This is a genomic window from Exiguobacterium sp. s64, assembly GCF_018618035.1.
Classification (GTDB): domain Bacteria; phylum Bacillota; class Bacilli; order Exiguobacteriales; family Exiguobacteriaceae; genus Exiguobacterium; species Exiguobacterium mexicanum_A.
This window is the reverse complement of the sequence record NZ_JACSLH010000015.1, coordinates 1-43,719: the sequence shown is the minus strand read 5'-3', so window position 1 is coordinate 43,719 and position 43,719 is coordinate 1. Positions and strand designations below refer to the sequence as shown.

Sequence of the window (43,719 nt, the reverse complement as noted above, 5' to 3'; positions counted from 1 at the left end):
ATGCCGAACACGGAAGTTAAGCGCTTCAGCGCCGAAAGTAGTTGGGGGTCTCCCCCTGTGAGGATAGGACGTTGCCAGGCCAACGCGAAAGACGATCAAGCATCCGCTTGGTCGTCTCTTTTTGTATATATATGTCGTATTTAATTCGGATGGGAAGGTGTCTAAATGACTCGAAAACCTAAACATAATCCTTTTACATTTATGGAGACGCTTGAGCAACATGTGCGAGAAGGACGGGTTTCTTTTCATGTACCTGGCCATCACAATGGAACGGTGAGAGATGAAAAGCTTCCAACGGCCTTCCAAAAAATTATGCCATATGACTTAACAGAGCTTGGTCACTTGGATGATTTACACCATGCGGAAGGTATTATTTTAGAAGGTGAAAAGGCATTAGGATCCCTTTACCAGAGTAAAAGCAAATGGTTGGTAAACGGCTCTACTGCAGGGAATTGGAGTCTATTAGCAGCAACCGTAAAACGGGGAGAACGAGTGTATGTACAACGTAATTCCCACAAATCGGTTTGGAACGCCATTGAGTGGCTTGGTCTAGAACCGATTTTACTCACACCGGAATTAGACAGAGGAAGTAGTTTGCCTACTGTCATTTCACTAGAAACAATTCAGGATGCTGTCTTGCAGTATCCAGGAGGAAAAGCGCTTCTCCTAACATCTCCCACTTATTACGGAGACATGGCAAACATTCAGCAAATCAGTGCTTACTTGCGTCCGTTAAATATTCCCCTATTAGTAGATGAAGCACACGGCGCTCATTTGATTCATCCTACATTTCCAAAGCGATCAGCTATCTTCGAGGGGGCTAGCGCAGTCGTACAATCAGCCCACAAAACATTGCCCGCTCTCACGATGGGGGCATGGATTCACTATAAAGAAGAAATCGATGAAAAGCGTCTCTTTCATGCGCTTTCATCTTTCCAAACATCTAGCCCATCTTACTTGATTATGGCCTCGCTTGATTACGCCCGAGAGTACCTCGAAAACTTGAGTGACCGAGATTGGACTCATATTCAAACAAGTCATTTTTCATTCATCATGGAAATGAGACGTGCTGGGTTTTCAATCAAAGTGGGCGATGACTTCACCAAGATGACTGTGTTAACATACCCTAAAAATGGTCTGATCTTTAGCCAGCATTTAGCGTCAATCGGTATTGACGTGGAACTGGCTGCAGAAGATCACGTGTTATTCTGCTTGCCGTTAAGGGAATTAAAAAGCCAAGAGATTCAACATTGGGTCAAACTGATTAAAAATGCATCGCAGCACGTCCCGCTCATTGTTGAAGATGAGACAATCTATCCTTACCCGATGAGTGAACGCGTTTCGTTGTTGCGTTCTGTATCGGACGACGCTGATATTGAACGCCTACCGTTTGAGCAAGCGATTGGTTCTGTTGCGGCAGAGACCGTTATTCCGTATCCGCCGGGAATTCCCTGGATTCTAAGAGGAGAAGTCATCACAGACGAGAAAATCCGAGTTTTGAATGAATGGATTTCATTAGGACGGAACCTGCAGGCAAGTAGACATGTTATGATGAAACAAATTGATGTTATCGTAGAGGAGTTTTAAGCGTGAAAGGTATGTTTATTACTGTGGAAGGACCAGATGGTTCTGGGAAAACAACACAGCTACAATTGTTAGTTCAGTCATTGACTGAACAAGGGTATGAAGTGGTCGTCACCCGAGAGCCAGGGGGAACGAAGGTCGGAAACAGTATTCGAGAAGTCTTGCTCTCGCCAGAACATGATGAGATGACGCCTCGAGTCGAAATGATGCTCTATGCCGCATCCCGAGCTCAAAACATTGACCAAGTGATTCGACCGGCTCTCCACCGTGGAGCAGTTGTCGTATGCGATCGGTTTGTGGATGCCTCGATTGCGTATCAAGGCTACGGGCTCCAATATGATTTGTCACAAATTTTGTCGTTAAACGACTGGGCGACTGCTGGGATCAAACCAGATTTGACGTTTCTCTTTGACTTGACCCCGGATCAAGCGAGCCATCGTGTGAAAGATAGAGGCCAATTAGATCGAATCGAGAGCCGTGATGAGTCTTTCCATCAACGCGTATACGAAGGATTTCAAATATTATTAGAGCAACATCCAGAACGAATGGTACGTATTGATGCGAACGCCTCGATTGAAACCATTCAGGATGAAGTGTTAGATATTACGTTAGAACGATTAAAAGAAAGAGGAGTGATGCAATGATGAAGATGGTAATCGCGATTGTACATGATAAGGACAGTGCCCGCTTATCAGATGCTTTGATTGAAGAGGACTTCCGTGCAACGAAATTAGCCACAACGGGAGGTTTTTTGAAAGAAGGAAACACCACGTTTATGATTGGTGTACCGAAAGAGCGGTTAGATGACCTACTTGCGTTAATCAAATCAAATTGCTCGAGCAGGGATCAAATGATCACGCCGATTTCACCGATGGGTGGACACGCTGATTCATACATTCCTTATCCTGTAGAAGTCCAAGTTGGCGGAGCCACTGTGTTTGTCTTGCCGATTGAAGGATTTCATCAGTTTTAATGGGGACGGTTACGAACATGAGTTTTCAGGAGTTATCAAAATCTCAAACGGTTATTGCGAAAGTGATTGAAAACTCGATCGTTGCTCAAAAGGTCGGTCATGCATATATCTTTTCAGGTGACTATGAACCGTACTTGATTGAAACGGCACAGCTGTTTGCGAAATCCCTTTTTTGCGAGTCGCCTGACGGGGTAGAACCCTGCGGTAACTGTCGAAACTGTAGACGAATGGATTCGGGAAACCTTGTCGACTACATGGAAGTCGAACCGGATGGAGCCAGCATTAAGAAAGAACAGGTGCAACAGTTATTGAGTGACTTGTCTTTACGTGGTGCAGAAGGTGACCGTCAAGTGTATGTGATTCACCAAGCCCATAAGATGACGCCACAAGCCGCCAACAGCCTATTGAAGTTCTTTGAAGAGCCAGGTGTAGGGAAACTAGCCATCTTGGTAACAACTCAGCCACAACTTCTCTTACCGACGATTCGTTCGCGAGCTCAGCATTTAGTATTCCGACCGATTGATCGAGAACGGCTTGTGGAAACGTTGGTCGCAGACGTGCAATGTACGAGCGATTTAGCGCGTCTTGCTTTAGAGACATATCCGAAATTCGAAGACGCGCGTGAGGCGCTTCACAACGACTGGTTTGTACAGGCGTATGGGCTAGTGGTACAATTAGTTGAAGTATTGACAAAACGCCCGCAAGAATTGCTTTTATTCGCCCAAGAAAAATGGCTCGGTCATTTTAAAGGGCGGAATGAATTGCGAGTCGGTCTCGAGCTGTTCGGAAATTGGTTGGAGCAAGCGCTCCACTTCAAAGTGCGAACAGACTATGTCCCGGAGTTGTTTACGAGAGAACAAGCGCTATATACCGCGTTTGTAAAAGATCGTCCGGTTCATAAAATCGTCCATGCTATTGAATCTGTCCATGAGGCGATTCGACGACTAGAGGCAAACGTCAATCCTCAATTAACGTTCGAACGGTTAACGTTCGATTTGCAGAAAGGATAGGAGAGCGTGCTTGAAGTAGTCGGAGTCCGTTTTAAAGAAGCGGGAAAAATCTATTACTTTTCACCAGGCGAAGCAACGCTTGAACGTGGGGACCATGTCATCGTAGAGACGGTACGAGGCATCGAGTACGGTGAAATCGTCCAAGTTGGTAAACAACTAGGTGAAGACGAAGTGGTTTTACCGCTAAAGACAATCCTTCGTGTCGCTGATTCAAAAGATGCCGAAATCGTACAAGATAATCGATTGGCCGCTTTTGACGCTCACGCCGTCTGTGAAGAAAAAATTCGTGAACATCGACTTGAGATGAAGTTAGTAGATGTTGAGTATACATTCGATCGTAATAAAGTCATCTTTTATTTCACGGCAGAAGGCCGTGTTGATTTCCGTGAGCTCGTTAAAGATTTAGCGAGTGTGTTTCGGACTCGAATCGAGCTTCGCCAAATCGGGGTTCGAGATGAAGCGAAACTGCTGAGCGGAATCGGACCTTGTGGCCGTGTGTTGTGTTGCTCCTCGTTCTTAGGGGAATTTGAACCGGTATCCATTAAGATGGCCAAGGATCAGAACCTATCCTTGAACCCGAACAAAATCTCCGGTGTATGCGGTCGTCTCATGTGCTGTCTAAAATACGAGAACGATACGTATGAAGAATTAAAGCGGGATTTGCCAGACGTCGGAAAACGAATCAAAATTCCAGAAGGTGACGGACGTGTCATCGGTCTCAACATCTTGGATCAATTGATTCAAGTCGAGTTGAATGATCGGACCCGTGTTGTGACGTATACAATCGACGAACTCGTCGAAGTCGGTGCAGTCAAACGAAAACCGTCGAAACAGTGATGGGGTGCTGAGCAGTGGAAAGAATGGATAAAAAGGAAGTCATGATGCGGGTCGATGCGATCGAGCAACAGATGCAATTGTTGACGGAGCATTTAGGGGTGCTCAAAGAGCAACTCGCCTATTTGCTCGAAGAAAACCAACACATGTATCTCGAGAACCATCATCTGCGCGAAAAAGTAGAACAACTCGCAGAAGTCGAGACACCTAACGGAGATCCTCAAATTGCCTTGTCTGGAAAAGGACAAAATAACTTGGCGGCGTTATACCAAGAAGGGTTTCATATCTGCAATTTGCACTATGGACAAGTCAGGAAAGACGGGGATTGTCTCTTCTGTATGTCAATGCTAAATAAACATTAATAAGGGGCGATAGACGGGTATATACTCGTCCGTCGCCTTTGTACGTTATGTAGGAGGGAAATGGCGTGACTGTAAAACAAGGTGAACGTCTTGATGATTTGTTAGGACGTCCCGGAAAAATCATTCAAAGTGATGATGTATTTTCGTTTTCATTGGATGCGGTGTTGCTGGCTGAATTTGTGTGGGTCCCGATTCAAAAAGGAAGACTCGTTGATTTATGCGCCGGTACGGGGGCTATTCCGCTCTTTTTATCGTATCGGACGAAAGGAACGGTGACAGGACTTGAAATCCAGCCCCGTCTCGTTGATATGGCGAATCGAAGCATTGCCGTTAACGATTTAAGTGACAGACTGCACATCCTTGAAGGCGATGTGAAACATGCGACCAGCGTACTAGGGCATGCTCGTTATGACGTTGTCACGTGCAACCCACCTTATTTTTTAGCAAACGAAACTTCGCTCCGTAATCAAAATGAACATCATACGATTGCACGTCATGAAGTGCTTTGCACGTTAGAAGACTGTATCCGCTCAGCCAGTCAACTCGTCAAACCGGGTGGGAAGGTAGCCTTCGTCCATCGACCGGAGCGATTACTCGATATTCTAACGCTCATGCGGGCGTATCGGATTGAACCGAAACGAATGCAACTCGTTTACCCGAAACAAGGCCGAGACGCAAATACACTTTTAATAGAGGGGTCGAAAGATGGAAAAGCAGGGCTCACAATCTTACCTCCGTTTGTCGTTTATGAGGAAGATGACACGTATACGAGCGACATGCGGGCCATCCTCGATGCGTAAGCACTTTGCCTATATTCTCGAGTGTAGCGATGGCACATACTATACCGGATATACGACGGATGTAGATAAGCGGATGGACGTGCACAACAGCGGTAAAGGTGCGAAATATACGCGAGCGCGTCTCCCGGTGACGTTACGATATGTCAGGTCGTTTGCGACCAAACGTGAAGCCATGCAGTACGAATGGTCCATCAAACAACTCACGCGGGCTCAAAAACAGCAATTGATGGAGGGAACGAGTAATGAACTCACAGAAAAGTTATCAAACTGATGGGCCCACGCTCTATGTTGTGCCGACGCCGATTGGAAATCTAGAAGACATGACGTATCGAGCGGTTCGAATTCTAGGAGAAGTTGATTTGATTGCGGCCGAAGACACACGCCAAACGATGAAGCTCTGTCGCCATTTCGGCATTGAGACGAAACTAGTCAGCTACCATGAGCACAATAAGCACGTGAGTGGCCCGCGCTTAATCGAAGACATCGAGGCCGGCAAATCAGTCGCCGTCGTCTCAGACGCGGGCATGCCGGGGATCTCGGACCCGGGGAGTGACCTCGTGCGATTGGCCATTGAAGCGAAGCTCCCTGTCGTCGTGCTTCCTGGAGCGAACGCGGCGTTGACGGCTCTTGTCGCCTCTGGTCTTGCGACCGAGCGGTTTTTGTATTACGGATTCTTGCCACGTAAAAAGAAAGAGCGGCTCGATGTGTTATCTTCTTTGCAATATGAACCGGGCACCATCATTTTTTATGAAGCGCCACATCGGTTAAAAGAGATGCTGACCGGGATTCAGGACGCGTTCGGCAATCGGCAACTCGTTCTCGGACGAGAGTTGACGAAAACGTTTGAAGAGTTTTTACGCGGGACGGTAGAAGAAGCGCTTGTTTGGTGTGAAGGTGAGGTACGTGGTGAGTTCGTCGTCATGGTGGCTGGTTCGACGGAAATAGCACCGACACACGATTGGTGGGAGGCGTTATCGCCGCTCGAACACGTCGATCGTTATATCGAAGACGGATTGAAGCCGAACGCCGCTATCAAACAAGTTGCTAAAGAGCGCGGTTTATCACGTGGCGAGGTGTACGACGCCTATCATCAAGTCGACAAAAAAGAGTAAGCAAGGAATTCCTTACTTACTCTTCGCTGTAGTAGTTTTCGAGCATGTTTTTCAACTCGACGAGAACGCGTTGTGCGCCTTCTGGTGAAAGGATCAATTTACCGTCAGCCAACTTGAAGTTGTCATCCGATACTTCGCCCGTCACTTGGCAAGTCATGTTCGGTTTGTATTTTTTCAACACGATTTGATCGTTGTCGACGTAGATTTCAAGAGCGTCTTTCTCAGCGATCCCGAGTGTGCGGCGCAATTCGATTGGAATGACGACACGACCGAGCTCATCAACTTTCCGTACAATACCTGTAGATTTCATTTTGTGTTTCCTCCTCCAATGGTGTCGAAATCTCTTGGTGACATGAGTCGTCAAAATTCGACAATGTTACTACAGCAAAAAGCATACTAAACTTTCCAATTGCAGTCAACTGCTTACTATTGGAAATCTAGATTTTCGAAAATTGGCGATATGAGAACGATATATACCTAAAATTCCCCGATAGTTAGGACATGAAACAAAGAAAGGGTTTTTTTGGAACATTTTTTATGAAGTAATAACAAAATAATTCCAAACAATTGGTTTGGAAATTCTTTTGTCGAACCGTGTATAATGGAAATTGCAAATGTCGAAAGGATGGAGAACATACAATGGCGAAGCCTACTTTTTATATTACGACTCCGATTTACTATCCGAGTGCCAAACTACACATCGGTCACGCCTATACGACGGTGGCTGGCGATGCAATCGCACGTTATAAGCGTCTGAAAGGATTTGACGTCCGTTATTTGACGGGAACAGACGAGCACGGTCAAAAAATTCAGGAAAAAGCGAAAGAAGCTGGCGTGACGCCGCAAGCGTTTGTCGACGAAGTCGTTAAAGACATCAAAGTGTTATGGGACCGTCTTGAAATCTCATACGATGATTATATTCGTACGACCGATGCCCGCCACAAGGCCGTCGTCGAGCACGTATTCGAGACGCTTCTGAAAAACGATGACATCTATCTCGGTGAATACGAAGGGTGGTATTCGATCCCTGATGAAACGTATTACACGGAGTCACAGCTCGTTGATGGGAAGAGCCCTGACAGCGGTCACCCGGTCGAGCTTGTACGCGAAGAGTGCTATTTCTTCCGTCTCAGCAAGTACGCCAATCGTTTAATCGAGTACTTCGAGTCGCACCCTGACTTCATCTTGCCAGAATCGCGCAAAACCGAGATGATCAACAACTTCTTGAAGCCGGGCCTCCAAGACTTGGCCGTCTCACGGACGACGTTTGACTGGGGTGTCCAAGTCCCATCGAACCCGAAACACGTCGTGTATGTATGGGTCGATGCTCTCACGAACTACATCTCTGCCCTCGGCTATGGGTCGGGCAACGACGAGTTGTTCAACCGCTATTGGCCAGCCGACGTGCACTTGGTCGGAAAAGAGATCGTCCGGTTCCATACGATCATTTGGCCGGCGTTGCTCATGGCGCTTGACCTCCCGTTACCGAAACAAGTTTTCGCCCATGGTTGGTTGCTCATGAAAGACGGCAAAATGTCGAAATCGAAAGGCAATGTCGTCGATCCGATTCCACTGATCGATCGCTACGGACTCGACTCGCTCCGCTACTATCTTCTTCGTGAAGTTCCATTCGGAGCGGACGGCACGTTCACACCGGAAGCGTTTGTGGATCGCTTGAATTTTGACCTTGCCAATGACCTCGGTAACTTACTCAACCGGACCGTGGCCATGATTAAGAAGTATTTTGATGGCGAAATTCCTGCTTATGCGGGCAACGTAACAGCGTTTGATGCCTCGCTTCTTCAAGTCGTCAATGAGACGACAGAGAAGACGGAAGCGGCCATGGAACACATGGAGTTTTCCGTCGCGCTCACAAGCATTTGGCAACTCGTGAGCCGTGCCAATAAATATATCGATGAGACGCAACCGTGGGTCCTTGCGAAGGACGAAGCGAAGCGTGGTGAACTCGCATCCGTGATGACGCATCTGGCCGGCGTACTTCGCCATGTGGCGGTCATGATTCAACCGTTCATGACACGGGCACCAAAAGAGATGTTCCGCCAGCTCGGTCTTGAAGGAAAAGACATGTCGTGGGAAGCGCTCGATACGTTTGCGGCCTTCGATGGAGCGGTCGTCACCGACGGGACACCGATTTTCCCACGTCGTGATGTAAAAGAAGAGATCGATGCAATTCAGGAAATGATGCGTCAAGCATCGAAAGCACGTGTCGAGGAAGCCGAAGTGGAGGCGAGCGATGCTGAGGATGAGGACGTCCGTCCAGAAATCACGATCGACGTCTTTGACCAAGTCGAGTTCCGTGTCGGTCAAATCGTCGAGGCCGATAAAATCAAGAAGGCGAAGAAGTTGTTGAAGCTTCAAGTCGACCTTGGTAGCGAGACACGTCAAATCGTCTCAGGCATTGCCGAATGGTATGCGCCAGAAGACTTGGTCGGGAAGAAAGTCATCGTCGTCGCCAATTTGAAGCCGGTCAAACTACGTGGCGAGTTGTCACAAGGGATGATTTTAGCGGCTGATAAAGACGGCAAGCTTGAGCTTGCGACCGTATCTGAGAATATGCCGAACGGGGCCGTCGTCAAATAATCGTTTGGGGGAGACTTCGGTCTCCCTCTTTGTCTATATAAGGAGGAAGCACCATGTTGATTGATACGCATACCCATATCAATGCCGAGCAGTTCAATGAGGATGTCGAGGCGACGATTGAGCGGGCTCGTGCCGCGGGCGTTTCCCCGATGCTCGTCGTCGGATTCGATAACCCGACAATCACGCGGGCAATCGAGCTCGCGGAAACGTATGAGGATATCTATGCCATCGTTGGGTGGCATCCGGTTGATGCCGTCGATTGTACGGATGCTGATTTGAAGAGAATCGAGACGCTAATGGCTCATCCGAAAGTGATGGCGCTCGGGGAAATCGGTCTCGATTACCATTGGGACAAGTCGGAGAAAGATGTCCAACAACGCGTGTTCCGGCAGCAGATCGCTATCGCGAAGCGGACGAACATGCCCATCGTGATTCATAATCGGGAAGCGACAGCCGACGTGCTCGATATTTTAGAGGAAGAACATGCCGAAGAGGTAGGCGGCGTGTTCCATAGTTACAGCATGTCCGTCGAATTGTTGGAACGCTGTCTGCGCTTGAACTTCTATATCTCTCTCGGAGGACCAGTGACGTTCAAAAACGCTAAAGTCCCGAAGGCGGTGGCGCAACAAGTCCCGCTCGATCGGCTCCTTGTCGAGACGGACTGCCCGTATTTAACGCCGACGCCGTTCCGTGGTAAACGGAACGAACCCGCTTACGTCACGTACGTCGCCGAAGAGATTGCATCGCTACGTGACATGTCCTACGACGCGCTCGCTGAAGCAACGACAGCCAATGCGAAGCGCCTATTCCGTCTCCCATGATGTTCAGGCGCATCATCTTGAGTATTGGTGTCGTAGCGACGGCAGTGTTCGCCTATATGGCGATGCAGCCTGAACCGATCACCATCGTCGACGACGGCGTGACAACCGTGCATGAAAGCCGCGGCGATTCGGTGCTAGAAGTGCTTGACGAGACCGGTATCGTGATCGACGAGGCGGATATGGTGACTCCCGCCTTAAGTGCCGACGTCCCGACGGATCGAGTGATTCATATCGAACGAGCTCGTACCGTGTCGCTTCAAATCGGTTATGGCCAGGTCGAGACGATCGAGACGCGTGAACGGACCGTCAAAGACGTGTTGCTTCGTTATGGAGTGAGTGTACGCGAAGGGGACGACGTGTACCCGGGCGTACGTGCACCGGTCACATCAGGGATGACGATTCGCTACCAGCCTGTCGTCGCCCTCGATGTCATCGTCGGGGACGAGGCGAAGACCTTGTATACGATGGCTCAAACTGTCGAACAGGCGTTACGGGAGGCGAATGTGACGGTTTCTGACCAAGATACGGTCGTCCCGGCTCTCACGACACCGGTACGGGATGGAATGACCATCAGCGTCAATGTGAGTCGAGACGTCGTACAATATGAGAGTCGTCTCATCCCGTTTGAAATCGTCATGGAAGAGGACGATACGCTCGAACTTGGAGAGACCGAAGTCGTGCAAGTCGGCATCCCGGGACTCGAACGGACGCGGTATGCACTGACAGTGGAAAATGGTACAATTACAAATCGGACCGAAACGAGCGTGGAAACGCTACAAAGCGTACGCCCTCAAATCATTAAACGTGGGACGAAAGTCGTGGCCGAACCGGAGATTGAACCGGCAACGAATCAAGAAACGACCGCCACGACCGAACCGTCGAGTCCGTTTCGAGACGAGGCGGAGATTAAGATTGAAGAGACACCTCGTGCCGAGGATGCGCTGGACTTCACTTCCGCGAAACAACTTCTCGTCGAAGCGACCGCGTATACGAACAATGCAGAAGACACGGTCACATTTGATGACAGGGTTCTGACCCGTAGTGGTTATGATGTGACGGATACGATTTTGTATGAAGGGATGCGAATCATTGCTGTCGACCCCGCTATTATTCCTCTTGGCACACGTGTGTACGTTGAAGGGTTTGGCATGGCGATTGCTTTAGATACAGGCAGTGCGATCAAAGGTCATAAAATTGACTTGATGATGGACACGAAAGAAGAAGCGGTAACGTTTGGGCGTCAGCCGCTCACGATTTGGGTTATCCCGAAGCAAGAAGAGAAAGAAGGAAACGATGATGCGTGAAAAAATACAAGAGGTGATTGTCGTCGAAGGTCGAGATGACACGACGCGGCTTCAAGAAGTATATGACGTCGATACGATTGAAACGAACGGATCTGCCGTCTCGAAACAGACGATCGAACGAATCAAACGCGCCCAAGAAACGCGCGGCGTTATCATTTTAACGGACCCAGACTACCCGGGTGACCGAATCCGGGCCATCGTCGAGGAGCAGGTTAAAGGATGTAAGCATGCCTATTTACCTCGGGCCGAAGCGAAAGATAAACGTGGCAAGATTGGGGTCGAACATGCTTCACCGGCAACGATTCGCCGTGTACTCGAAGCGGTGTATGAACAGCGAGTTGAGACTGACATGCCACTCGTCACCCGCCAGATGGTGCTCGAAGCCGATTTGATTGGCGGAGCGGACGCTGCGCGCCGTCGTAAACGGCTCGGCGTGTTACTCCGAATCGGTGAACCGAACGCCAAACAGTTTGTAAAGCGCGTGGAAGCGTTACGGGTCACGATTGAGGAATGGGAACGGGCACTGGCTCAGTTAGAGGAGGAAAATCATTGAAAGACATTGCAACAATCCAACGCACGAAATCAATTCTAGAACGTCACGGCTTCTCTTTCAAAAAGTCGCTTGGGCAGAACTTTTTAATCGATTTAAATATTTTGAATAAAATCGTGGATGCCGCGGAGCTGGGAGAGGCGAGCGGGGTTCTTGAAATCGGTCCCGGCATCGGGTCATTGACGGAACAGTCTGCCAAGCGGGCTAAAAAGGTCGTCGCCCTCGAAATCGACCAACGTCTGCTTCCGATTCTGGAAGATACGATGTCTCCTTATCCACATGTGCATGTCATCCACGGCGATGCCCTCGAGCTCGATATTCAAGACATCGTCGAGCGTGAGTTTTTCAGTCAAGGAATCGAAGACATCTCGGTTGTGGCGAACTTGCCGTATTATGTGACGACGCCGATTATCATGCGCTTACTGGAAAGCCAAATCAAGTTCCGTTCACTCGTCATGATGATTCAAAAAGAAGTTGCCGAGCGCATTGGAGCGAAGCCTGGGACGAAAGCATACGGCTCTCTCTCGATTGCGATCCAATATTACGCGGAGGCGAACGTGAGCTTTATTGTTCCAAAAAGCGTGTTCATGCCGGCCCCGAACGTCGATTCAGCGGTCATCACGTTGAAGATGCGTCCCAAACCGGCGGTCGACGTGAAAGATGAAGCCTTCTTCTTCGAGCTTGCCCGGGCCAGTTTCGCACAACGTCGAAAAACGATCTTAAATAACTTGACGAATCACCTCGGGAAAGACAAAAAAATGGAAATCGAACAGTTTTTAGGTGAAGCCGGAATCGACCCGAAACGGCGAGGCGAAACGCTTTCGCTTGAGGAGTTTGCACGGTTAGCTGACACAATTTTACCACTTAAAAACAGTTGACGACCGGATAACGAATCGATATAATATTAATCTTTATTTTCGTTTTTGAATGTGTTATACTTGTAACAGTGAGGTGAAGCGTATGCCAAAGACGTTGCAAGAAATCAGACAGAAACTCGAATCGCATGTTGGAGAACGATTGACGTTGAAAGCAAACGGCGGTCGTAAGAAAGTCGTTACTCGGTTTGGAACGCTCGTTGAGACGTATCCCGCGGTGTTCGTCGTCAAATTGGATGAAGACCATCATAACGTGGAACGTGTCTCATATAGCTACGCTGATGTCCTAACGGATACAGTTAAAATTGAATTCAGTAATTGAACGATAAATGAGGGGCGGATGCATTGGCAGCTGCTTCTTTTTTTGTGCGCTCGTTTACGGTACAATGGCGAACAGGAGATACATGGGAAGGGTGAACGATATGCGCACGATCAGTGTGAAAGCGCCGGCAAAAATCAACTTGACGCTCGATGTCCTTGGGAAGCGGACAGATGGCTATCATGAAGTGGAAATGGTAATGACGACAGTAGACTTATCGGACCGGTTAGAATTGACTGTGCTCGATACAGATGAGATTCGGATTCAGTCCGAGCATGCCTACGTGCCGAACGACCATCGAAATTTGGCTTATCGTGCGGCTGAGCTGTTACGGAAGCGATTCAATATCAAACAGGGTGTCGAAATTGTATTAGACAAGCAAATCCCAGTGGCGGCAGGGTTAGCTGGCGGCTCGAGCGATGCGGCGGCTACACTTCGGGGTATGAACGAATTGTTCGACCTTGGCCTGTCGTTAGAAGAGTTGGCCGAACTCGGAGCCGCCGTCGGATCGGACGTATCGTTTTGTGTCATGGGAGGAACTGCCATCGCGCGCGGACGCGGCGAACAGCTGGAGACGATTCCGTCACCGCCGCCGTGCTACGTCGTATTGGCGAAGCCGAAAATCGGAGTGTCGACGGCTGACGTCTATCGTGCCGTGCAGATGGAGAAGATTGTGCATCCGAACACCGAGGCGATGGTCACGGCGATTCGGGATCGAAATTTCGCTGGCATCTGCTCACATCTCGGAAACGCCCTCGAGGCGGTCACGCTCGAACTTCATCCGGAAGTTCGCCAAATCAAAGAGACGATGCTGCACTGCGGAGCGGATGGTGTCCTCATGAGCGGCAGCGGTCCAACGGTATTCGCATTGATTGAGCACGAGCAAAAAGCACATCGTGTCTATAATGGACTGAAGGGATTTTGTCCTGAAGTGTTCGTCGTTCGGATTCTCGGCAAAAAACATTGAACAAAGACGAATGAGAATGATATATTCTGTTTAGAACATTCGTCTATTATTGAAGAAGTGAAGGGGAATCCGTATGAAAATTCGTAGAAGTGGTCGTCTTGTCGATATGACCCGTTATTTGCTGGACCATCCACACCAGCTCGTCTCATTATCGATGTTTTCGAGTCGTTATAAAGCAGCCAAATCATCCATCAGTGAAGATTTGGTCATCGTCAGTGAAATGCTTTCGCATGATGGCACGGGAAAACTCGTCACAGTGCCAGGGGCAGCCGGCGGCGTCATGTTCATTCCAGGCTGGAGCAAGGAAAAGTCGCTCTCGATGATCGACGGCCTATGTGAGCAATTGTCGAAACCGGAACGGTTGCTTCCGGGAGGCTATCTCTATTTGACAGATGTCCTCGGGAACCCGCGTCAAGTGAAGCCGATGGGGCAAGTCTTCGCCTCTGTGTTCGCCGATCGTAAAGTTGACGTCGTCATGACAATCGCGACAAAAGGGATTCCGCTCGCGTACGCTGTCGCCGAGCAACTTGGTGTCCCGTTCGTCATCGTTCGTTCTGACAGTCGTGTCACCGAAGGTTCGACGGTCAGCATCAACTACGTATCAGGCTCGTCAAAGGCGATTCGCACGATGGCGCTCGCTCGTCGCAGCTTGCCGCGTGGCGCGAACGTCTTGTTGATTGACGATTTCATGAAAGCGGGCGGTACGATTCGCGGGATGATGAGTCTCTTGAATGAGTTCGAGGCGAACCTCGCGGGTGTCGGTGTCCTCATGGAAGCGGAAGGCGCCGAGAAGAAGATGGTAAGCGAATACGTCAGTTTGATGAAATTGACGAACGTCGATTCGGATGAAGGACTCGTCACCATTTCGCGAGGAAACGTCGAACAGTTCTTAAAGTGATTGGCAAAAATTTGATTTCGTTTTATGATGAAAGGGTATAAGATTCGTACGAAGTCAATCGGTTCGCTTGGAATCATCTCAACCTTTTAGAAGGTACACCACGGTCTAGACAACGATGAAAAGGGGATGCGAAACATGCAGATCACAGACGTAAAAATTCGCAAAGTCGCGACGGAAGGTAGAATGAAGGCACTGGCCTCCATTACACTCGACCATGAATTTGTGGTACACGATCTTCGAATCATTGAAGGGAGTACCGGTCTTTTCGTAGCGATGCCGAGCAAGCGGACGCCAGAAGGGATTTTCCGCGATATCGCTCACCCGATTAATGGAGATATGCGTCAAAAAGTCGAGGCGGCTGTTCTAGAGGCGTACGGCCAAGAGGACGTCGCTATTGCCGAGACGCAAGCACGATACAATGCCATGAATGAGTAATCTTTGACAGCGGATGGGGACCCTTCCGCTGCCTTTTTACGTTTCATTGGTTACGAATGGTTACAACGGTTGAAACCACGTCACGGTTTCGATATAGTAGATACGGTGTAAATAAGATTTGAATGTAGAAGAAAACCGAACAATTGAGTACATTACAGTCGATATGAGATAGGAGCGAATCAAGAATGGATCGTTTTGCAGTCATTTTGGCAGCAGGTAAAGGGACCCGCATGAAGTCGAAGCTATATAAAGTGCTTCATCCGGTCCTCGGAAAACCGATGGTCGAACACGTCGTCGATCAACTCGACAAAATCGGGGTCAGTCGTCAAATCGTCATCGTCGGCCATGGGGCTGAAGCGGTACAAGAGACGTTGGGCTCACGCGTGGAATATGCGGTCCAAGAAGAACAGCTCGGGACAGGTCATGCAGTGCAGATGGCAGAAAGCGAACTCGCAGGCAAACCGGGCGCAACGCTCGTCGTTTGCGGCGACACACCACTGTTGACAGCGGAAACGCTCGAGGCGCTGTTGGCTCATCATGAAGCCCAGCAAGCGAAAGTGACAGTACTGACAGCCATCGCTGACGATGCGACAGGATATGGTCGCGTCATCCGTGGGGAAGACGGAAACGTCACAAAAGTCGTCGAGCATAAAGATGCGTCTGACACTGAACTAGAAATTCGTGAAATCAACACAGGCACGTACGTGTTCGATAACGAGCTCTTGTTTGATGCATTGAAGCAAGTCGGGAACAACAACGCTCAAGGTGAGTACTACTTGCCGGACGTCATCTCGATTGCGAAAGAAGCAGGCGAAGTCGTGGCAGCACACACGGCGCCGACATTCGATGAAACAATCGGCGTCAACGACCGTGTCGCTCTTTCACAAGCTGAAGCGGTCATGCGCAAGCGGACGAACGAACGTCTCATGCGTGAAGGTGTCACATTCATGGATGCAGCTTCGACATACATCTCACCAGATGCCGTCATCGGTTCGGATACGATCATCTATCCAGGGACGGTCATTCTCGGGAAAACGATTATCGGTTCAGAGTGCGTGATTGGTCCAAATTCAGATATCCGCAATAGCGTCATCGAAGACGGTGCGACGGTTCGTCAATCGGTCGTGAGTGACAGCCGTGTCGGAACTGAAGCACAGGTCGGGCCGTTCGCCCACCTTCGTCAACAAGCAGTCCTCGGCGCGAATACGCGCGTCGGTAACTTCGTGGAAATCAAAAAATCAACGTTCGGAGACGGTGCGAAAGCATCACATCTCAGCTATGTCGGAGATGCTTCGATCGGGGAACGAGTCAACCTCGGCTGTGGCTCGATCACGGTCAACTATGACGGCAAGAACAAGTTCGAAACGGTCGTCGAAGCCGATGCATTCGTCGGCTGCAATGTGAACTTGATTGCTCCGGTGAAAGTCGGGAAAGGCTCAATTGTAGCAGCCGGTTCGACGATCACGGATGACGTTCCTGAAGAGGCGCTTGCGATTGCACGCGAACGCCAAACAAATAAAGAAGGTTACACGAAACGATAAGTTGCTGCCTATTATTATGGAAAACGATGGAGGAGAATCCTAAACATGTCTACTGTATATGAACGTGAAATTCGCCTATTTAGCTTAAACTCAAACCGCCCACTCGCCGAAGAGATTGCCAAGGAAATTGGCATCCCGCTCAGCGATTGCCAAGTGAAGCGGTTTAGCGACGGAGAACTTTACATCAACATCGAGGAGAGCGTGCGAGGCGATGATGTGTACATCATTCAATCGACGAGCTCACCGGTGAACGAAACGCTCATGGAGTTACTCGTCATGATCGATGCGTTGAAACGAGCATCGGTTCGGACGATTAACGTGGTCATGCCATACTACGGTTACGCTCGCCAAGACCGCAAGGCGCGCTCACGTGAGCCGATCACAGCGAAACTTGTCGCTGATTTATTGACGGTTGCAGGTGCCACGCGTTTAATCACGATGGACTTGCATGCTGCTCAAATCCAAGGTTTCTTCAATATCCCAGTAGACCAATTATTAGGTGTTCCACTCATCTCGACGTATTTTGAGACAGATGAATTTAAAGCGAAAGACATTGTCGTCGTTTCACCGGACCACGGTGGCGTCACGCGTGCCCGTAAGCTTGCCGAACGCTTGAAGGCTCCAATCGCCATCATCGACAAGCGTCGTCCTGAAGCGAACGTGGCTGAAGTCATGAACATCGTCGGCAGCGTTGAAGGCAAGACGGCCATCTTGATTGATGACATCATCGATACGGCTGGAACAATCACGCTTGCGGCCGATGCCATCGTCCAAGCTGGTGCAAAAGAAGTGTACGCCTCGTGTACACACCCAGTCTTATCTGGACCGGCGATGGAACGGATCGACAACTCGTCAATCAAAGAACTCGTCGTTTTGAACACGATCGATTTAGAAGGTCGCGAATGTTCGAGCAAAATCAAGCAGATGTCGGTTGCCCGTTTGCTTGGGGAAGCGATCATGCGTGTCCACGAGCACAAATCGGTGAGCACGCTGTTCGATTAAAAAACGAGGCCCGAAGGCGTTCGCCTTTGGGCTTTTTTGTTCAGGAGGAATAAGATGAAATGTATCGTCGGCCTCGGGAATCCAGGCAAAAAGTATGAGATGACCCGTCACAACGTCGGTTTTTTAGCGATTGATCGCTTAGCTGACAAACATGGGATTCAACTTGATGAAGCCAAGTTTAAAGCATTGATCGGAACGGGAAGAATCAATGGAGAACGTGTCGTCCTCGTCAAACCGCTCACCTACATGAATCTATCAGGGGAGTCGGTACGTCCGATTTTAGATTATTATAAGATTGAGATTGATGACTTGCTCGTCATTTATGACGACTTGGACATGGTGCCAGGGAAACTGCGATTCCGTCCGAAAGGCAGTGCCGGTGGACATAACGGCATCAAGTCGCTGATTCAACACCTGGGAACCCAAGATTTCAAACGTCTGAAACTCGGCATCGGTCGTCCGCCGCATCCGATTAAAGTCGTCGATTGGGTGCTCATGAACTACCGGAAAGAAGATATGCCAGAATTGAATGATACGCTCGATCAAGCGGTGTCCGCCGCGACTGATTTTGTGGACACGGAATGGATCGCGCTCATGAATCGATATAACTAAAGGGTCAACGTACCCTTTTTTGTCGTATGAGGTGGAGGAAATCAAAATGAATGCTTTAGAGAAATTCATGTTGGCATTGCCTGAGACGAATGTGATTCGGGAGCGGTTGCCAAAAGTTGATCGTCAACTCGTCACCGGATTGACGACGAGTGCCAAAGCGCTCGTGTTGGCAGGTTTGGCGAAAAATTCGCCCCGACGTCTCGTGGTCGTCACACATAACATGTACCAAGCCCAAAAAATGTACGATCAGCTCGAGTCGCTCGTCGGCCCGAGTCAAACATTGCTTTATCCGATCGATGAGACGCTCGCTGGAGAACTGTCACTCACATCGAGCCCAGAACTTCTTGCCGCACGGATTGAAGCTCGAACACGTCTCCTTGACGAAACGGGAGGCGTCCTTGTCGTGCCACTCGGTGGGTTACGTCGCTTTATGCCGAGCCCGACGGACTGGCGGACAAGCCATCGAGTCATCAAACCAGGTCAAGAGCTTGATTTGAAGCCGTTTGCCGAGACGCTGATCACGCTCGGATATGAACGAACGGCTACCGTCACCGCACCGGGTGAATTCTCCGTCCGCGGTAGCATTTTAGATGTCTATCCGCTCACGGAGGCGCGTCCGTATCGCATCGATTTGTTCGACACCGAGGTCGATTCGATTTTTACGTTTGATGCTGAGACACAACGCTCACTAGGGGTCGTCGCCGAAGCGGTCATTCCCCCGGCGACCGAGTTTATCGCTTCGACAGAACAATTGAAAAAAGCTGGACAGGCACTCGAACGTCAATATGATCGGACGCTCTCGTTGATTGAGACGGAGACGATTCGTCAAGCACTTGAGGACGGGATTGCCCGGGACATCGAACAGTTCGGTCGAGGTGAGGCGCCCGAAAAAGTTGGAAAGTACACGCCGCTGCTATATAGCTCGACACTCCTCGACTATGTCGGACCAGATGCTGTCTTGATTTTAGATGAAGTGGCCCGGATTGAAGACGCCGCCGATGTGCAAGATCGCGAGGAAGCCGAATGGTTCTCGTCGCTCATCGAACGCGGGGAATCCGTCAGCAACTATACGCTTGCCGTTCCGATGCATAAAGTGTTTCGTGATTTGAAGCAAGTGGCGTTCTCGCTCCTACCGTCGAGACGGTCGGGGATTCCAGAAACGAACACGGTCCACCTCAGTTGCCGTCCGCTCCCGGCGTTTCACGGGCAGATGCACTTGCTGAAGCAAGAAGTCGAACGTTGGCAACAAGGTGACCATCGTCTCGTCTTCTTAGCAGGGGATCAAACGCGGGCCGACAAGGTGGTAGCATTGCTTGAAGACTATGGCATCTCGTCAACGTTCACAAATGTGGACGGCGAGTTGTTGCCGCGTCATGTCCACGTCATGATCGGACAAATCGAGGGCGGATTCGAGCTCTCGACGAGTCGCCTCGTCGTCGTCTCCGAAGAAGAGCTGTTCAAACGTGTCACGAAGCGAAAACGTCAGACGAAGAATTTGACGAACGCCGAACGGATTAAAAGTTATCAAGAGTTGAAGCCGAACGACCACGTCGTCCACATCCATCACGGGATCGGGAAGTACCTAGGCATCAAAACGATTGAAGTCGGCGGCATTCATCAAGACTACTTACATCTCGTCTATGCCGGTGACGATGCGCTCTACGTTCCGGTCGACCAAATCGATCTCGTCCAAAAGTACGTCGGGGCGGAAGGCAAAGAGCCTAAGATATATAAACTCGGTGGGACCGAGTGGAAGAAGGTCAAATCGAAAGTCGCCAAATCGGTCGAAGATATCGCCGACGAGCTGATTAAGTTGTATGCGGCGCGGGAAGCGTCCGTCGGTTATGCGTTCCCGACCGATGACGAGGAGATGAGTCAGTTTGAAAGCTCGTTCCCGTACGCAGAGACAGAAGACCAGGTCCGTTCCATCGCCGAGATCAAAGCCGATATGGAACGATCACGGCCGATGGACCGTCTCCTTTGTGGCGATGTCGGTTACGGAAAGACGGAAGTGGCGATTCGAGCCGCGTTCAAAGCTGTGCTCGCTGGGAAGCAAGTCGCGTTCCTCGTGCCGACGACCGTACTCGCACAACAGCACTACGAGACGATGCTCGAACGGTTCAGTGAGTTTCCAATCAATGTCTCGGTCATGAGCCGTTTCCGCTCAAAAAGCGAGATGGCGGCAACAAAGAAAGGTCTAAAGGAAGGGACGATTGACGTCGTCGTCGGGACGCACCGCGTCTTGTCGAAAGATGTGACGTTCGCCGACCTCGGACTCGTCATCATCGATGAAGAGCAACGTTTCGGGGTTAAGCATAAAGAACGGCTCAAACAGTTGAAGACAAATATCGACGTCTTGACGCTGACGGCGACACCGATCCCGCGGACGCTCCACATGTCGATGATTGGGATTCGGGACTTGTCAGTGCTTGAGACACCGCCGGAGAACCGCTACCCGGTGCAGACGTACGTCATGGAATACGACGGTATCGTCTTGCGTGAGGCACTCGAGCGTGAACTCGCGCGAGGCGGGCAGGCGTTCTTCCTCTATAACCGGGTCGAAGGTATCGAGCGGAAGGCTGAAGAGATTCGCGCTTTGTTACCGGAAGCACGGATCGCGACGGCACACGGTCGGATGACCGAGACTGAACTCGAGAGCCAGCTTATCAGCTTCCTCGAAGGAGAAGCCGACGTGCTCGTCTCGACGACGATCATCGAGACCGGCATCGATATTCCGAACGTGAACACGCTCATCGTCCACGATGCGGACAAGATGGGACTGTCACAGTTGTACCAGTTGCGCGGTCGTGTCGGTCGTTCCAACCGAATCGCCTACGCCTACTTCACGTATCGGAAAGATAAACGCTTAACCGAGGTCGCGGAGAGCCGGCTACAGGCCATCAAGGAGTTCACGGAGCTCGGGAGCGGGTTCAAGATTGCGATGCGCGACTTATCGATTCGCGGTGCCGGCAATCTGCTCGGGGCCCAACAGTCCGGGTTCATCGATTCGGTCGGATTCGACTTATACTCGCAAATGTTGTCCGAAGCCATCGAAGAACGGAAAGACCGGATGCGCGGCCAGGCGAAACAAGTCGTCTTCAAACCGGAGATTGCGTTCCAAGCGGACGCGTATATCCCGGACGAGTATTTGTCAGACAGCGAATTGAAAATCGAGATGTACAAACGCTTCAAATATGTCGATACACCAGAGGCGCTGTTCGCCCTCCAAGACGAGTTGATCGAACGGTTCGGGGAATTCCCGGAGCCTGTCGCCCTCCTCATCCAACTGACGCGTCTGCGCATTTATGGGGAAATGGCGAAAGTGGCCCGCATCAAACAGACGCCGGGTCGCATTGAGATGGTATTGTCGCTCGAATCGACGACAGCGCTCGACGTGCCGTCGTTCATGGAGTGGACGATGCCGCTCGGTCGGAAACTTGGCGTCGGTCAAGACAACGGTGCTCTCAAGTTGTCGCTTAGCGGCAGGATGCCGGTCATCGAACTGTTGAACGATGCCGATACGGTACTCGAGGAGCTTGTGAAGAGGTTGGCCCATGCGGTCGCCAAGTAAATTTGCGACCGGGGTCATCTTATTTGCGCTTGCGGGCTATCTTTCAAAATTCATCAGCTTCGCTTATCGGGTCCCGTACCAAAACATCGCGGGAGACTTTGGCTTATACGCCTATCAGACGGTATACCCGTTTGCTGCGATCGTCGCCTCGCTCGGCATGTATGCGATGCCGGTCGTGATTGCGAAAATTGGTGTCGGGGCCCAAGGGCCAAGACGCAAGCTCGAGGTGTTGTGGGGGAGTTTTTATGTCTTACTCGGCCTCGGCTTCGCCCTTGTCGTCGCGATGTGGATGCTCGCACCGGCGATTGCCCGTCTTCTCGGTGACATGCAGCTCGCACCGACGTTACGCGTGATCAGCCTCAGCTATTTGCTTATGCCCGCGTTGGCGGTGCTCCGCGGTTCGTTCCAATCGGTCGATGACTTAAGGCCAAGCGCCATCTCGCAAGTGCTCGAGAACCTTGTCCGTGTCACAGTTCTGCTCGTCGCTCTGTTGATTGGTGTCCGCTTTGGACAAGACGCCTATACGCTGAGCCGGTACGCGTACGCGGCGACGCTCGTCGGAGGTGTGGTTGCGATTATCATCTTATCGTTATGGGCGAAGAAGCTGCGGGTCGTCCCGGTCCAACGTGCGACGTTGCGGTCTGTCCTTCGTATTTTACTGACGACCGGCTTTGCCGTTGGCTTCGCCTCGCTCGGGATTTTATGGATGCAGCTCGTCGACTCATTCACGATTGTCAATTTGATGGGTGGAGACTACGCCGCGAAAGTCGGGAAAGGGGTATTTGACCGAGGTTATCCGCTTGTTCAATTTGCGATTCTTTTCACGACGGCTCTCGGGATGGCGAACGTGCCAAATTTGGTGCGCCATTACCGGGCTGGTCGTGTCGAAGCGACGTCATCCGGACTCAGCTCGATGATCCGTGTGACGACGACAGTCGCCGCAGCGGCGACCATCGGCTTGATGGGTGTCATGCTTCCATTAAACATTGCCTTATTCGAAAATGCCGCTGGGACAATGGCACTCGTTCTGTTGGCGACAAGTACGTTTGCTGCTTCGCTTGCCGTGGCGAGTATGACGTGTCTACAGGCGATTGACCGGGAACGGACGGCCGCTGTCGGTATGATTCTCGCGATCGGTGTCAAACTCGTCAGCAATCTGTGGCTCGTCCCTCCCTATGGCATCGCCGGGGCTGCCCTCGGGACATCCCTTGCCTTTTTAACGATGGCCGCCTTCAATTTCAATCGGCTTGATCAAATCATCCCGCTCGGCATGCTCCGATTTCGACACTATGGGCGTCTCATCAAAACGGTGGCGCCAATGGGGGGTGTCTTGTTCGGTTTGAATGTCATCATAATGAACTGGCTGCCAAATCGTCTCGATGCCCTCATCTGGCTCGTCTTCATGCTCGTGCTCGGGGCCGGCATTTATGTCTGGCGGTTATGGAAAGAACAAATTTTGACGATAGAAGAATGGGAAATGATTCCGTTCGGAGGTCGTCTCATCAATCTGCTAGAAAAAAAGGAGAACTGATATGAGTTACGGAATTACGGTCGTCGGCCTCGGGTCTGGCGAACTTGATCAACTACCGCTCGGTGTCTATCGTCATTTGAAGCAGCAACCACTCGTTTGGTTGCGCACGAAAGAACATCCGGTTGTCCAAGAGCTGGAGACGGAAGGGGTCCACTTTGAATCGTTCGACTCGATTTACGAGTCGTGCGATACGTTTGAGGAAGTGTATGCCAAAATCGTTGAGACGTTGCTTGAAAAGAGCGAAGAGCTAGCCATCACCTATGCTGTACCAGGTCATCCGTTCGTAGCGGAGCGGACGGTCGAGCTGCTCGTCGAGCAAGGTGCGGACGTCACGTTTCTCGGCGGTCAGAGCTTTTTGGACGCCATGTTCCAAGCCCTGCGCATCGATCCGATTAACGGCTTCCAATTGCTTGATGCGACCGCGCTCGATGTCGAACGGATTCAAGTGACCCAACATGTGTTGATTGGCCAAGTGTATGACGGGTTCGTGGCCGGAGACGTGAAAGTCCAGTTGATGGAACGTTATCCAGATGAGCACATCGTTAAACTCGTGACGGCCGCCGGGACGAAACGCGAGCGGGTCAGTGAAATCCCGCTCTACGAGATGGACCGCGTGGCAGAAGTCGACAACTTGACGACGCTCTATGTGCCGCCGCTCATGGATGAGACGCATTTGGCGCGCGAGTTTTCGACGTTGAAGCATATCATTGCGACGCTCCGCGGACCGGACGGGTGCCCATGGGATCGGAAGCAGACGCACGAGTCGCTCCGCAAATATTTGCTTGAAGAAGCATATGAGTTGATTGAAGCGATTGACGCGGAAGACGATGATGCCATTGTCGAAGAGCTCGGTGACGTTTTGCTTCAAGTCATGCTCCACGCCCAAATCGGGGCGGACGAAGGCTATTTTGATATCCGGGACGTCATTGGCGCCGTCAGCGAGAAGATGGTCCGCCGTCACCCCCACGTGTTCGGTGACGTGATAGTAAACGATGCCGATGACGTCGTGACGAATTGGAATGCGATTAAACAAGTGGAAAAAGGGGAAAAAAGAAAATCGCAGCTAGATGGTGTCCTCATGACTCAACCCGGGTTGATGCGGGCCGAGCAGTTGCAGAAAAAAGCTGCACAAGTCGGTTTCGAATGGGACGATGTTCAAGGTGCGTTCGAGAAGTTGGAAGAAGAACTCCGCGAGTGGAGAAGTCAGCCGGAAGATGAACGAGAACTTGGCGATGTCCTGTTCTCAATCGTCAACGTGGCGCGCTATTTCAAGTTGAACGCTGAGCAGGCGCTCGAACGGACCAACCAAAAATTTAAGAGACGATTCGAATACATTGAAGCGAACGGCTCCCTCGACGAGATGACGCTCGACGAGATGGATCGGCTCTGGGATGAAGCGAAGGAGAAGGGATTATGAGATTAGACAAGTTTTTGAAAGTATCCCGTTTGATTAAACGGCGCACATTGGCGAAAGAAGTTGCCGACCAAGGCCGAATTCAGTTGAACGGACAAGTGGCGAAAGCGAGCACGGACGTCAAAGTCGGTGACGAGTTGCAAATTCGCTTCGGAAACAAGCTCGTCACGGTTGTCATCGACTCGATTGCCGAGCATGCTCGAAAAGAGGACGCGAAAGAAATGTACCGCTTGCTCAAAGAAGAAAAGGTGAACAGTGGTACGGAAGCGTAAAAAAAAGGTATACTGAACGTAACAGGACAGGAGGAAGGTGATTCGATGAATGGACGTAACCCGATGGAACGCAAACAGCGGATTCGGGCTCTTGATGAACGAAGAGAACAGCTGGAAAAAGAACAGAACCGGCAACGTATCCATCTTCGACGCCGCCTGGCTGCAGCCTCGCTTCTCTTTTTGTTGATGATTGTCTTCATCGGTCAGAGTTACTTCTCGAAAGTCGGATATGTGTCCGAGCAAGAACGGAAACAAAATGAAGCGCAAGTCGAACTTCGGGAAACGAAGGACGAACAGTCAGAACTAAAAGAGCAGGTCGAGCGTTTACAAGACGAAGAATACATCGCCAATCTAGCGCGCAACGAGTTGTTGTTCTCGAAAGATGGCGAGATTATTTTTTACTTCTCACCAGAGGAATAAGTGGGTTCGTTGACCGTTGACGAATCGACTCGTATAATTGTAGGGAATCAATCAAAAAAGGAGTACATTATTTTATGTCAATTGAAGTAGGAAGCAAGGTACAAGGTAAGGTTACAGGGATTACGCATTTCGGAGCGTTCGTAGAGCTTCCAAATGGCAAAACGGGTTTGGTGCACATCAGTGAAGTGGCAGATTCTTACGTCAAAGACATCAATGAGGTTCTAACGGTCGGTCAAGAAGTGACGGTCAAAATCTTGAACGTCGAAAACGATGGCAAAATCGGGTTGTCTATCAAAAAGGCCGTCGATCGTCCTGTCAGTGAACGCCCAGAGCGCCCAGCCGGCGAGCGTTTCTCTCGTGGCCCACGCCCAGGCGGCCCGGGTCAAGGCGGCCCACGCCCAGGTGGTCCAGGACAAGGTGGCCCACGCGGTGGCGGCGGTCCTCGCGGTGGCGGTCCACGTGGTGGCGGCGGACGTCGTGAAGTACGCCGTGAACCAGAAACGTTCGATACGTTGATGAGCAAGTTCTTGAAAGATAGCGACGAGCGCTTGACAACGTTAAAACGTCAAACCGACTCAAAACGCGGTGGACGTGGAGCCAAGCGCGGGTAACCCTTCGTAAACCATCAGCTTCTACTCGTAACGATAGACGGTCTTCCTCAAGAAGACGACGAACCACAGACTTTTATAGTCTGTGGTTTTTTTTGATTCTTTTTTTTTTTTTTGTTATGAAAAATAACTAAAAAGGGTTGCATTTTTTCGGAGAAGCGAGCACAATAGGGAACATGAAAAAATAGTTATGTTTTATAAGTGAAAGGTGAGAATGAAAATGAATGGATGGAAACTGTGGTTGGCGGAATGGAGAAGCATCGGGAAGAATCCTCGGGTCTGGGTCCCGATTCTCGCGGTCGCACTCGTCCCGCTCATGTATGCCGGGATGTTCTTATGGGCGTTTTGGGATCCGTATGGACAGATGAAAGACTTGCCGGTGGCGATCGTGAACGAAGACCAGGGAGCGACGTTCGACGGGGAGCAACTTGCCGTCGGGGACGAACTCGTTGAGAAGTTAAAGACGTCTGAGGCGTTCGAATTTATCGAGACGACGAAACAAGAAGCCGAGTCAGGGTTGAACGATCATGACTATTACATGGCGATTGAGATTCCGGCAAACTTCTCAGAAAAAGCGACGACGGCGCTCAGCGAACAACCTGAGAAGCTTGAACTCAAATATATCGCCAATGAATCGTATAACTTTTTAGCGGCTCAAATCGGCGGTTCCGCGATGGAGCAAGTGAAAGGTGAACTGTCGACCGAAGTCGCGAAACAGTACGTCAGTGCGATGCGTGACGGGATTCAAGATGCCGCTGCTGGACTCGATGAAGCGGCGGCTGGGGCGGGAAAACTAGCAGATGGATCGCAGACGGCCGAACAGGGGGCGACCCAATTGGCCGACGGGACCGCATTGCTCGCTTCAAAACAACAAGAATTGGCTGACGGGGCGAGTCGGCTGAATGAAGGTGTGGCCCAACTCGAGACAGGGACGACGGAGTTGGCGAAGGGAAGCCAGCAAGTTTATGCAGGTAGCGCCGCCTTATCAGACGGGGCACGTCAAGTGAATGACGGGGCGTCTGCCCTTCAAGACGGAACGAGCCAACTTGTCGAAGGGACAGACACGTTCGCCTCGAAGTTGGAGGAATTGCACAGCGGGACGGCTTCTCTCAATCAAGGCGTTCAACAACTCGCGGCCGGGATTCAGCGTTCGAAGGACGGCAGTGAGCAATTGAGTGCCGGTTCAAATGAATTGGCGGCCGCGATGACGGCGGCGAAAGAAGGGAATGCCGCCTTGATGGCAGGAGAGACGGAACTCGTGGCCGGAATCGGTCAGATGAAAACAGAAGTGTTGGCCAGTCAAGATCAGTTGATGACCCAGCTGTCAGCACTCGCCGAGGCAGGGCAACCTGCTTCACCAGAGATGCTACAGGCGATTGTGGCCCAATTGGCGGAAGGTCAAACAGCGACAGCCGCTGGATTCGATGCACTGTCCGCGGGAGCGACGCGTGTGAAAGAAGGACAGGCCGCGCTCGGTGACGGATTGACGCAAGCAGAGGCTGGTGCCAATGAACTCGCTTCGGGACTGTTGACGTTACGTGACGGACAAGCCGAACTCGCAAGCGGGGCACAGGCGTTGGCGGATGGGTCGAACCAAGTGGAACAAGGGGCGCAAACGGCAGCCGTGAGTTCGAAAGAGTTGGCTTCGGCAAGCAATCGCTTAAACGCCGGCGTCGGAGCGTTGAAAGACGGGACCGCCGAACTCGCGTCCGGCAGTACGCAGTTGACCGAGGCGACGGGCGCCTTGTCAGAGGGGAGTTCGAAACTCGCAGACGGGGCGAAGAGCGCCGGCGCGGGCACGAATACACTCGCGAACGGGGCTGTACGTTTGGCAGAGGGCGGTAAAGACCTCCAGTCAGGTAGCGACCAGCTCGCAGACGGAGTGTCCGAACTTGCGGCTGGTAACAGCAAGTTACGGGACGCGCTCGCCGATGGGGCCGAAGCGGCCGCGATCGACATCCGAGACGATAACGTCGACATGATGGCCGGACCGGTCACGGTCGTCAACGAATCGATTCACAAGGTCCCGAACTACGGAACGGGTTTTGCACCGTACTTCATGTCACTCGGGCTATTCGTCGGGGCGCTCTTGCTCTCGATCGTCTATCCGCTGTACGATCCGGCTGGAAAACCGAAACGCAGCCTGTCATGGCTCGTCTCGAAATCGGGTGTGTTGCTCGTTATCGGATTTATTCAAGCGCTCGTCTTGGATGTGGCGATGGTCATGTTGCTCGGACTTGAAGTCGAGGCGCCGCTCCAGTTCTTCGGATTCAGTTGGCTCGTCAGCATCACGTTCCTCTTGATCGTGCAGCTGCTCGTCACGACGCTCGGAAATCCGGGCCGGTTCGTCGCCATCGTCTTATTGATCCTTCAATTGACGACGTCGGCTGGAACGTTCCCGCTCGAACTGATTCCGAGCGCCCTCCAACCGTTTAACGCCTGGTTGCCGATGACATACACCGTATCGGGCTATAAAGAAATCTTGTCAGCGGACGGTTGGCAGTACTTGCAACAAGCAATCATCTATTTGGCGTTCGTCTCAACCGCTTGCTTCTTCCTGCTATGGGGATATTTCCGCATCGCTTGGAAGAAAAAATATCGGCTGACGACGTCAGAAGCGTGATGCACAACGAACTGAAAATCGTGTATAGTGGATAAGACGACACTATACACGATTTTTTTGTGAAAAAACCTTTAAAAAAGAATTGACACTGGCGTGGGTACTGGTTATTATAGAAAATGTGCTTAGGACACAACAATAACATGGCGGTGTAGCTCAGCTGGCTAGAGCGTACGGTTCATACCCGTGAGGTCGTGGGTTCGACTCCCTCCGCCGCTACCATTTTTATTTAGGCCCGTTGGTCAAGCGGTTAAGACACCGCCCTTTCACGGCGGTAACACGGGTTCGAATCCCGTACGGGTCACTTACCTAAGCGAAAAGAAGCCATCTCACTCGAGATGGCTTCTTTTGTTATATCAAGGAGGCGGACGGATGACGAGAGTATTGGTTGCCGTGTCCGGTGGAATCGATTCGGTCGTCTTGTTGGATCGGGTCATTCGGAACGGTATGGAAGTGGGCGTGGCCCATGTCCATCATGGACTGCGTCCCGAGTCGGATGAAGAGTATGAATTTGTGCGACGTTTGGCCGACAAGTACGACGTGCCATTTCATGGCAAACGGCTCGCTTTCCCGAACGGCGGTTCGCAGGCGAGTTACCGGACGGCACGATATGCGTTCTTTGAACAGGTTATGCAGAAGTTCGACTATACACAACTGATGACGGCCCATCACGCGGATGACCAACTCGAGACCGTCCTCATTCAACTGCAGCGTAACGTCGTCGAAGTGACGGGGATTCCTGAGCGTCGTCCGTTCGCAGGAGGAGAACTCGTTCGTCCGCTCTTATCGGAACCGAAGCGGGAACTGATTGCCTACGCCAATCGACATCGTCTCGAATGGCGAGAAGATGCGAGCAATGCCGAAGCGGATTACTTACGAAACAAGCTGCGGCATCAGCTCGTCCCGCAACTCCTCGCCGCTCGACCGGATCTCGTTTACGTCGTGAGCGAGACGGCAAGGCGCCAGCGCGAACTATGGGACGCTCGTTATCGACGGATGGAGATGTGGATGGATACCTCAGTTCATTTTGAGATGAAAGCGTTTCATGTGAAACTAGACGACGTGCTCGGTTTAGATCGGTTTGAGCGACACGTCGTGGGGCGATTGCTCTCTACTCGATATGGGGTAGAGGTAGGAGAAGCGATGGAACGTCTTCTTGAGAATCCACGAGGGTCAGGACACTTTGATTTAGAAGGTCCGTGGCAACTTTGGAAACAAGGTGGAAACTTGTCATTGCAGACAACCGATCGACCGCTGCCTCTCCCGACTGAACTAGTGGTGACGACGTTCCCGGCATGCGTAACGTTCGGTGAGAGTCGATTTTCACTTGAAATCGTCGAAGAGGCACATGGCATCCCGCTCGAGGCGATCGAGTTGCCGTTGATCATCCGTTCTGTCGAGGCTGGAGATGCAATGAAACTGTCCGTCGGGACGAAAAAAGTCGCCCGCATCTTCATTGACGCGAAGATTCCGCGAGAAAAACGGCCTTTTGTCCCATTGGTAGTTGACGCAACGGGACGGATTATCGCTATAGTAGGGGTAAGAGTTTCCGATTTTCCGGATAAGTCGGGTGCGGTGTGCCCACGATTAATGGTAAAATGATGATTGTGTCGGATAAGAAAGAGGAGGATTTTAAGATGTCATTAATGAACGATATGGAGAAAGTACTGATTTCAAGCGAAGAGATTCAAGGTAAAGTGAAAGAACTCGCTACAGCACTTAGCGAAGAATATAAAGAAGAGTTCCCACTCCTCGTCTGCGTGTTAAAAGGTGCGATGCCATTCATGTCAGACCTCGTCAAAGAAATGGACATCCATTTAGAAATGGATTTCATGGACGTGTCGACGTACCATGGCGGAACGTCATCGACGGGTGAAGTTAAAATTGAGAAAGATTTAAATACATCTGTAGAAGGACGCGACATCTTGATTGTAGAAGATATCATTGATAGTGGACTCACGCTCGGCTATCTCGTCGACCTGCTCAAGTACCGCAAAGCCAAATCGGTTAAAATCGTGACGCTTCTCGATAAACCGACGGGCCGCAAGAACGGATTGTCGGCAGATTATAGCGGTTTCGTGATTCCGCACGAGTTTGTTGTCGGCTATGGTCTCGATTACGAAGAGAAATATCGTAACCTTCCGTACGTCGGTGTGCTCAAGCCGAGCATTTACGGGGGCTAACGTTTTTCTTTTGAAAATGCGTCGTGTTAAGATAAAAGAAATACCCAAAGTATACACATATACTGAATGGGCGAGAACATCGTTTCTCGGAATAGGAGGCAGAGAATGAATCGTGCAGTGAAAAACACCTTAGTTTTCGGTGTGATTTTCCTAGCCTTGATCTTGTTCCTTCAATATTTACAAAACCCGAATAGCCAGAGCGAGACGCTTACGTATTCGAAGTTCTTGGAATATGTGGAAGAAGGTCGGATTGAAACGGCAACCGTACAAGAAATTCCGGGAGCTATCTCAATCACAGGAGATCTAACAGGAGACGAAGATCAGCGTTTTGAAACGAATATCCCGGCCAACGAGGCCGAATACGCCGAAGTGCTTTCGTCACTTCGCGCGGATACTGACATCCAAATCGAAGAGGCGGAGTCGAGTGGGAACTGGTTTAGCATCGTGTTTGCGATCTTACCGTTCATCATCATCTTCATCTTATTCTTCTTCTTGCTTAACCAAGCCCAAGGTGGCGGCGGTGGCGGTCGTGTGATGAACTTCGGGAAATCGAAGGCAAAACTATACGACCAAGAGAAGCGCCGTGTGACGTTCCAAGACGTCGCCGGAGCAGACGAAGAGAAACAAGAGCTCATCGAAGTCGTTGAATTCTTGAAAGACCCTCGCAAGTTCTCGAAACTTGGGGCGCGGATTCCGAAAGGGGTCTTGCTCGTCGGTCCTCCAGGAACAGGTAAGACACTCCTCGCCCGCGCTGTAGCAGGCGAAGCTGGTGTTCCATTCTTCTCGATTTCAGGTTCTGATTTCGTTGAGATGTTCGTCGGTGTCGGGGCATCACGTGTTCGTGACTTGTTCGAGAACGCGAAGAAGAATGCACCGTGTATCATCTTTATCGACGAAATCGATGCGGTCGGACGTCAACGTGGCGCTGGTCTCGGTGGCGGCCATGACGAACGTGAACAAACGCTTAACCAACTTCTCGTCGAGATGGATGGATTTAGCGATAATGAAGGCATCATCATGGTTGCCGCGACGAACCGTCCGGACATCCTTGACCCAGCCTTGCTTCGTCCGGGCCGTTTTGACCGTCAAATCACGGTTGATCGTCCAGACGTCAAAGGTCGGGAAGAAGTTCTTAAAGTTCATGCGCGCAACAAGCCACTTGATTCGACAGTCGACTTGAAGTCGATTGCTCAGCGGACGCCTGGATTCTCGGGTGCTGACCTTGAAAACTTATTGAACGAAGCGGCGCTCGTCGCAGCCCGGTCTGACCGTTCAGCGGTATCAGTCGTGGATGTCGAGGAAGCGATTGACCGCGTCATCGCTGGTCCTTCTAAGAAGAGCCGTGTCATCTCGGAGAAAGAACGCCAAATCGTCGCCTATCATGAAGCGGGTCATACGATTATCGGGATTGAACTTGAGAATGCAGATGAAGTGCATAAAGTGACGATCGTTCCTCGCGGTAACGCAGGCGGCTATGTCGTCATGCTTCCAAAAGAAGATCGCTACTTCATGACGAAACCTGAGCTTGAAGATAAAATCGTCGGTCTCCTCGGGGGCCGCGTGGCGGAAGACGTCATCTTCGGTGAAGTGTCAACAGGAGCAAGTAATGACTTCCAACGTGCGACTGGTATCGCCCGGAAGATGGTCATGGATTACGGGATGAGCGATAAGCTCGGGCCGCTCCAACTTGGGTCGAACCATGGTGGACAAGTCTTCCTCGGCCGTGACTTCCAAACGGAACAGAACTACTCGGATGCGATTGCACAAGACATCGACCTCGAGATTCGTGATATCATCAACCGTTGTTACGCCAAAGCGAAACAAATCTTGACGGATCGTAAAGACGATCTTGAGCTCGTCGCGAAGACGTTGCTCGAAGTCGAGACGCTCGATTCGAAACAGATTCGTCACTTGATTAAGACGCGCGAATACCTTCCGCACGAACCGGAAGAGCCGTCTGAACCATCGAAAGATGATGCAAGCGACGAAGCGAAGAAAGATGAGGCGGCCGTCAAGCGCGGACAAGTCATCGATCAGCCTGGAGTCGTTCAAGAAGCGAAGCCGGATGTTGTCCCTGAAGGCGATAAGCCGGAAGCGACACCGACGGAACGCCCGAACAACGAATCACGGTAAGTGTAAGAGACGAATGCCCTAAACAAGGCATTCGTCTTTTTTCGTGTTATAATTCGAGCGAACTGTAATTGACAACAAAGTGAGGAACGCTATCATGATTTTAGTGATTGATGTTGGGAATACAAATATTGTCCTTGGGATGTATGACGGCGAGACACTCGTCCATCATTGGCGCATCTCGACAGACCGCACGAAAACGACCGATGAATACGGCATGCTCGTGAAATCACTGTTCGATCATTCGAACGTCTCATTCGATCAGATTGATGGTGTGATTCTGTCTTCGGTCGTTCCGCCGGTCATCTTTCCGCTCGAGCAGATGTCGCAGCGCTACTTTAACGTCCGACCGATTGTCGTCGGTCCCGGCGTAAAAACCGGTCTCGACATTCATGTTGATAATCCGCGTGAAGTCGGAGCGGACCGCATCGTCAACGCGGTTGCTGGAATTGCCAAGTATGATGGACCGCTCATCATCGTCGATTTCGGAACGGCGACGACGTACTGCTATATTGATGAGAACCGCCGTTATCACGGAGGCATCATTTCACCGGGGATCATGATTTCGGTCGAGGCGCTCTATCAACGGGCGGCCAAGCTGCCGCGCATCGAGCTCGCGACACCGCCTACGGTCGTTGGGAAAAATACAATTCAAGCGATGCAGTCCGGGACGTATTACGGCTATGTCGCACAAGTCGATGGCATTGTCGGTCGTATGAAGCGTGAAGTCGGAGAAGCGACCGTGATTGCCACGGGCGGTCTCGCACGTTTGATTAGCGAGCATGCCGAGACGATTGATGTCGTCGATTCATTTTTGACGCTCGATGGGCTTCGTCTCATCTATGAGCGCAACCAGAAATAAACTTAAAGGAGTTACTCGATATGATTCAACCAGAACAACAAGCATTACTTGACCAAATGAAAGCCGATTACCTCGTCCGTGCCCTCGGGTTCAACGGGGAAGTCCGCGCGTTTGCCGTCCGGACGACGAAAACGATCTTTGAAACGCAACTCCGTCACCAGACGACACCGGTCGCTTCAGCAGCGCTCGGGCGCACGATGACGATCGGGACGATGATCGGTGCGATGCAAAAAGGCGCCGCTCGCGTGACGCTCAAAGTCGAAGGCGATGGACCGATTGGGAAAATCATCGTCGATGCCGATACGGCGGGAGACGTGCGCGGTTACGTGTCACATCCTCGTGTCGAAGGCGGCACGTTCGTGAATGATCACGGTTTGACGAAGTTGAAAGTCGGTGAAGCCGTCGGACGCGGGACGATTTCGGTCATTAAAGACCTCGGTTTGAAAGACTTTGTCGGCGGCTCGTCTGAGATTCAAACGGGTGAGATTAGCGAAGACTTCACGTACTACTTTGCGACGTCAGAACAAGTACCGTCAGTCGTCGGTGCGGGTGTGCTCGTCCTTCCAGAAGATGAATCGATTCTTGCGGCCGGTGGCATTATCGTTCAATTGATGCCGGATGCGTCAGAAGAGACGATTCAAGCGCTTGAACAGGCGCTCAAGACGTTCCCGCCAGTGTCGGTGCTCATCGGAGAAGAGAAGACACCGGAAGAGATGCTCCATATGCTCCTTGGCGACAGCCTCGAAGTGTTGGATCAAAAGCCGGTCCAATTCAATTGCACATGTGGTCGCGACCGTATGGAAAGCGCGATTATCGGGCTCGGTGCCGAAGAGATTCGTCACATGATTGAAGAGGATGGCGGCGCTGAAGCGGTTTGTCACTTCTGTGGCGAGAAATACCACTTCTCGGCGGAACAATTAGAAACGATGAAACAACAAGCACGTTGACCGCTTTGCTCCAAATTGCATATTTTGAATCTGATAGGGTATGATTACAATATCGGAATAGTCGGAATTATGGAGGAGGAAATGAAATGCGTATCGTAGATTCAGTAACAGACTTGATTGGAAAGACACCGATTGTGAAGTTGAATGGATTGACTGGCGCTGAAGATGCCACGGTTTACTTGAAATTGGAGTATATGAACCCGGGCTCTAGCGTAAAAGACCGGATTGCGCTCGCTATGATTGAAGCGGCGGAACGAGAAGGGGTCTTGAAACCAGGAGATACGATTATCGAACCGACCAGTGGGAACACGGGAATCGGTCTCGCCATGGTCAGTGCGGCCAAAGGCTATAAAGCGATTTTGGTCATGCCGGAAACGATGAGCATGGAACGTCGCAATTTGCTTCGTGGCTACGGTGCCGAACTCATTTTGACGCCGGGTCCTGAAGGGATGGGCGGAGCGATTCGCCGTGCGACGGAAGAGGCTGAACAAAACGGTTATTTCCTCCCGCAGCAGTTTAACAATGAAGCCAACCCGAACGTGCACGAGATGACGACGGGACCTGAAATCGTCGACGCGTTCGATGCGTCAGGTCTTCAAGTCGATGCGTTCATCGCCGGCGTCGGGACAGGTGGAACAATCACGGGAGCGGGTAAAGTGTTGAAAGCCCACTATCCGAACGTTCAAATCCTAGCGGTCGAACCGGTCGATTCACCGGTCTTGTCGGGTGGTAAACCAGGCCCGCATAAAATCCAAGGGATCGGGGCCGGGTTCATCCCGTCGATTCTCGATACGGAGATTTATGAAGGTGTCCTTCAAATCACGACCGATCAGGCGTTCGAATACGCACGTCTTGCGGCCAAAACGAACGGCGTGCTCGGAGGCATCTCGTCTGGGGCGGCGATCGCTGCCGCTGTCGATACGGCCAAACGTCTCGGCAAAGGGAAAAACGTGCTGGCGATTATCCCGTCAAACGGAGAACGCTACCTCAGCACACCGCTCTATCAATTCGATGAAGAATCAGATAGCGTACGCTCGTAAACAAACGGCAGTTACCGGGAGACAACTTCTTTCGGTAACTGCCTTTTCTTGTGTACAATTAAAGGCATGAATCAGTGGAACGGGGGAATGTGGCGTGAGACAAACAGCGTTCAAAACCATGCGCATGACAAAAGAGAAAATGTACGACACGTACATGACATTGACCGAAGGAAAGAACAACTACGCGTGGCTAGAGAGTGGACGAGTCGGTCGCTATACGATGGCCGGTGTCGAACCGTTCGCTACGCTTCACGTGAAAGATGGGGTCGGAACGTTCGTCACAGTAGAGGCGACCGAAACACTGTACGGTGAGCCGCTCGACATCGTCGAAACGGTACGAGCCCGTTACGCTACCGAGCGGCCAGCTGGTGCTCCCCCATTTTTCGGCGGGATGATCGGTTATGTGAGCTATGATGTAGCCCGTACCCTCGAACGTTTACCACGGCAAGCGGAAGACGATTTGGCAACACCGGACGTTTCATTCTTGCTGTTCGATGAAGTAGCGGTCTTCGATGAAGAAGAATCGCTCTTATACGTGATGGTCACGGCCGATGAGCAAGCGGAGGCGAAGCTCGAGCGCTTTGCCGCCCTTTGGCGAACAGAAACACATTATGCGTTTCCGCCGCTTACGAGCGGAACGGTCGAGCGATCCCGTTCGCTGTCACAGGATGAATTCGTTGCGGCCGTGCAAAAGATTCAAGACTACATCGTCGAGGGCGATGTGTTCCAAGTGAATTTGAGCGTCCGGCAGTCGGAACCGCTGCTCGCACACCCGCGTCACATCTACGACACGCTCCGGAAAGTGAACCCTTCACCGTATATGGGTTATTTCGTTGACGACTCGCTCACGATGGTGTCGGCTTCACCAGAACTGTTGATTGAAAAACATGGCGCCGCCATCTCGACCCGTCCGATCGCCGGAACGAGACCGCGAGGCCGGGATGAGGCGGAAGATCTGGAACTGGCTCGGACGCTGCTCGACAATGAGAAAGAGCGGGCCGAACACGTCATGCTCGTCGACCTTGAACGAAACGACTTGGGCAAAGTCGCGGCTTACGGGACAGTGCATGTCGATGAACTGATGGTCATCGAGAAGTACTCGCACGTCCAACATATTGTCTCGAACGTGCGCGGTTTGATGCGGGACGGCGTATCGGGAGCCGAAGCACTCGGCGCGATGTTCCCGGGCGGCACCATCACCGGGGCGCCGAAAATCCGGACGATGGAAATCATCGAGGAACTCGAACCGGTCCGGCGTGGGATTTACACCGGCTCATACGGCTGGCTTAGTTGGGATGATGACCTCGTGTTCAACATCACGATTCGGACGATGGTCGTGAAGGACGGAATCGCCCATGTTCAGGCGGGTGCCGGGATTGTGATTGATTCGGATCCTGAAGCGGAGTACGCCGAATCACTTTCCAAGGCGAAAGCGCTATGGACGGCGAAAGAAATGACGGAGGCGACGGTATGATTTTACTCATCGATAACTATGACTCGTTCACATACAATTTAGTTCAATACTTTGGGGAGCTCGGTGAACAACTCGTCGTCCGTCGTAACGATGACATCACGATCGAGGAAATTGAAGCGCTCGCCCCAAGTTATCTCGTCATTTCGCCTGGTCCGTGCACACCGAGTGAGGCGGGTATCAGCATCGATGCGATTCAGGCGTTTGCCGGTCGCCTCCCAATCCTTGGCGTCTGTCTCGGACATCAAGCGATTGCTCAAGCGTTCGGCGGAAAAGTCGTCCATGCCGAGCGGCTCATGCATGGCAAGACGTCAGCGATTCAACATGACGGAAACACGCTGTTTAACGGCATCCCGCAACAGACAATCGTGACACGCTACCATTCGCTCGCGGTCGAACGAGATACCTTACCGTCGTGCTTGAAAGTCACGGCCGAGACGGGCCTAGGAGAGATTATGGCACTCCGGCATGAAACGTTACCGATTGAAGGGGTGCAGTTTCATCCGGAAGCGGTTTTGACAGAACACGGCAAAGACATGATTCGTAATTTCGTCGAGGTGTATCGTCATGTGGCTTTGGCATAATGGCGAACTGCGGGGCAGCTCTGAAGTAACGATTCCGGTGGAAGATCACGGATTTTTATATGGGATGGGCCTGTTCGAGACGTTTCGAACGTTCAATGGCATCCCGTTCTTGTTTGATCTTCACTGGGAACGTCTCGAAAAGAGCTTAGCGGAACTATGGATTGATTTACCGTATACGAAACAAGAGATGGAGCAGGCGATTCAAGACGTCGTTCGTCAAAACGGGACCCCGAACCTGTATGTGCGCTTGAACGTGTCCGCGGGGGTGGCGCCACTTGGACTCTACGACGGACGCTACACTCGTCCGAACGTGACACTGCTCGTCAAGCCGTTACCGGAATCGTTCCAGCCCACGGAAAAACGGCTGGAAGCCATCCCGTTTCCGAGAAGTCGGCCCGAAGCGGCATTCCGCTTAAAATCCCATCATTATATGAACAATATATTAGGGAAGCGCATGCTCGTTGATCGGGAGGCGGAAGGACTGTTCGCCGATGACTCAGGACATGTCGTAGAAGGGCTCGTTTCGAACGTCTTTTGGGTCGAAGCTGACCAACTTTGGACGACGCCGCTCGCGACGGGACCTCTGGCTGGGGTCACGCGACGTTGGGTGATGGATACGTTTGATGTGAAGGAACGTGATGTGACGTTTGCTGAACTTACACAGGCAGACGAGATTTGGTTGACCAATTCGGTTCAACAGATTGCTCCGGTCACAGACTATGCCGGGAACAGTTATCCAGGAAAAGACGGAGTAAAATTTAAAGCATGTTGGTCTGTCTTGTTGCATGCGATTGAAAGGGAAGGAACGCGATGACAAAAATCATGGGAATTTTAAATGTGACACCGGATTCGTTTTCGGACGGAGGACGGTATACGGCGCTCGAACAGGCGGTCGCTCACGCCAAGCAACTCGTTCAAGACGGAGCGGACGCGATTGATATCGGCGGGGAATCGACACGGCCGGGAGCCCGGTTCGTCTCGGCGGAAGAAGAAATCGAGCGAGTCATTCCTGTCATTCGTCAACTGAAGCAAGAGCTCGACGTGCTCATCTCGATCGATACGTACAAACCGGTGGTGGCAAAGGCAGCATTAGAAGCCGGGGCCGATATCATCAATGACGTCTGGGGCTCGAAGTGGGGTGATCAATCGATGGCACAAGTGGCACGGGCGTTTAATGTTCCTATCATTTTGATGCACAATCGCGACAATCGAAATTATGGACATTTCATCGAGGAGGTCGTCGGTGACTTGTATGAATCGATTGAAATCGCTCAAGCGGCAGGTGTGCCGGATGAGATGATTTGGTTAGACCCGGGAATCGGCTTTGCGAAAGACTATGCGCAAAACATGGAACTGATGAATCGACTCGACGTGATCACGAACCTCGGTTATCCGGTGTTACTCGGGACGTCGCGGAAATCATTCATCGGGCAAGCGCTTGATCTACCGACCGAAGAACGACTGGAAGGGACACTGGCGACGACGTGTCTAGGTATCATGAAAGGCTGTGCGTGGATTCGGGTCCATGACGTACGAGAGAATAAACGAGCGTCACTCATGATGGACGCGATGCTGGGAGGCGGACAAATTGGATAAGATGTTTGTGGATGGGATGCGTTTTTATGGCTATCACGGTGTGTTTGCAGAAGAGAATCGACTCGGTCAACGGTTCAACATCGATTTAATGTGTGAGTTGGATTTGGCGCCGGCCGGACAATCGGACGATTTGGCAGACGGCGTCAGTTACGCGGGACTCTATCAATTGACGGAAGACATCGTCACTGGGGAGCCGGTCAATCTGCTCGAGACGCTGGGCGAGCGCATCACGACGGCTGTCTTGGCCCACAGCGACAAGATCCAAAGCGTCACCGTCAAAGTGATCAAGCCGGACCCGCCCATCCCGGGTCATTATGACTCAGTCGCAATCGAGATGACACGGAGACGGAACGTATGATGTACGTAGCGCTGGGATCAAACATCGGGGAGCGTGCCAACTATCTGGCAGAAGCGATTCAAGCGATGGCGGCAAACGGTCTTCAGGTGATGAAAGAGTCGTCCGTATATGAGACGGCTCCGGTCGGATACACAGATCAGCCATCTTTCTACAATATGGTCGTCGAAGTTGAGCCGTCCTTTTCTGCGGAAGCGGCCTTGCTTCAACTCCAACAGATTGAACGGGACCTAGGGAGAGAGCGGTTATTCAAAAACGGACCGCGTACAATCGACCTTGACATCTTGGTCTATAACAGCGAAGATATACAATCGAAGCAGTTAACTGTTCCGCATCCACGGATGCATGAACGCGCTTTTGTACTTGCCCCGTTCGCGGAGATTGCTCCGGTGGTCGAGGTAAAGGGAATGACGGTGCGGGCATTACTTGAAGCCCTCCCTGAGTCGGAACGGCAAGATGTCGTCCGTCTCGGACCGTTACAATCATTGGTCAACTCGGTTTAACGTTAGCAAAGGAAGTGGAGAAGTGTCAGGGTTCAAAATTGGTAATATCGATATAAAGAACCGCGCCGTCCTTGCCCCGATGGCCGGAGTGACAAACCCTGCGTTTCGTTTGATCGCTAAAGAATTTGGCGCGGGACTCGTCTGTGCTGAAATGGTCAGCGATAAAGGGATTTTATTGGAGAACGCAAGAACGCTCCGGATGCTCTACGTCGATGAACGGGAAAAACCGCTCAGCCTTCAGATTTTTGGTGGTTCGAAAGACACACTCGTCAGAGCGGCCCAGTACGTGGATCAAAACACGAATGCGGACATCATTGATATCAATATGGGTTGCCCAGTCCCGAAAGTCACGAAGTGTGAGGCGGGTGCCAAATGGTTGCTTGACCCGGATAAAGTTTATGAGATGGTGAACGCCGTGTCGCAAGCGGTCGATAAGCCGGTCACGGTCAAAATGCGCCTCGGTTGGGACGAAGACCATATTTATATTCTCGACAATGTTCGGGCGGCTCAATCTGGAGGAGCGGCGGCGATTGCGATTCATGGTCGTACGCGGTCTCAACAATATGAAGGAACAGCGAATTGGGATTGGATTGGCGAAGCCAAGAAGATTGCGACGGTTCCGATTATCGGTAACGGCGATATCTCGACACCTCAAGAAGCAAAACATGCGATTGATCACTACGGTGTCGATGCCGTCATGATTGGGCGGGCAGCACTTGGTAACCCATGGATGCTGTATCAAACGGTGCAGTATTTGGAAACGGGTGAACTTCCGCCAGAACCAGCGGCGCGTGAAAAAATCGACATCTGTATGTTGCACCTCGATCGCTTGATTGCCATCAAAGGAGAAGTGACGGCCGTTCGCGAGATGCGTCAACATGCGGCGTGGTACTTGAAAGGGTTGAAAGGCAGCGGCCCGGTTCGGAAGCAAATCAACGAAACGGAATCGCGAGATGCTTTTGGCATCGTGTTGTATCATTTTGTGGAACAGCTCGAGCGACAAATGCAAGAAGTGTGAACTAGTGAAAAAAATTGATTTGTGGTAAGCTTGTTTGGCGAAAAAGTGAACCACACAAGCAAACGGTTTAGGCTGTGCTGTTGGCCGTGAGGCTGACAGTTTTTTATTAGACATCCCCAATACGTATAGAGGAGTGAATGGAGTAGTGAGTCACGAGTTGGAAATGAACGATCAAATGCAGGTTCGGTTTGAAAAAATGACCGAGATGCGTGAACAAGGGCTTGACCCGTTCGGACGTCGGTTCGAACGTTCTGCCCACGCCGGTGAATTACATGAACAATATGAGGCGATTGAAAAAGAAGCCTTGGCCGAACAAGACGTCGAAGTGACGCTTGCCGGACGAATCATGACGAAACGTGGAAAAGGGAAAGTCTTTTTTGCCCACATCCAAGACGTCACAGGACAAATCCAAATTTACGTTCGTAAAAATGACGTAGGTGACGAACCGTTCGATTTATTCAAATCATCTGACCTTGGTGACATCGTCGGTGTGAAAGGGAAGTTGTTCAAGACGAACGTCGGCGAATTGTCGATTCATGTTGAAGAGTTCGAACTCTTAACAAAAGCACTTCGTCCGCTTCCTGATAAATACCATGGCTTAAAAGATGTTGAGCAACGCTATCGTCAACGTTATTTGGATTTGATTACGAATAACGATTCGCGTCAAACGTTTATTCTGCGTAGCCGCATCATCTCGGAAATTCGGAATTTCTTGAACCATCGCGGTTACTTGGAAGTCGAAACGCCGATGTTGCATACAATCGCAGGTGGAGCGGCGGCCCGTCCGTTCTTGACGCACCATAATGCACTTGATATGGAATTATATATGCGGATCGCCATCGAGCTTCATTTGAAGCGCTTGATTGTCGGTGGTCTCGAGCGCGTGTATGAGATTGGCCGTGTCTTCCGTAATGAGGGGATCTCAACACGTCATAACCCAGAGTTCACGATGATTGAATTGTATGAAGCGTATGCGGACTATAATGACATCATGGATTTGACGGAAGAACTCGTAGCTCACGTAGCCCAAGAAGTGCTTGGCACGACGGACGTTCAATATGGAGAAGATACGATTCATTTGGCTATCGGTTGGAAACGTGCGCACATGGTCGACTTGGTTAAAGAAGAAACAGGCGTCGATTTCTGGCAACAGATGTCTGATGAAGATGCACGTGCGCTTGCAAAAGAGCACGGTGTCGAGTTTCAAGACCACATGACATTCGGTCACATCGTCAATGAATTCTTTGAGCAGAAAGTCGAAGAAACATTGTTACAACCGACGTTTGTCACAGGTCACCCTGTCGAAGTATCGCCATTGGCGAAAAAGAACGATACAGATCCACGCTTCACGGATCGATTTGAATTGTTCATCGTTCGTCGTGAACATGCGAACGCCTTCACGGAATTGAATGATCCGATTGATCAGCGTGAGCGTTTCGAAGCTCAACTTCTTGAGAAAGAAGCAGGGAATGACGAAGCTCATGAATTGGACAACGATTTCCTTGAGGCGCTCGAATACGGAATGCCACCAACGGGTGGTCTTGGAATCGGAATCGATCGCCTCGTCATGTTGTTGACGAATGCACCATCGATTCGTGATGTTCTATTGTTCCCGACGATGAGACACCAACAGTAAAGAATCGTTTTAACCTCTCGCTCTTACGGGCGAGAGGTTTTTCTATGGAGAAGGTTGCCGGTTTAAAGAGGCTAAAAACTTTTTTAGAAAAACTTTTGCAAAAACTCTTGCGTTCTATTTAGGGATGCGGTAAAGTAATAAACGTTGCCGCTGATGGCAGCGGAAAAGAATAAAAAAGTGGTTGACAACTGTGTCGATGACTTGTATTATTTTAAGAGTCGCCAATGAGCGACAGACGAACTTTGAAAACTGAACGATGAGGCAAAAATAAGTTTTACAATTTTTGAATGAAGCGCAAGCTTCGTCATTTTTAAAGAGCTATATCAAATTCTTTGGAGAGTTTGATCCTGGCTCAGGA

Annotated in this window: 43 protein-coding genes, 2 tRNA genes and 1 rRNA gene; 45 read left to right on the top strand and 1 reads right to left on the bottom strand. The window is 51.0% G+C overall.

Features of this window, described 5'->3' with window-relative positions; translation table 11 throughout:
- The 10 genes from rrf to rsmI all read left to right on the top strand — a co-directional run.
- Positions 1–80 (top strand): 5S ribosomal RNA (rrf, locus tag KNP64_RS15025); the annotation flags it as partial.
- Between the two features lie 85 nt (positions 81–165).
- Positions 166–1,587: an aminotransferase class I/II-fold pyridoxal phosphate-dependent enzyme gene (locus KNP64_RS14400; RefSeq protein ID WP_251126474.1), complete on the top strand. Its 1,422-nt coding sequence runs from the start codon at positions 166–168 to the stop codon at positions 1,585–1,587.
- A 2-nt stretch (positions 1,588–1,589) separates the two neighbouring features.
- Positions 1,590–2,228: a dTMP kinase gene (gene tmk, locus KNP64_RS14395; protein WP_214794070.1), complete on the top strand. Its 639-nt coding sequence runs from the start codon at positions 1,590–1,592 to the stop codon at positions 2,226–2,228.
- Positions 2,228–2,557 (top strand): cyclic-di-AMP receptor, encoded by a 330-nt coding sequence (locus KNP64_RS14390; RefSeq protein WP_029594397.1) that lies wholly within the window; start codon positions 2,228–2,230, stop codon positions 2,555–2,557. The genes tmk and KNP64_RS14390 overlap by 1 nt, the downstream gene beginning before the upstream one ends.
- A gap of 17 nt (positions 2,558–2,574) precedes the next feature.
- Entirely contained in the window at positions 2,575–3,567 is a 993-nt protein-coding gene (locus KNP64_RS14385; protein ID WP_214712705.1) for a DNA polymerase III subunit delta', read from the top strand.
- A gap of 6 nt (positions 3,568–3,573) precedes the next feature.
- Positions 3,574–4,404 (top strand): PSP1 domain-containing protein, encoded by an 831-nt coding sequence (locus tag KNP64_RS14380; RefSeq protein WP_214764679.1) that lies wholly within the window; start codon positions 3,574–3,576, stop codon positions 4,402–4,404.
- Between the two features lie 23 nt (positions 4,405–4,427).
- Complete coding sequence (gene yabA / locus KNP64_RS14375; protein WP_034781768.1) at positions 4,428–4,763, top strand: DNA replication initiation control protein YabA; 336 nt, start codon at positions 4,428–4,430, stop codon at positions 4,761–4,763.
- A 65-nt stretch (positions 4,764–4,828) separates the two neighbouring features.
- Positions 4,829–5,563, top strand: a complete 735-nt coding sequence (locus KNP64_RS14370) for a tRNA1(Val) (adenine(37)-N6)-methyltransferase (protein ID WP_034781771.1) — start codon at positions 4,829–4,831, stop codon at positions 5,561–5,563.
- Positions 5,556–5,834 carry a GIY-YIG nuclease family protein gene (locus KNP64_RS14365; protein WP_214794073.1) on the top strand — a complete coding sequence of 93 codons (279 nt, stop codon included), beginning with the start codon at positions 5,556–5,558 and terminating at the stop codon, positions 5,832–5,834. Before KNP64_RS14370 ends, KNP64_RS14365 begins: the two co-directional genes overlap by 8 nt.
- Positions 5,806–6,675, top strand: a complete 870-nt coding sequence (gene rsmI / locus KNP64_RS14360; RefSeq protein WP_214709874.1) for a 16S rRNA (cytidine(1402)-2'-O)-methyltransferase — start codon at positions 5,806–5,808, stop codon at positions 6,673–6,675. The genes KNP64_RS14365 and rsmI overlap by 29 nt, the downstream gene beginning before the upstream one ends.
- Before the next feature lie 16 nt (positions 6,676–6,691).
- Here the strand turns inward: rsmI and KNP64_RS14355 are convergent, their stop codons facing one another.
- The gene (locus KNP64_RS14355) at positions 6,692–6,985 is read right to left on the bottom strand and encodes a transition state genes transcriptional regulator AbrB (RefSeq protein WP_012727742.1); all 294 of its coding nucleotides are present in this window, start codon (positions 6,983–6,985) and stop codon (positions 6,692–6,694) included.
- 329 nt (positions 6,986–7,314) lie between these two features.
- Here KNP64_RS14355 and metG point away from each other — a divergent pair, with 329 nt between their 5' ends.
- From metG to lysS, 35 genes are all read left to right on the top strand, one after another.
- On the top strand, positions 7,315–9,276 hold the full coding sequence (gene metG / locus KNP64_RS14350) for a methionine--tRNA ligase (RefSeq protein WP_214794077.1): 1,962 nt from the start codon (positions 7,315–7,317) through the stop codon (positions 9,274–9,276).
- A 53-nt stretch (positions 9,277–9,329) separates the two neighbouring features.
- Positions 9,330–10,097 carry a TatD family hydrolase gene (locus KNP64_RS14345; protein WP_034781781.1) on the top strand — a complete coding sequence of 256 codons (768 nt, stop codon included), beginning with the start codon at positions 9,330–9,332 and terminating at the stop codon, positions 10,095–10,097.
- A 17-nt stretch (positions 10,098–10,114) separates the two neighbouring features.
- Positions 10,115–11,401, top strand: a complete 1,287-nt coding sequence (locus tag KNP64_RS14340) for a 3D domain-containing protein (protein WP_251126473.1) — start codon at positions 10,115–10,117, stop codon at positions 11,399–11,401.
- Complete coding sequence (rnmV, locus tag KNP64_RS14335; protein ID WP_034781784.1) at positions 11,394–11,954, top strand: ribonuclease M5; 561 nt, start codon at positions 11,394–11,396, stop codon at positions 11,952–11,954. The genes KNP64_RS14340 and rnmV overlap by 8 nt, the downstream gene beginning before the upstream one ends.
- On the top strand, positions 11,951–12,829 hold the full coding sequence (rsmA, locus tag KNP64_RS14330) for a 16S rRNA (adenine(1518)-N(6)/adenine(1519)-N(6))-dimethyltransferase RsmA (protein ID WP_214764672.1): 879 nt from the start codon (positions 11,951–11,953) through the stop codon (positions 12,827–12,829). The genes rnmV and rsmA overlap by 4 nt, the downstream gene beginning before the upstream one ends.
- Positions 12,830–12,911: 82 nt before the next feature.
- Complete coding sequence (locus KNP64_RS14325) at positions 12,912–13,148, top strand: Veg family protein (protein ID WP_021065751.1); 237 nt, start codon at positions 12,912–12,914, stop codon at positions 13,146–13,148.
- A gap of 100 nt (positions 13,149–13,248) precedes the next feature.
- Positions 13,249–14,112, top strand: coding sequence for a 4-(cytidine 5'-diphospho)-2-C-methyl-D-erythritol kinase (gene ispE / locus KNP64_RS14320; protein WP_034781824.1), 864 nt, complete (start codon positions 13,249–13,251; stop codon positions 14,110–14,112).
- A 73-nt stretch (positions 14,113–14,185) separates the two neighbouring features.
- Complete coding sequence (purR, locus tag KNP64_RS14315; RefSeq protein ID WP_114165389.1) at positions 14,186–15,010, top strand: pur operon repressor; 825 nt, start codon at positions 14,186–14,188, stop codon at positions 15,008–15,010.
- 135 nt (positions 15,011–15,145) lie between these two features.
- Positions 15,146–15,445, top strand: coding sequence for a septation regulator SpoVG (spoVG, locus tag KNP64_RS14310; RefSeq protein WP_034781793.1), 300 nt, complete (start codon positions 15,146–15,148; stop codon positions 15,443–15,445).
- Between the two features lie 185 nt (positions 15,446–15,630).
- Positions 15,631–16,986: a bifunctional UDP-N-acetylglucosamine diphosphorylase/glucosamine-1-phosphate N-acetyltransferase GlmU gene (glmU, locus tag KNP64_RS14305; protein WP_214794083.1), complete on the top strand. Its 1,356-nt coding sequence runs from the start codon at positions 15,631–15,633 to the stop codon at positions 16,984–16,986.
- A 45-nt stretch (positions 16,987–17,031) separates the two neighbouring features.
- Positions 17,032–17,988, top strand: coding sequence for a ribose-phosphate diphosphokinase (locus KNP64_RS14300; RefSeq protein WP_021065746.1), 957 nt, complete (start codon positions 17,032–17,034; stop codon positions 17,986–17,988).
- 54 nt (positions 17,989–18,042) lie between these two features.
- Entirely contained in the window at positions 18,043–18,600 is a 558-nt protein-coding gene (gene pth / locus KNP64_RS14295) for an aminoacyl-tRNA hydrolase (protein ID WP_034781796.1), read from the top strand.
- 46 nt (positions 18,601–18,646) lie between these two features.
- Positions 18,647–22,171 (top strand): transcription-repair coupling factor, encoded by a 3,525-nt coding sequence (gene mfd / locus KNP64_RS14290; RefSeq protein WP_214764669.1) that lies wholly within the window; start codon positions 18,647–18,649, stop codon positions 22,169–22,171.
- Positions 22,155–23,702, top strand: a complete 1,548-nt coding sequence (locus KNP64_RS14285; RefSeq protein WP_214794086.1) for a polysaccharide biosynthesis protein — start codon at positions 22,155–22,157, stop codon at positions 23,700–23,702. Before mfd ends, KNP64_RS14285 begins: the two co-directional genes overlap by 17 nt.
- Position 23,703: 1 nt before the next feature.
- The gene (gene yabN / locus KNP64_RS14280) at positions 23,704–25,119 is read left to right on the top strand and encodes a bifunctional methyltransferase/pyrophosphohydrolase YabN (protein WP_214764665.1); all 1,416 of its coding nucleotides are present in this window, start codon (positions 23,704–23,706) and stop codon (positions 25,117–25,119) included.
- A complete protein-coding gene (locus KNP64_RS14275) occupies positions 25,116–25,388 on the top strand; it encodes an RNA-binding S4 domain-containing protein (protein WP_021065741.1) in 273 nt (90 codons plus the stop codon). The genes yabN and KNP64_RS14275 overlap by 4 nt, the downstream gene beginning before the upstream one ends.
- A 45-nt stretch (positions 25,389–25,433) precedes the next feature.
- The gene (locus tag KNP64_RS14270) at positions 25,434–25,808 is read left to right on the top strand and encodes an FtsB family cell division protein (protein WP_034781803.1); all 375 of its coding nucleotides are present in this window, start codon (positions 25,434–25,436) and stop codon (positions 25,806–25,808) included.
- Between the two features lie 74 nt (positions 25,809–25,882).
- Complete coding sequence (locus KNP64_RS14265) at positions 25,883–26,419, top strand: S1 domain-containing RNA-binding protein (RefSeq protein ID WP_034781804.1); 537 nt, start codon at positions 25,883–25,885, stop codon at positions 26,417–26,419.
- A gap of 217 nt (positions 26,420–26,636) precedes the next feature.
- Positions 26,637–29,039, top strand: coding sequence for a YhgE/Pip domain-containing protein (locus KNP64_RS14260; protein ID WP_214794089.1), 2,403 nt, complete (start codon positions 26,637–26,639; stop codon positions 29,037–29,039).
- Positions 29,040–29,181: 142 nt separating this feature from the next.
- A tRNA-Met gene (locus KNP64_RS14255) sits at positions 29,182–29,258 on the top strand.
- A 10-nt stretch (positions 29,259–29,268) separates the two neighbouring features.
- Positions 29,269–29,340: transfer RNA gene (locus KNP64_RS14250), tRNA-Glu, on the top strand.
- 68 nt (positions 29,341–29,408) lie between these two features.
- Positions 29,409–30,638, top strand: coding sequence for a tRNA lysidine(34) synthetase TilS (gene tilS, locus KNP64_RS14245; protein ID WP_251126472.1), 1,230 nt, complete (start codon positions 29,409–29,411; stop codon positions 30,636–30,638).
- 35 nt (positions 30,639–30,673) lie between these two features.
- Complete coding sequence (gene hpt / locus KNP64_RS14240; protein ID WP_214794095.1) at positions 30,674–31,219, top strand: hypoxanthine phosphoribosyltransferase; 546 nt, start codon at positions 30,674–30,676, stop codon at positions 31,217–31,219.
- 105 nt (positions 31,220–31,324) lie between these two features.
- A complete protein-coding gene (gene ftsH / locus KNP64_RS14235) occupies positions 31,325–33,352 on the top strand; it encodes an ATP-dependent zinc metalloprotease FtsH (RefSeq protein WP_214794098.1) in 2,028 nt (675 codons plus the stop codon).
- A gap of 94 nt (positions 33,353–33,446) precedes the next feature.
- Positions 33,447–34,211 (top strand): type III pantothenate kinase, encoded by a 765-nt coding sequence (locus tag KNP64_RS14230; protein WP_021068190.1) that lies wholly within the window; start codon positions 33,447–33,449, stop codon positions 34,209–34,211.
- A 20-nt stretch (positions 34,212–34,231) separates the two neighbouring features.
- On the top strand, positions 34,232–35,158 hold the full coding sequence (gene hslO, locus KNP64_RS14225) for an Hsp33 family molecular chaperone HslO (protein ID WP_051627654.1): 927 nt from the start codon (positions 34,232–34,234) through the stop codon (positions 35,156–35,158).
- Between the two features lie 86 nt (positions 35,159–35,244).
- Positions 35,245–36,198, top strand: a complete 954-nt coding sequence (gene cysK, locus KNP64_RS14220) for a cysteine synthase A (RefSeq protein WP_021068192.1) — start codon at positions 35,245–35,247, stop codon at positions 36,196–36,198.
- A 94-nt stretch (positions 36,199–36,292) separates the two neighbouring features.
- Positions 36,293–37,672: an anthranilate synthase component I family protein gene (locus tag KNP64_RS14215; RefSeq protein ID WP_214764661.1), complete on the top strand. Its 1,380-nt coding sequence runs from the start codon at positions 36,293–36,295 to the stop codon at positions 37,670–37,672.
- Positions 37,669–38,253 carry an aminodeoxychorismate/anthranilate synthase component II gene (pabA, locus tag KNP64_RS14210; protein ID WP_214764660.1) on the top strand — a complete coding sequence of 195 codons (585 nt, stop codon included), beginning with the start codon at positions 37,669–37,671 and terminating at the stop codon, positions 38,251–38,253. The genes KNP64_RS14215 and pabA overlap by 4 nt, the downstream gene beginning before the upstream one ends.
- Complete coding sequence (locus tag KNP64_RS14205; protein WP_214764659.1) at positions 38,237–39,067, top strand: aminotransferase class IV; 831 nt, start codon at positions 38,237–38,239, stop codon at positions 39,065–39,067. The genes pabA and KNP64_RS14205 overlap by 17 nt, the downstream gene beginning before the upstream one ends.
- Positions 39,064–39,849: a dihydropteroate synthase gene (gene folP, locus KNP64_RS14200; RefSeq protein WP_214709904.1), complete on the top strand. Its 786-nt coding sequence runs from the start codon at positions 39,064–39,066 to the stop codon at positions 39,847–39,849. Before KNP64_RS14205 ends, folP begins: the two co-directional genes overlap by 4 nt.
- On the top strand, positions 39,842–40,207 hold the full coding sequence (gene folB / locus KNP64_RS14195) for a dihydroneopterin aldolase (protein WP_214709906.1): 366 nt from the start codon (positions 39,842–39,844) through the stop codon (positions 40,205–40,207). The genes folP and folB overlap by 8 nt, the downstream gene beginning before the upstream one ends.
- Entirely contained in the window at positions 40,204–40,707 is a 504-nt protein-coding gene (gene folK, locus KNP64_RS14190; protein ID WP_214709908.1) for a 2-amino-4-hydroxy-6-hydroxymethyldihydropteridine diphosphokinase, read from the top strand. The genes folB and folK overlap by 4 nt, the downstream gene beginning before the upstream one ends.
- A gap of 79 nt (positions 40,708–40,786) precedes the next feature.
- Positions 40,787–41,725, top strand: coding sequence for a tRNA dihydrouridine synthase DusB (dusB, locus tag KNP64_RS14185; RefSeq protein WP_233005531.1), 939 nt, complete (start codon positions 40,787–40,789; stop codon positions 41,723–41,725).
- Positions 41,726–41,870: 145 nt separating this feature from the next.
- Positions 41,871–43,361 (top strand): lysine--tRNA ligase, encoded by a 1,491-nt coding sequence (gene lysS / locus KNP64_RS14180; protein ID WP_214794101.1) that lies wholly within the window; start codon positions 41,871–41,873, stop codon positions 43,359–43,361.
- The last annotated feature ends 358 nt before the right edge of the window (positions 43,362–43,719 follow it).

Excerpts from the sequence above, each read along its gene's own strand:
- KNP64_RS14400 (WP_251126474.1), top strand. The coding sequence starts at position 166 with ATGACTCGAAAACCTAAACATAATCCTTTTACATTTATGGAGACGCTT.
- KNP64_RS14390 (WP_029594397.1), top strand. The coding sequence starts at position 2,228 with ATGAAGATGGTAATCGCGATTGTACATGATAAGGACAGTGCCCGCTTA.
- KNP64_RS14385 (WP_214712705.1), top strand. The coding sequence starts at position 2,575 with ATGAGTTTTCAGGAGTTATCAAAATCTCAAACGGTTATTGCGAAAGTG.
- yabA (WP_034781768.1), top strand. The coding sequence starts at position 4,428 with ATGGATAAAAAGGAAGTCATGATGCGGGTCGATGCGATCGAGCAACAG.
- KNP64_RS14365 (WP_214794073.1), top strand. The coding sequence starts at position 5,556 with ATGCGTAAGCACTTTGCCTATATTCTCGAGTGTAGCGATGGCACATAC.
- rsmI (WP_214709874.1), top strand. The coding sequence starts at position 5,806 with ATGAACTCACAGAAAAGTTATCAAACTGATGGGCCCACGCTCTATGTT.
- KNP64_RS14355 (WP_012727742.1), bottom strand. The coding sequence starts at position 6,985 with ATGAAATCTACAGGTATTGTACGGAAAGTTGATGAGCTCGGTCGTGTC.
- metG (WP_214794077.1), top strand. The coding sequence starts at position 7,315 with ATGGCGAAGCCTACTTTTTATATTACGACTCCGATTTACTATCCGAGT.
- KNP64_RS14345 (WP_034781781.1), top strand. The coding sequence starts at position 9,330 with ATGTTGATTGATACGCATACCCATATCAATGCCGAGCAGTTCAATGAG.
- rnmV (WP_034781784.1), top strand. The coding sequence starts at position 11,394 with ATGCGTGAAAAAATACAAGAGGTGATTGTCGTCGAAGGTCGAGATGAC.
- KNP64_RS14325 (WP_021065751.1), top strand. The coding sequence starts at position 12,912 with ATGCCAAAGACGTTGCAAGAAATCAGACAGAAACTCGAATCGCATGTT.
- ispE (WP_034781824.1), top strand. The coding sequence starts at position 13,249 with ATGCGCACGATCAGTGTGAAAGCGCCGGCAAAAATCAACTTGACGCTC.
- purR (WP_114165389.1), top strand. The coding sequence starts at position 14,186 with ATGAAAATTCGTAGAAGTGGTCGTCTTGTCGATATGACCCGTTATTTG.
- spoVG (WP_034781793.1), top strand. The coding sequence starts at position 15,146 with ATGCAGATCACAGACGTAAAAATTCGCAAAGTCGCGACGGAAGGTAGA.
- glmU (WP_214794083.1), top strand. The coding sequence starts at position 15,631 with ATGGATCGTTTTGCAGTCATTTTGGCAGCAGGTAAAGGGACCCGCATG.
- KNP64_RS14300 (WP_021065746.1), top strand. The coding sequence starts at position 17,032 with ATGTCTACTGTATATGAACGTGAAATTCGCCTATTTAGCTTAAACTCA.
- pth (WP_034781796.1), top strand. The coding sequence starts at position 18,043 with ATGAAATGTATCGTCGGCCTCGGGAATCCAGGCAAAAAGTATGAGATG.
- mfd (WP_214764669.1), top strand. The coding sequence starts at position 18,647 with ATGAATGCTTTAGAGAAATTCATGTTGGCATTGCCTGAGACGAATGTG.
- KNP64_RS14285 (WP_214794086.1), top strand. The coding sequence starts at position 22,155 with ATGCGGTCGCCAAGTAAATTTGCGACCGGGGTCATCTTATTTGCGCTT.
- yabN (WP_214764665.1), top strand. The coding sequence starts at position 23,704 with ATGAGTTACGGAATTACGGTCGTCGGCCTCGGGTCTGGCGAACTTGAT.
- KNP64_RS14275 (WP_021065741.1), top strand. The coding sequence starts at position 25,116 with ATGAGATTAGACAAGTTTTTGAAAGTATCCCGTTTGATTAAACGGCGC.
- KNP64_RS14270 (WP_034781803.1), top strand. The coding sequence starts at position 25,434 with ATGAATGGACGTAACCCGATGGAACGCAAACAGCGGATTCGGGCTCTT.
- KNP64_RS14265 (WP_034781804.1), top strand. The coding sequence starts at position 25,883 with ATGTCAATTGAAGTAGGAAGCAAGGTACAAGGTAAGGTTACAGGGATT.
- KNP64_RS14260 (WP_214794089.1), top strand. The coding sequence starts at position 26,637 with ATGAATGGATGGAAACTGTGGTTGGCGGAATGGAGAAGCATCGGGAAG.
- tilS (WP_251126472.1), top strand. The coding sequence starts at position 29,409 with ATGACGAGAGTATTGGTTGCCGTGTCCGGTGGAATCGATTCGGTCGTC.
- hpt (WP_214794095.1), top strand. The coding sequence starts at position 30,674 with ATGTCATTAATGAACGATATGGAGAAAGTACTGATTTCAAGCGAAGAG.
- ftsH (WP_214794098.1), top strand. The coding sequence starts at position 31,325 with ATGAATCGTGCAGTGAAAAACACCTTAGTTTTCGGTGTGATTTTCCTA.
- KNP64_RS14230 (WP_021068190.1), top strand. The coding sequence starts at position 33,447 with ATGATTTTAGTGATTGATGTTGGGAATACAAATATTGTCCTTGGGATG.
- hslO (WP_051627654.1), top strand. The coding sequence starts at position 34,232 with ATGATTCAACCAGAACAACAAGCATTACTTGACCAAATGAAAGCCGAT.
- cysK (WP_021068192.1), top strand. The coding sequence starts at position 35,245 with ATGCGTATCGTAGATTCAGTAACAGACTTGATTGGAAAGACACCGATT.
- pabA (WP_214764660.1), top strand. The coding sequence starts at position 37,669 with ATGATTTTACTCATCGATAACTATGACTCGTTCACATACAATTTAGTT.
- KNP64_RS14205 (WP_214764659.1), top strand. The coding sequence starts at position 38,237 with ATGTGGCTTTGGCATAATGGCGAACTGCGGGGCAGCTCTGAAGTAACG.
- folP (WP_214709904.1), top strand. The coding sequence starts at position 39,064 with ATGACAAAAATCATGGGAATTTTAAATGTGACACCGGATTCGTTTTCG.
- folK (WP_214709908.1), top strand. The coding sequence starts at position 40,204 with ATGATGTACGTAGCGCTGGGATCAAACATCGGGGAGCGTGCCAACTAT.
- dusB (WP_233005531.1), top strand. The coding sequence starts at position 40,787 with ATGGCCGGAGTGACAAACCCTGCGTTTCGTTTGATCGCTAAAGAATTT.